Annotated in this window: 49 protein-coding genes and 4 pseudogenes (1 of these 53 cut by a window edge); 25 read left to right on the top strand and 28 right to left on the bottom strand. The window is 61.5% G+C overall.

Translation table 11 applies throughout. The annotated features are described in order from the left end of the window. From ATY29_RS15220 to ATY29_RS15210, 3 genes and pseudogenes are all read right to left on the bottom strand, one after another. Positions 1 to 141: pseudogene (locus ATY29_RS15220) on the bottom strand (electron transfer flavoprotein subunit beta/FixA family protein); the annotation flags it as partial. Between the two features lie 34 nt (positions 142 to 175). Continuing rightward, complete coding sequence (locus ATY29_RS15215; RefSeq protein ID WP_003568822.1) at positions 176 to 781, bottom strand: dimethylsulfoniopropionate lyase; 606 nt, start codon at positions 779 to 781, stop codon at positions 176 to 178. A 44-nt stretch (positions 782 to 825) separates the two neighbouring features. Next, the gene (locus ATY29_RS15210; RefSeq protein ID WP_003568820.1) at positions 826 to 2,862 is read right to left on the bottom strand and encodes an NADH:flavin oxidoreductase; all 2,037 of its coding nucleotides are present in this window, start codon (positions 2,860 to 2,862) and stop codon (positions 826 to 828) included. Positions 2,863 to 3,008: 146 nt separating this feature from the next. Here ATY29_RS15210 and ATY29_RS15205 point away from each other — a divergent pair, with 146 nt between their 5' ends. The 6 genes from ATY29_RS15205 to ATY29_RS15180 all read left to right on the top strand — a co-directional run bounded on the left by ATY29_RS15205 (position 3,009) and on the right by ATY29_RS15180 (position 9,785). Continuing rightward, a complete protein-coding gene (locus ATY29_RS15205; RefSeq protein ID WP_003568819.1) occupies positions 3,009 to 3,638 on the top strand; it encodes a TetR/AcrR family transcriptional regulator in 630 nt (209 codons plus the stop codon). 11 nt (positions 3,639 to 3,649) lie between these two features. After that, a complete protein-coding gene (locus ATY29_RS15200; RefSeq protein WP_003568818.1) occupies positions 3,650 to 4,444 on the top strand; it encodes a pyrroline-5-carboxylate reductase family protein in 795 nt (264 codons plus the stop codon). Positions 4,445 to 4,511: 67 nt separating this feature from the next. Then, positions 4,512 to 5,513, top strand: coding sequence for an ABC transporter substrate-binding protein (locus ATY29_RS15195; protein WP_025418660.1), 1,002 nt, complete (start codon positions 4,512 to 4,514; stop codon positions 5,511 to 5,513). A gap of 197 nt (positions 5,514 to 5,710) precedes the next feature. Further along, complete coding sequence (locus tag ATY29_RS15190; protein WP_025418659.1) at positions 5,711 to 6,598, top strand: ABC transporter permease; 888 nt, start codon at positions 5,711 to 5,713, stop codon at positions 6,596 to 6,598. Continuing rightward, entirely contained in the window at positions 6,591 to 7,670 is a 1,080-nt protein-coding gene (locus tag ATY29_RS15185; protein WP_003568815.1) for a quaternary amine ABC transporter ATP-binding protein, read from the top strand. Before ATY29_RS15190 ends, ATY29_RS15185 begins: the two co-directional genes overlap by 8 nt. Before the next feature lie 1,119 nt (positions 7,671 to 8,789). Continuing rightward, positions 8,790 to 9,785: an AraC family transcriptional regulator gene (locus ATY29_RS15180; protein ID WP_097536802.1), complete on the top strand. Its 996-nt coding sequence runs from the start codon at positions 8,790 to 8,792 to the stop codon at positions 9,783 to 9,785. A gap of 75 nt (positions 9,786 to 9,860) precedes the next feature. Here ATY29_RS15180 and ATY29_RS37690 read toward each other — a convergent pair. The 7 genes and pseudogenes from ATY29_RS37690 to ATY29_RS15145 form a co-directional block, all read right to left on the bottom strand. Continuing rightward, a pseudogene (locus ATY29_RS37690) lies at positions 9,861 to 10,130 on the bottom strand (hypothetical protein); the annotation flags it as partial. Continuing rightward, complete coding sequence (locus ATY29_RS15170) at positions 10,127 to 12,424, bottom strand: FdhF/YdeP family oxidoreductase (RefSeq protein ID WP_097536801.1); 2,298 nt, start codon at positions 12,422 to 12,424, stop codon at positions 10,127 to 10,129. The pseudogene ATY29_RS37690 and the gene ATY29_RS15170, both read right to left, overlap by 4 nt. 87 nt (positions 12,425 to 12,511) lie before the next feature. After that, positions 12,512 to 14,437 carry a diguanylate cyclase gene (locus ATY29_RS15165; RefSeq protein ID WP_425299327.1) on the bottom strand — a complete coding sequence of 642 codons (1,926 nt, stop codon included), beginning with the start codon at positions 14,435 to 14,437 and terminating at the stop codon, positions 12,512 to 12,514. 202 nt (positions 14,438 to 14,639) lie between these two features. Further along, entirely contained in the window at positions 14,640 to 16,079 is a 1,440-nt protein-coding gene (locus ATY29_RS15160) for a coniferyl aldehyde dehydrogenase (protein ID WP_003568804.1), read from the bottom strand. Between the two features lie 21 nt (positions 16,080 to 16,100). Then, the gene (locus ATY29_RS15155; RefSeq protein WP_025418654.1) at positions 16,101 to 17,207 is read right to left on the bottom strand and encodes an NAD(P)-dependent alcohol dehydrogenase; all 1,107 of its coding nucleotides are present in this window, start codon (positions 17,205 to 17,207) and stop codon (positions 16,101 to 16,103) included. Positions 17,208 to 17,264: 57 nt separating this feature from the next. Next, positions 17,265 to 18,104 (bottom strand): p-hydroxycinnamoyl CoA hydratase/lyase, encoded by an 840-nt coding sequence (locus ATY29_RS15150; RefSeq protein ID WP_025418653.1) that lies wholly within the window; start codon positions 18,102 to 18,104, stop codon positions 17,265 to 17,267. A gap of 75 nt (positions 18,105 to 18,179) precedes the next feature. After that, positions 18,180 to 19,763, bottom strand: a complete 1,584-nt coding sequence (locus tag ATY29_RS15145; protein ID WP_097536799.1) for an AMP-binding protein — start codon at positions 19,761 to 19,763, stop codon at positions 18,180 to 18,182. Positions 19,764 to 19,961: 198 nt separating this feature from the next. Here ATY29_RS15145 and ATY29_RS15140 point away from each other — a divergent pair, with 198 nt between their 5' ends. Together ATY29_RS15140 and ATY29_RS15135 are read left to right on the top strand one after the other, a co-directional pair. Further along, the gene (locus ATY29_RS15140; RefSeq protein ID WP_097536798.1) at positions 19,962 to 20,444 is read left to right on the top strand and encodes a MarR family winged helix-turn-helix transcriptional regulator; all 483 of its coding nucleotides are present in this window, start codon (positions 19,962 to 19,964) and stop codon (positions 20,442 to 20,444) included. Between the two features lie 123 nt (positions 20,445 to 20,567). Continuing rightward, positions 20,568 to 21,974 (top strand): adenylate/guanylate cyclase domain-containing protein, encoded by a 1,407-nt coding sequence (locus tag ATY29_RS15135; protein WP_097536797.1) that lies wholly within the window; start codon positions 20,568 to 20,570, stop codon positions 21,972 to 21,974. A gap of 91 nt (positions 21,975 to 22,065) precedes the next feature. On the opposite strand, the gene ATY29_RS15130 is transcribed toward ATY29_RS15135, so the two are convergent. The 3 genes from ATY29_RS15130 to ATY29_RS15120 form a co-directional block, all read right to left on the bottom strand. Further along, complete coding sequence (locus ATY29_RS15130) at positions 22,066 to 22,569, bottom strand: SRPBCC family protein (RefSeq protein WP_003568793.1); 504 nt, start codon at positions 22,567 to 22,569, stop codon at positions 22,066 to 22,068. After that, the gene (locus ATY29_RS15125) at positions 22,562 to 22,909 is read right to left on the bottom strand and encodes an ArsR/SmtB family transcription factor (protein WP_097536808.1); all 348 of its coding nucleotides are present in this window, start codon (positions 22,907 to 22,909) and stop codon (positions 22,562 to 22,564) included. Before ATY29_RS15125 ends, ATY29_RS15130 begins: the two co-directional genes overlap by 8 nt. Before the next feature lie 206 nt (positions 22,910 to 23,115). Beyond that, positions 23,116 to 24,015 carry a helix-turn-helix transcriptional regulator gene (locus tag ATY29_RS15120; protein ID WP_097536796.1) on the bottom strand — a complete coding sequence of 300 codons (900 nt, stop codon included), beginning with the start codon at positions 24,013 to 24,015 and terminating at the stop codon, positions 23,116 to 23,118. Between the two features lie 236 nt (positions 24,016 to 24,251). Here ATY29_RS15120 and ATY29_RS15115 point away from each other — a divergent pair, with 236 nt between their 5' ends. From ATY29_RS15115 to ATY29_RS15080, 8 genes are all read left to right on the top strand, one after another. Then, the gene (locus tag ATY29_RS15115; protein WP_097536795.1) at positions 24,252 to 25,715 is read left to right on the top strand and encodes an aldehyde dehydrogenase; all 1,464 of its coding nucleotides are present in this window, start codon (positions 24,252 to 24,254) and stop codon (positions 25,713 to 25,715) included. Between the two features lie 65 nt (positions 25,716 to 25,780). Next, positions 25,781 to 27,115 carry an ABC transporter substrate-binding protein gene (locus ATY29_RS15110; RefSeq protein ID WP_025418647.1) on the top strand — a complete coding sequence of 445 codons (1,335 nt, stop codon included), beginning with the start codon at positions 25,781 to 25,783 and terminating at the stop codon, positions 27,113 to 27,115. 5 nt (positions 27,116 to 27,120) lie between these two features. Continuing rightward, complete coding sequence (locus tag ATY29_RS15105; protein WP_097536794.1) at positions 27,121 to 27,876, top strand: ABC transporter ATP-binding protein; 756 nt, start codon at positions 27,121 to 27,123, stop codon at positions 27,874 to 27,876. After that, a complete protein-coding gene (locus ATY29_RS15100; RefSeq protein WP_097536793.1) occupies positions 27,873 to 28,601 on the top strand; it encodes an ABC transporter ATP-binding protein in 729 nt (242 codons plus the stop codon). Before ATY29_RS15105 ends, ATY29_RS15100 begins: the two co-directional genes overlap by 4 nt. Then, positions 28,598 to 29,530: a branched-chain amino acid ABC transporter permease gene (locus ATY29_RS15095; protein ID WP_097536792.1), complete on the top strand. Its 933-nt coding sequence runs from the start codon at positions 28,598 to 28,600 to the stop codon at positions 29,528 to 29,530. Before ATY29_RS15100 ends, ATY29_RS15095 begins: the two co-directional genes overlap by 4 nt. After that, positions 29,527 to 30,552: a branched-chain amino acid ABC transporter permease gene (locus ATY29_RS15090; protein WP_025418643.1), complete on the top strand. Its 1,026-nt coding sequence runs from the start codon at positions 29,527 to 29,529 to the stop codon at positions 30,550 to 30,552. Before ATY29_RS15095 ends, ATY29_RS15090 begins: the two co-directional genes overlap by 4 nt. Positions 30,553 to 30,592: 40 nt before the next feature. Continuing rightward, the gene (locus ATY29_RS15085) at positions 30,593 to 31,378 is read left to right on the top strand and encodes a coniferyl-alcohol dehydrogenase (protein ID WP_097536807.1); all 786 of its coding nucleotides are present in this window, start codon (positions 30,593 to 30,595) and stop codon (positions 31,376 to 31,378) included. Positions 31,379 to 31,398: 20 nt separating this feature from the next. After that, complete coding sequence (locus ATY29_RS15080; protein WP_097536791.1) at positions 31,399 to 32,844, top strand: aldehyde dehydrogenase; 1,446 nt, start codon at positions 31,399 to 31,401, stop codon at positions 32,842 to 32,844. Between the two features lie 113 nt (positions 32,845 to 32,957). On the opposite strand, the gene ATY29_RS15075 is transcribed toward ATY29_RS15080, so the two are convergent. Next, complete coding sequence (locus tag ATY29_RS15075) at positions 32,958 to 33,851, bottom strand: PA3715 family protein (RefSeq protein WP_244597408.1); 894 nt, start codon at positions 33,849 to 33,851, stop codon at positions 32,958 to 32,960. 244 nt (positions 33,852 to 34,095) lie between these two features. Here ATY29_RS15075 and ATY29_RS15070 point away from each other — a divergent pair. Beyond that, positions 34,096 to 34,439, top strand: a pseudogene (locus ATY29_RS15070) (DUF488 domain-containing protein). A gap of 288 nt (positions 34,440 to 34,727) precedes the next feature. Here the strand turns inward: ATY29_RS15070 and ATY29_RS15060 are convergent. The 5 genes from ATY29_RS15060 to tssI all read right to left on the bottom strand — a co-directional run bounded on the left by ATY29_RS15060 (position 34,728) and on the right by tssI (position 40,206). Then, positions 34,728 to 35,315: a GAD-like domain-containing protein gene (locus tag ATY29_RS15060; protein WP_280176730.1), complete on the bottom strand. Its 588-nt coding sequence runs from the start codon at positions 35,313 to 35,315 to the stop codon at positions 34,728 to 34,730. Between the two features lie 145 nt (positions 35,316 to 35,460). Then, positions 35,461 to 35,760, bottom strand: a complete 300-nt coding sequence (locus ATY29_RS15055; RefSeq protein ID WP_097536789.1) for a PAAR domain-containing contractile injection system baseplate protein — start codon at positions 35,758 to 35,760, stop codon at positions 35,461 to 35,463. Between the two features lie 85 nt (positions 35,761 to 35,845). Further along, entirely contained in the window at positions 35,846 to 36,511 is a 666-nt protein-coding gene (locus ATY29_RS15050) for a GAD-like domain-containing protein (protein ID WP_097536788.1), read from the bottom strand. 50 nt (positions 36,512 to 36,561) lie between these two features. Then, positions 36,562 to 37,422: a polymorphic toxin type 15 domain-containing protein gene (locus ATY29_RS15045; protein WP_097536787.1), complete on the bottom strand. Its 861-nt coding sequence runs from the start codon at positions 37,420 to 37,422 to the stop codon at positions 36,562 to 36,564. A 312-nt stretch (positions 37,423 to 37,734) separates the two neighbouring features. Further along, the gene (gene tssI, locus ATY29_RS15035) at positions 37,735 to 40,206 is read right to left on the bottom strand and encodes a type VI secretion system tip protein TssI/VgrG (RefSeq protein ID WP_097536805.1); all 2,472 of its coding nucleotides are present in this window, start codon (positions 40,204 to 40,206) and stop codon (positions 37,735 to 37,737) included. A 53-nt stretch (positions 40,207 to 40,259) separates the two neighbouring features. Here tssI and ATY29_RS15030 point away from each other — a divergent pair, with 53 nt between their 5' ends. From ATY29_RS15030 to ATY29_RS15015, 4 genes are all read left to right on the top strand, one after another. After that, positions 40,260 to 40,607 (top strand): DUF488 domain-containing protein, encoded by a 348-nt coding sequence (locus ATY29_RS15030; RefSeq protein WP_003568760.1) that lies wholly within the window; start codon positions 40,260 to 40,262, stop codon positions 40,605 to 40,607. Positions 40,608 to 40,753: 146 nt separating this feature from the next. Next, positions 40,754 to 41,275, top strand: a complete 522-nt coding sequence (locus ATY29_RS15025; RefSeq protein WP_003568759.1) for a DUF4142 domain-containing protein — start codon at positions 40,754 to 40,756, stop codon at positions 41,273 to 41,275. Positions 41,276 to 41,282: 7 nt separating this feature from the next. Further along, a complete protein-coding gene (locus ATY29_RS15020) occupies positions 41,283 to 41,609 on the top strand; it encodes a cupredoxin domain-containing protein (protein WP_003568758.1) in 327 nt (108 codons plus the stop codon). Between the two features lie 44 nt (positions 41,610 to 41,653). Beyond that, positions 41,654 to 42,367: an RNA polymerase sigma factor gene (locus ATY29_RS15015; RefSeq protein WP_025418618.1), complete on the top strand. Its 714-nt coding sequence runs from the start codon at positions 41,654 to 41,656 to the stop codon at positions 42,365 to 42,367. Here the strand turns inward: ATY29_RS15015 and ATY29_RS38525 are convergent. Next, positions 42,354 to 42,776, bottom strand: coding sequence for a hypothetical protein (locus ATY29_RS38525; RefSeq protein ID WP_425299326.1), 423 nt, complete (start codon positions 42,774 to 42,776; stop codon positions 42,354 to 42,356). The genes ATY29_RS15015 and ATY29_RS38525 overlap by 14 nt on opposite strands. 223 nt (positions 42,777 to 42,999) lie before the next feature. Between ATY29_RS38525 and ATY29_RS15000 the strand changes: the two genes are divergently transcribed. From ATY29_RS15000 to ATY29_RS37680, 4 genes and pseudogenes are all read left to right on the top strand, one after another. Then, positions 43,000 to 44,358, top strand: a complete 1,359-nt coding sequence (locus ATY29_RS15000) for a TadE/TadG family type IV pilus assembly protein (protein ID WP_375165807.1) — start codon at positions 43,000 to 43,002, stop codon at positions 44,356 to 44,358. Beyond that, on the top strand, positions 44,355 to 44,885 hold the full coding sequence (locus tag ATY29_RS14995) for a TadE/TadG family type IV pilus assembly protein (RefSeq protein ID WP_003568752.1): 531 nt from the start codon (positions 44,355 to 44,357) through the stop codon (positions 44,883 to 44,885). The genes ATY29_RS15000 and ATY29_RS14995 overlap by 4 nt, the downstream gene beginning before the upstream one ends. Position 44,886: 1 nt before the next feature. Further along, positions 44,887 to 45,471 (top strand): TadE/TadG family type IV pilus assembly protein, encoded by a 585-nt coding sequence (locus ATY29_RS14990; RefSeq protein ID WP_097536785.1) that lies wholly within the window; start codon positions 44,887 to 44,889, stop codon positions 45,469 to 45,471. Positions 45,472 to 45,617: 146 nt separating this feature from the next. Beyond that, positions 45,618 to 45,983: pseudogene (locus ATY29_RS37680) on the top strand (Ldh family oxidoreductase); the annotation flags it as partial. Between the two features lie 27 nt (positions 45,984 to 46,010). On the opposite strand, the gene ATY29_RS14980 reads toward ATY29_RS37680, so the two are convergent. The 8 genes from ATY29_RS14980 to ATY29_RS14945 form a co-directional block, all read right to left on the bottom strand. Then, positions 46,011 to 46,688 (bottom strand): GntR family transcriptional regulator, encoded by a 678-nt coding sequence (locus ATY29_RS14980; protein WP_003568750.1) that lies wholly within the window; start codon positions 46,686 to 46,688, stop codon positions 46,011 to 46,013. An 83-nt stretch (positions 46,689 to 46,771) separates the two neighbouring features. Further along, positions 46,772 to 47,527: an SDR family NAD(P)-dependent oxidoreductase gene (locus ATY29_RS14975; protein ID WP_003568748.1), complete on the bottom strand. Its 756-nt coding sequence runs from the start codon at positions 47,525 to 47,527 to the stop codon at positions 46,772 to 46,774. Between the two features lie 62 nt (positions 47,528 to 47,589). Continuing rightward, complete coding sequence (locus ATY29_RS14970) at positions 47,590 to 48,354, bottom strand: SDR family NAD(P)-dependent oxidoreductase (protein ID WP_097536784.1); 765 nt, start codon at positions 48,352 to 48,354, stop codon at positions 47,590 to 47,592. A gap of 8 nt (positions 48,355 to 48,362) precedes the next feature. Continuing rightward, positions 48,363 to 49,397, bottom strand: a complete 1,035-nt coding sequence (locus tag ATY29_RS14965; RefSeq protein WP_097536783.1) for a proline racemase family protein — start codon at positions 49,395 to 49,397, stop codon at positions 48,363 to 48,365. Further along, positions 49,394 to 50,884 (bottom strand): aldehyde dehydrogenase family protein, encoded by a 1,491-nt coding sequence (locus ATY29_RS14960; RefSeq protein ID WP_097536804.1) that lies wholly within the window; start codon positions 50,882 to 50,884, stop codon positions 49,394 to 49,396. The genes ATY29_RS14965 and ATY29_RS14960 overlap by 4 nt, the downstream gene beginning before the upstream one ends. 32 nt (positions 50,885 to 50,916) lie before the next feature. Then, positions 50,917 to 52,155, bottom strand: coding sequence for an NAD(P)/FAD-dependent oxidoreductase (locus ATY29_RS14955; RefSeq protein ID WP_097536782.1), 1,239 nt, complete (start codon positions 52,153 to 52,155; stop codon positions 50,917 to 50,919). Positions 52,156 to 52,201: 46 nt separating this feature from the next. Further along, positions 52,202 to 53,080, bottom strand: a complete 879-nt coding sequence (locus tag ATY29_RS14950) for a dihydrodipicolinate synthase family protein (RefSeq protein WP_003568741.1) — start codon at positions 53,078 to 53,080, stop codon at positions 52,202 to 52,204. Positions 53,081 to 53,111: 31 nt separating this feature from the next. Continuing rightward, positions 53,112 to 53,524, bottom strand: the 3' portion of a protein-coding gene (locus ATY29_RS14945) for an amino acid ABC transporter permease (RefSeq protein ID WP_097536781.1). The gene runs 253 nt beyond the window's last position; only the last 413 of its 666 coding nucleotides appear in the window; the start codon falls outside the window, past its right edge; it ends in the stop codon at positions 53,112 to 53,114.

Genomic DNA, 53,524 nt, shown 5'->3' with positions numbered 1-53,524 from the left:
CAGCGCCTCTTCCACCGAGATCTCGTCGAACGGGTTCATCGACATCTTCACATTGGCAAGCTCGACACCCGAACCATCCGGCTTCACCCGGATCTTCACGTTGTAGTCGACAACCCGTTTGACTGGCACGAGAACCTTCATTTGCAAAACCCCTTTATTTCTAGACTGCCGGCCATCAGTGCGGCCGTTCGGAAAGCAGCGCCCAGAAGGCGAAGAGCGGTGTATCCACCGACCTCATGGCATGTTTGATCCCGGGGATATTGTAGAACGATCCGCCGATACCGGGCGAAAACCAGTCCCCCTCCCCCTGTTGAAACTCTCCCTCGGAAAGCACCAGATAAACTTCCTCCGGTGGGTGGTCGTGATCGGGATAGCGCACGTGCGGCGCCAGCAATGTCACACCCAACCAAAGGTCGCTCCGCTCCTCCAATCCTCCCGGGCCGATGAGCATAGCATTGGCGTGGCCATCGACGAAATTGTCGCCGGCGGTGTGGTCATACTTGGTGCGTCGGCGCCATTCAAGCATCGGCTCGATGCCTTTGAACGCCTCAATCAACCGCGCCAGCGAAGGATCGTACGAGGGATCAACCGCAAGCGCCACATCAAGCTCAGCGCAGACGGGCAACCGGCGTCCCTCGCCCACACGCGCGACCCCCGGCTGCTCCAGCGCCGCAAAAAATTGGCGGATCGAGCGCCGGGCCTCCGGGGCCTTCGCGTACCGATCGAAAGCAACAGACGCGGCATCCACGAAAGACTGGAGGCTTTCCTCACGTAAACTCATATCACCCCCCGAAATGACCGGCCGACGAGCGGCCGCTCCTGCAATCATATATCCTTGGCGATGCGCAAGCCGTCATAAATGGCGGCATGCGTATTGCGCGCAGCGACAGCATCGCCGATCCTAAACAGCTGGAACCTGCCCTCGGGATTGCGCATGACGGACTGCGGCTCTCCCGAAAGAAGCTGGTCGTACGACATCTCGCCGAGATTGCTAGAGCTGGGCTTCAGCTCGAAATAGAGTTCGTCGAGCGGGATGGTCCCGTGATTGACGACGATCTGGTCGAAGCTGCTCTGCTTGGCAATCCCGCCGTAATCGCTGCCGACATGGGCGACGAGCTGGTTACCGCTCTTCTCGACGGCCTCCAGACGATAGGTGACCGTGAAGGTCACGTCATGCTTCTGGAGAGAGCGCATATAAGGCACCAGGTTCATGGCCATGACCTCGGGCGCAAAGGACCGGTCCGGCGTCATGATCTCGACCTTAGCGCCCGCCTTGGCAAGAAACTCCGCCGCCTGTAGACCGGCATGGTCGCCGGCATCGTCAAAAACAAGCACGTTGGTGCCAGGCTTCACGTCACCGGAGATGATATCCCACGAAGAGACCACCAGTTCGTTGCCGCGCGAAAGAACCTCGGTATGCGGCAAGCCGCCGGTCGCGACGATGACGACGTCGGGGCGCTCGGCTTCGATCATGCCGGCTTCCGCCCATGTATTGAAGTGGAAGGTGACGTCGTATTTCTCGCACTGGCTCATGCGCCAGTCGATAATGCTGATCATTTCCCTACGGCGCTCGCTTTGGGCAGTGAGCCGGACCTGTCCGCCGGCATTGTTCGCCGCTTCGAAGACCACGACCTGATGGCCGCGTTCTCCAGCGACGCGCGCCGCTTCCAGACCGGCCGGGCCGGCGCCGACGATGACGACCTTTTTCTTGGCGTTGGCCTTCGCGACGATATGCGGCATGGTCAATTCGCGGCCGGTCGCAGCATTATGGATGCAGTAGGCGGCTCCGCCCTGGTAGATGCGATCGAGGCAGTAATTGGCGCCGACGCAGGGGCGAATATCCTCTTCCCGCTTCTCGATGATCTTGCGGACGATGTGCGGGTCGGTCATGTGGGCGCGGGTCATGCCGATCATGTCGACCTTGCCGGCGGCAATTGCGTGGCGGGCGGTGGCGACATCAGGAATCTTCGCCGCATGGAAGGTCGGAAAGTCGGTCGCGGCGCGGATTTCGCCGGCGAAGTCGAGATGCGGCGAATTCGCCATGCCCTGGATCGGGATCACGTCGGTGAGACCCGCGTCGGTATCGATGTGGCCGCGGATCACGTTCAGGTAATCGATGAGGCCACTTTCCTTCAGGCGCCTGGAGATTTCGATCCCTTCGGCCTTGCCGGTGCCGCCGGGAAGACATTCGTCGGCGGTATAGCGCAGGCCGAGAATGAAATCGTCGCCCACTCTTTTGCGGATCGCCTTGAACACATCGAAACAGAAGCGCAGACGATTATCCAGCGAGCCGCCATAGGGACCGTCGAGTTCGTTGGTGAGCGGAGACACGAACTGGTCGATCAGGTGACCGTAGGCCTCCAGTTCGACACCGTCCATGCCGCCCGCCTTCATGCGCTCGGCCGCATCGGCGAAATCCTTGATGATGCGCTCGATATCCCAATCTTCCATCTTCTTCGGGAAGGCGCGGTGAGAAGCCTCGCGATGATGCGAGGGGGCAAGGACCGGCAGCCAGTCGCCCTTGTCCCAGCGGGTGCGCCGGCCAAGATGGGTGAGCTGGATCATGATTGCCGCACCCTCTTCATGCACGGCATCGGTCATCTCCCTGATCCAGGGAACGATCTCGTCCTTATAGGCAAGCAGGTTGTTGAAGACAGGCGGGCTATCCTTGGAGACGGCCGCCGAGCCCGCTGTCATCGTCAAAGCCACCCCGCCCTTTGCGCGCTCTACCGTATAGGCGCGATATTTTCCCTTCGGCATGCCGTCTTCCGGATAGGCCGGCTCGTGAGAGGTTACGATGATACGGTTGCGCAACTTCAAATGCTTGAGCTGATAGGGCTGCAGAAGGGGATCGTTCGACATGGGCCGTGGTTCCGGATTAAAACATCGAGGGAGACGCTAGGCGCTATGTACATAGGTGTCAACGTGGAAAACAGTTAAGTCATCGTTTTCGACACCAATGTACATTTTCCTTGTGCGCGGCCTCATAATTTGATAGGAGATAACGCATGGATCAGTCTTTGAACGACACCGGCTGGCGCGGATCGCAAGAGGGATGGCTGGAGGCAGCTTATCACTCTCTGTTGGACTCCGGCGTAGATTCGGTGAAAATTCTGCCGCTGGCCAAGAAGCTCAATCTCTCGCGCACGAGCTTCTACTGGTTCTTCAAGGATCGGGAGGAACTGCTGAGCGCGCTCGTGGCGCTATGGCGCGACAAAAACACCGGCAATATTGTCAAGCGGTCGGAAGCCTATGCGGAATCGCTGGCCGAAGCGATGCTCAATGTCTTCGATTGCTGGCTCGACAATGATCTGTTCGACGCGAAATTCGAATTTGCCGTGCGCAGCTGGGCGCTGCAATCCGACGAGCTTCTCGCAGAGGTCCAGCAGGCCGATCAGATCCGGCTGGAGGCGCTCAAGCGCATGTTTATGCGGTTCGGCTTACCAGAAACGACATCGGATGTCAGAGCGCGAACAACTTACCTCGTTCAGATCGGTTACATTTCCATGCAGTCAAGGGAGGATATTGCCGTCCGCATGAAACGGATTCCGGAGTATATTGCGATCTACACGGGCGAAGTGCCGCAGCAGAGGGAGCTTGATCGCTTCTTCTCCCGGCATGGCCATCGGCCCGGCTAGAGGAGGCCCGGATGAGCGTTTCCTTGAGGATCGGCATCATTGGCGGCGGCGGCTGGCTTGGCGGCGCAATCGCTGGCTCGATCCTCGATGCCGGCTTGGTCGATGCTCGAAATCTCTCGCTCTCCTATCGCAGCGAGCGCCCAACCCATTTTCCGAATTCTTTCTGGACGACCGACAATCAGGCGCTTGCCGACCGCTCGGACTTGATCCTTCTCTCCGTCCGCCCCACCGACTGGCATCCCCTTGCGGTTGATGCCAAAGGCAAGCTCGTCATATCGATCATGGCGGGTATTCGCCTCACCGCTCTTTCCTCACGCCACAAGACTGCTCGCATCGTCCGCGCCCTGCCGAATGCTGCTGCTGAAGTGTCGAAATCCTATACGCCCTGGATCGGCACGAACGAGATCACCGAAGAAGACCGCGCCATCGTCCGCGCCATTTTCAGCACATGCGGATCCGAGGACGAAGTCGCAAGGGAAAGCGACATCGATTACCTGACGGGCCTTTCCGGATCCGGACCGGCATTCCCGGCACTGCTGGCGGCCGCCATGATGCGCGACGCTGTTGCCCATGGCCTGCCGGCAGAGATTGCGCGCCGCGCCGTCAGCACCGTGATATCAGGCGCCGGTCGCCTGCTGGAGCGCCACGACGAATCTCCCGACCATATCGTTCGGGCCTTTCTCGACTATCGCGGCACCACCGCAGCAGCCATCGAAGGCATGCGCGCAGCGGGGTTCGACGCTTCGGTCGCCAAGGGATTGTCTGCAGCATTTGAGAGATCGGTGAGTATGGGAAAGGCTTCCTGACAACCGTTGGGGCGGGCACTGCGGCACCCCGCTCGACAAGACAAGCCGCTAAACAGAGGGAACGAGAATGAAGAAATTACTTGCATCGACGTGTTTGACGTTCGGCCTGATCGGCGGCGCGTCATACGCCAGCGCCGCCGAATGCGGCAGCGTCACCATCGCCAGCATGAACTGGCAGAGCGCCGAAGTTCTCTCCAACCTGGACAAGTTCATCCTGAACGAAGGTTACGGCTGCAGCGCCGATATCACCGTTGGCGACACCGTTCCGACGATCACCTCCATGGCCGAAAAGGGCCAGCCCGATATCGCGCCGGAAGCCTGGATCGACCTGCTGCCGGATGTTGTCAAGAAGGGAACGGATGAAGGCCGCATCGTCCAGGTCGGCTCGCCGCTGCCCGATGGCGGCGTGCAGGGCTGGTGGATTCCCAAATATCTCGCCGAGGCTCATCCCGATATCAAGACCATCGGCGACGTGCTGAAGCATCCGGAACTCTTCCCCGATCCCGAAGACGCGAAGAAGGGTGCCATCTACAACGGCCCTCAGGGCTGGGGCGGCACTGTCGTCACCACACAGCTCTACAAGGCCTTCGGCGCCGACAAGGCCGGCTTTACCCTCGTCGATACCGGTTCGGCTGCCGGTCTCGATGGTTCGATCGCCAAGGCCTACGAGCGCAAGGCGGGCTGGGCCGGTTACTACTGGGCGCCGACCGCGCTGCTCGGCAAATACGAGATGGTCAAGCTCGAAGCCGGCGTGCCGAACGATGCCGCCGAATGGAAGCGCTGCAACACCGTCGCCGATTGCCCGGACCCCAAGCCCAATGCTTGGCCGGTCGATCACGTCGTGACCCTGGTTGCAAAGCCTTTCTCGGAAAAGGCCGGCCCCGAGGTCATGGACTATCTCTCGAAGCGCTCCTGGAGCAATGAAACGGTCAACAAGCTGATGGCCTGGATGACCGACAACCAGGCGACCGGCGAAGACGGCGCCAAGCACTTCCTTGAGGAAAACAAGGACATCTGGACCAAGTGGGTCTCGCCGGAGGCAGCCAAGAAGATCGAAGCTGCCCTCTAGAACATGATGATTTCAGGCCGGGCTCGGTCTGAAATCCGATTTCTGTTCTCCACTGAAGCGTTAGAGCATGAGAAAGCCGCCCAGTTTCGGCATCATGCTTTAAATCCGACTATCGCGGTGCGCAAAAGGCGCACCGCTTCTCGCCGCCGACAAAACCAAAAAGACTGCCACGGCTCTTAAAGAAAAAGGGGACCCGAATGGAATGGTTTTATAAATTCCCGCATATGGATGACGACGCACTTCGCAATCTGAAGAAGGCGATCGATGATGGTTTTCGCAGCTTTACGCGCGCTTATGGCGACGGCATCGAGACCTTGTTCTCCCCGCTGCAGCATTTTCTCATCGCTGCCGACCGCTTCATGACACAGACGCCGTGGCCGATCATCACGGCCATCATCCTGGTCATCGCCTGGTTTGCCAGCCGCAGCCTCAAGGTTGTCCTCGGCTGTCTCGTCACCCTGCTGCTGATCGGCTATTTCGACATGTGGGACGATACGATGCGGACGGTCTCGATGATCTTCGTCTGTACCGTGCTCTCCATCGCTATCGGCATTCCGACGGGGATCCTGATGGCGCGCTCCGACCGGCTGCAGCGTGTCGTCAATCCGATCCTCGACGTCATGCAGACCATGCCGAGCTTCGTCTATCTCATTCCTGTCGTCATGCTGCTTGGCATCGGCAAGGTGCCGGGACTGATCGCCGTCGTCATCTACGCCATTCCGCCGATGATTCGCCTGACCGATCTCGGCATCAGGCTGGTCGACAAGGACGTTTTGGAAGCGGCCGACGCTTTCGGAACGTCGAGTGCGCAAAAGCTCTTCAAGGTGCAGTTGCCGCTGGCGCTTCCCACTATCATGGCCGGCATCAACCAGACCATCATGATGGCGCTCGCAATGGTAGTCGTTGCCTCGATGATCGGCGTCCAGGGACTTGGCCAGCCGGTGCTGAAAGCCATTGCCAACCAGTACTTCACCTTAGGCATTTTCAACGGCCTCGCCATCGTCGGCATCGCCATCATCTTCGACCGGGTCAGCCAGGCATATGGCAAGAGGCTCCAGAAGCATCGGGAGATCGTCCATGGCTGATCAACGTTTCGGCGGCATCAAGATCCGCCACCTCTACAAGATCTTCGGCCCCAATCCCGCTGCGCATGTCGACGCAGTCAAGAAAGGATTGTCGAAGACCGAGCTCAACGAAAAGCACGGTCACGTGCTGGGCCTGAAGGATATCAATGTCGAGATCCCCTCCGGCCGTATCCAGGTCATCATGGGTCTTTCGGGTTCGGGCAAGTCGACGCTCATCCGCCACATCAACCGTCTGATCGACCCGACCGCCGGCGAAGTTCTGGTCGACGGCGTCGATGTCGTGAAGATGAACGACACGGAATTGCGAACGTTTCGCCGGCATCAGACGGCGATGGTGTTTCAGAAGTTCGCGCTTCTGCCGCACCGGAACGTTCTCGACAACACCATCTTCGGCCTTGAAGTACAGGGCATGGAGCGCCCGAAAGCCATCGACGTCGCGATGCGCTGGCTGGAGCGGGTCGGCCTGAAGGGCTTCGAACAGAAATATCCCAACCAGCTCTCCGGCGGCATGCAGCAGCGCGTCGGCCTGGCCAGGGCTCTTTCCAACGACGCCCCGGTCCTTCTGATGGACGAAGCCTATTCGGCGCTCGACCCGTTGATCCGCACCGACATGCAGACAGTGCTTCTCGATATCCAGAAGGAGATCAAGAAAACCATCGTCTTCATCACCCACGATCTCGACGAGGCGCTGCGTCTCGGCGACCAGATCGCCATCCTGCGCGACGGCGAAGTCATCCAGCAGGGCACCAGCCAGGACATCGTACTGCGCCCGGCCGACGACTACATCGCCAACTTCGTCAAGGAGGTCAATCGCGGCCGAGTCATCCATGTCGAAGCCGTGATGACGCCGCTGCACTCAGGTGCGGCGCCGGTTGGACTGGCGATTGTGGCGGGAACGACCGTCGAAGAAGCCGTCCGCATGCTGTCATCGGCGCCAGAGGGCGACGCCAGGGTGGTTTCGCCTTCCGGTGAAACCTTGGGGCTCGTCACCTTCCGTCAGCTCGCCAGTGCAATGGTGAACTCACACGAGATGGCTCCGGAGCGCGACAGCGCCCTGTCGGTCGCCCTCTGAAGCTCCAAATGCGGCCGTCTTTCCGTTTCGCTGGCGACACCGGTATCATGTCGCCATTTGGGGAAACGGGAAGCCGGCCGCAGTCGGACCGTGAAGTCGCTTGATATCAAATGGCTTCTTCAGACTTGCCCGATCACACTGGCTGGCTGAGGAATTGCGCGCGTCGCGTATCGATGTCATAGAAATCGGGGGCTCCCCCCAAGCGCCTAGCCTTCTGTGACGGTATGCGACCACCTTGGAACTGTGACGCCGGAGCGCTCCCGCTGCTTTCTCAAGCAGGCCCTTTCTGCGCGCCAGATGAGACATTCGAGGTCTCTGTCCGCTTTGTGCAAGCCGCGGCGCGAACATGCCTCCAGCCAGCGTTATCCTATACATTTTGCGCAAAACCAGTCCAGACTGCGTCGCGAAAAGCCGCTTGGTCGACTTTATCGGGGGCCGACAATTGCTCGATGGCCACGGTGCAATAAGATGGTTTTCGACCAAGGCCATGATGGTTTGCGGTCCTTAAGCCAAACCCGTTCATCCATCACCCCCAAAGGATGGAAGGGATCGTACATACGCACCCCATCCCGTGCGTATGCATGCCTGTCTGCCTGCCGAAGGCTATAAGCGGTCCACTATAGAGCCTTCGGCAGGCGACTGCGCAGATCGCGGATCGGGGGCGTTCTCCATAACTTCAGCCTGGCGGCGAGACCGCCGCGTTTGAGCCTTTAGTGGCCTCACGGATACACCCATTAATTTGCCCTTTCGCGTAATCGTTTCATCACCGATAGCCGGTGGCGTGAAGACTTGCCTATCGTTCCGAGTTCTGCCAGTTCCGGCCCTCGAGCTGCGAAACTGATCGGATGGGAGCTGTCGATAATGCATGCAACGAGTTGGTTTTTTTGACGCCCGCCACGTCCGAATTCGGCCTGTATCGGCTGGCACAAGACGCTGATCCCGCGCGGAGATCCTCCTGCTCGGCCGAGGCCTGCTGCGCTCCGGGCCCAGATCGGCTAGGATATGACCTAGCTTCGTCCATCCGCATCGATTTCTCAACACGGATCGCGGCTCACGCCCGGATGTGCGAGCAGTTGAGAAGAGCAGGGCAACGCAGCCACCCTGAACAAGGGGAACAGCATGTCCGAAAATAGCCATGCGCCATTTTCGTTTCGGTTTCGCGGTTCGTCCTTCGACAACATGGTCGAAACGCTCGGCGGCGCCTTCGGCGCGTTCGATGCCGAGCCTGTCGGCCGCGCCCAGGACTTCCAATGGGGTTTGGATTTTTCCGCCACTGACAGCGCTGTCCTGCTGACCGGCTATCACGAGGCGGAGTTTCAGTTCAATATCGAGCCAACCGCCGATACGGCAGAGTATCTGTCGATCGTCGTGCCGCGCAGCGGCGGCATGGGGGTGGCTTATGGATCCCGCGTCGCCGAGGCGGGGGAAGGAAAATTGCTTCTCTATAATAATTTCGAACCAGACAGCGTCATCATGCACGGCCAGTCGAATGTCATCGACGAATTGCTGATCAATTGGTCGGTGATCCTGCAGACGATAGGCCAGACGTTCGAAATGCCGTTCAGCGGCTCTCTCGATCTGCTGCCCGAACTGGATCTGTCGACGCCGGTTGGCCGGACGATCGGTAACTTGACGGAGACGATCGCCATCGGCATGCGCGACGACGGCCCCTTGCTGCAGTCGCCGATCGCCATGGCGCATATGACGCAGGCGCTGGCCGATCTCGTCGTGCGCATGGTGCCGAACCGGCTGTCGCATTTCCTCGACAAGGGGCCTGCCCTCATCGCTCCCCGGCATGTGCGCAAGGCGATCGAATTCATGCAGGCCAATATCGATCAGCCGATCACCATGCCGAAGGTCGCCGAAGCCGCCGGCGTCTCCAGCCGGGCGCTCGAAACCGGCTTCCGTGCCTTCAGGGGCACCTCTCCCGCCGTCTATCTGCTGACGCTTCGCTTGCGCGCGGCGCGCCAAGACCTACTCGACCCCCAGAGCACCGAAACCATGAAGGCGATCTGCCTCAAATGGGGCTTCTTTCATTTCGGCCGGTTTTCCGCAGTCTATAAATCGACCTACGGGGAATACCCTTCCGACACCAGGAAGCGCGTCTGCCGATGATAGCGCGTCATCAGTGTGCAGCGGTTCCGGGACAACGCAACAAGAAGCAAAAGCCGTCGCTTGCGCCGAAGAAGCCGGCGGCAATGTGTAGTGCACCGTCATCGTCCTTGGTTCTCGGCGGACGATCTCAAGCAGGTCTTGGCGCTCCGCCAGGACATTGAGCTCCCGCAGTACGAGGGAATGGGCGATCCCCAGCTTGCGCGCAAAGGCGCGGCTGTCGCGCGCAATCCCGAGTTCGGCGGCGACGAGGAGGCCTGCCTGTATGGATGTCAGCCTGATATCGCCCTCTTGCGCTGCAGCCACCAGCGCGAGAAACCGATCGACCTCGGACAGTCTTTCACTCACGCAGCGTTTCGCCGGCGGAAGGACACCATGATCGACTTCGAGGTCGGCGTATCGCTTTCCTTGCCGGCGCTGCCGAGCGGCACCAGCACGTTCAGCTCGGGATAATAGCCGGCGATGCTACCCCTCGGAATGTCATAGGGCACCAGGCGGAAATTCTCAGCGATGCGCTCGATGCCGTCATCATGCTCGCCGATCACGTCGACCCGGTCACCGGCCTCGGCATTCATCGCCGCCAGGTCGGCGGGATGAATGAAGATGACCTGCCGCTCTCCGTAGACGCCGCGATATCGGTCATCGAGACCGTAGACCGTCGTATTGTATTGATCATGCGAGCGGAATGTCTGCAGGGCAAAACGATGTCCTTCGCCCTTTCGCGCACGCTGATGCACCGTCTCCTCAGGAAGCGCCTCGGAGGAGAATGAGGCCTTGCCCGCTAGCGTATCCCACTCGCGATGGGCGGCCGCATTGCGCAGGTGGAAACCGCGCGGCGTGCGCAGGCGCTGATTGTAGTTTTCGAAGCCCGGAATGGTCGCCTCGATATGATCACGGATAAGGTCGTAATCGTCGGCGAGTTCCGCCCAGTCGACCACGGCGGAACCGACCGTCGCTTGCGCAATGCCGGCAATGATGGCGACTTCCGAGAGCAGGTATGGCGAGGCCGGACGATTGATGCCGGCGGAGCCATGCACCATGCTCATCGAATCCTCGACGCTGACGAGCTGGGAATTGCCGGCTTCGTTGAGGTCCATCTCGGTGCGTCCGAGGCAGGGCAGGATGAAGGCCGCCTCGCCTGGCATGAGATGCGAATGATTGGGTTTGGTTGCGATGTGGACCGTCAGCTTCAGCTGCCGAAGCGCCTTTTCGACGAGAGTGCTGTCGGGCGTGGCGCGCGCGAAATTGCCGCCAAGACCGATGAAGGCTTCGGCCGAACCGTCGAGCATCGCACCGATCGCGGCAAGGACATTGTGGCCATGCTCGCGGGGGACGGCGAAGCGGAAGTGTTTCTCCAGCGCATCGAGGAATTCGTCCGCCGGCTGTTCGTTGATGCCGACGGTGCGGTCGCCCTGCACGTTGGAATGTCCGCGCACCGGGCAAAGGCCGGCGCCCGGCTTGCCGATATTGCCGCGCAGGAACATAAAATTGGCGATCTCGCGGATCGTCGCGACCGAATGCAGGTGCTGGGTGACACCCATAGCCCAGGTGCAGATGACGCGTTCGGCGTCGATATAGACATCGGCGGCCCGTTCGATCTCTTCCCGGCTCAGTCCCGACTGGTCCTCGATCTCAGCCCAGCTCGTCGCCTTGACCGCTGCCTGATACGCTTGAAAATCCACGCAATGTTCGGTGAGAAATGCATGGTCGAGAACGGAGGGTAGACCGGCGGCGACCGCTCTGTCTTCCGCAGCCAGCACGGCCTTGGCCATGCCGCGCACCGCCGCCATGTCGCCGCCGAGTTGCGGCTGCAGATATTGGCTGGCGATCTCGGTCGAACCGCCGCGCAGCATCTCGATCTTGTCCTGCGGGTCGGAGAAGCGCTCCAGGCCGCGCTCGCGGATGGGGTTGAAGACGACAATACGCGCACCGCGGATCGCCGCCCGGCGCAGGTCGCCGAGCATTCTCGGATGGTTGGTGCCCGGGTTCTGCCCGATCACGAAGATGGCGTCCGCCTCTTCGAAATCCTCCAGAAGCACCGTGCCCTTGCCCACACCGATGGCCTGGCGCATGGCGATGCCGCTTGCTTCGTGGCACATGTTGGAGCAATCGGGAAAATTGTTGGTGCCGTAGACGCGCACGAACAGCTGGTAGAGGAAGGCGGCTTCATTGCTGGCCCGGCCCGAGGTGTAGAATTCCGCCCGGTTCGAAGTATCGAAGCCCTTCAGGATGTTGCCGATCTCGGCAAAGGCATCCTCCCACGAAACCGGCAGATAACGGTCGCTCGCCCTATCGTAGCGCATCGGATGCGTGAGGCGGCCGTTAAGTTCCAGTTGATAATCTGACAGCCGGCGCAGCTCAGATACCGTATTGTCAGCGAAAAGGGCCGGCGTTGCCCGCTTCTCCGTTGCCTCCCAGGCGACCGCCTTGACGCCGTTTTCGCAGAACTCGAACGAGGATCCGTGTTCGGGATCGCCCCAGGCGCAGCCCGGGCAGTCAAACCCATCCGGCTGGTTCGCCTTCAGCATGGTGCGCGCGCCCGAGATGGGCATGCCGCTTTGCAGCAATTGCTTGCCGCAGCTCTTCAAAGCGCCCCAACCGCCAGCTGCCGCCGATTTCTTGCCGATGAATTTTGTGTCCATGCGCCCCTGTATTGTCGAAGCGCGGAAAACATCAAGTCCACAGAAACCATGGTTCGATAGAAAAAATCTATCGAAGCGGGATCGGCTCTAACCGGCTTCCTTCATGGCATGCCGTTCCCCATTAGGCGAATGGGCCAGAATGCGGTTGCGGCCCTGCGTCTTGGCATCGTAGAGCGCGGCGTCGGCCTCGGTCAGGAGACGGTTGGGGTTGGTCCGCAGAACGGCTCCGGTCGCACAGGATATGCCGATGCTTGCCGTCACCCGGGCGAATTCGCTGCCGGAATGAGCGATATTCTCCTCAGCCAGGCGCCTGGCGAATTGCTCGGCGACGATCATTGCCCCTTTGGCGCTGGTATCGGGGAGAAACACCACGAATTCCTCGCCGCCGTAACGGGCGACGATGTCTGCGGGCCCGCTGACGGATTGGCGCAGACACGTGCTGACGACCCGCAGGCATTGGTCTCCGGCCGGATGACCATAGGTATCGTTATAGGCCTTGAAGCGGTCGATATCGACCATCAGCAGGCTGAATGGCGTGTTCTTCCTGGCGCTGCCCGCGGTCTCGCGGGCGAACGCTTCGTCGAAGGCGCGGCGGTTGACCATGCCGGTGAGACCATCGGTTTCGGCAAGGCTTTTCAGCTGCTCCGCCGATAGTCTGAGCGCGATTTCCGCCTGCTTCGTCGCGGTGATGTCGGAGACGACGGCCATCGCCGTGCCATCCTCGGCAAGCCTTGTCCGGATGCTGCGCCAGTCGCCGTTATGAAGCTGAACCTCTTCGTCCTTGTTGCTGTGCAGCGAGGCACTGGCGGTCTTGATCCACCCGTCCACATCCTGGGGGATACCGGGCCGCTCGCCGGTTTCGGCGACGCGGCGCAGGATGTCGCTGATATGGGCTCCGACCACGCGGGCCTCTCCAGAGAGCGGGAACGCATTGCGATACTGCTCATTGCAAAAGAGGATAAACCCCTTGCTGTCGTACATGGCGATGCCATCGGACATGCTGGCCATCGCGTGCGAGAGCAGGTTCTTGCTTTCGCGCAATTCCCGCTCCAGGGCGGTGCGCTCGGTAACATCGCGCGTTACGCCGGCAAGGCCGATCACCCGCCCCTGCTTGTCCCGCAGCGGCACTTTGGACGCGAGCAAAAACCTGCCTTCGATATACTCAGTGGAATCGATCAGCGGCACCCCGGTGTCTATGACCTGCTGCTCGAGATAATATAATTCCTCGGCGAGTGGCCGCGACATCAGATTGAAATCCGACAATCCGGTCATCTCCGCCGTCGTCCTGAAACGGAAAAGGCGGGTCATGTTTTCATTGACGGTGATGAACCGGCTGTTTCGGTCCTTTACATAGAGATAATCGGGCGACTGCGAAAATGCAGTGACCAATATGCTTCGCTCCAGCTCCCATTGCTGTGTTTTCAGCAGAACGAAACCGCCCAGAACGGTCGCGAGACAATTCAATGCGGTCAGGGGAAAGCCGACACCGGCCAGCACATGGGCATTCACTAAAGTGGGAAGCACAGCCATCGACAGGACCAATGCAGCGCCAAGGGCGAGGCTCAGCAGTGCAACGTCCTTAAGGGCCGGCGATCTCTTGCGGGTCCAGAAATGACCGGCCAAACCAATGCCCGTGGCGACGGCCATTGTGATGATACCGTCGACCATCGCCGTACCGCCAACGGCAAAACGAAATGCCATTGCCAGCGCCGCGGCGAAGGCCGCCGCGATCGGCCCTCCAAACATGCCTGCCAATGCAAGCGGCGAAAAACGCAAGTCGATATAGATGCCGGGGTGGAATTCAATCGCCAGCAATATGGATCCGATGGAGGCGCCGCCGGCTATTAGCCCGAAGGCGATTTTTTCCTGCCTGAAGGACCGGCGCTGAAACTCGATCGAAAAAAGCGCCCAGAGCGAAATTGCCAGGCACACGAAGGAAAGGTTGCCACCGAACTGCGTCCAATTGCCATTCACCGCGCTGGATCCACCTTCCAATACATGTAACGAACGCATTATAGGAGAAACTGGTTTGAGCTTGGTTAAACGGCTGCATTTTCCGATCTCGTGGGGCGGCATGGAGGATCGACCAGGCAAGGCTGGCACGCCGGCCATACTGCATGCTTAACAAACGCCCTCCCCTTGCGTGGACGCGGCCGATATTTGCAGCGTATTCCGCTGCCCAGGTAATGCCCGGCGTGGCCCGCCGGGCATGCCTTTACTTGCAAATCGCCCCGGCCAGAAAACCGCGCATCGCCTCGCCAAAGGGCGGCCGCATCATATATTCCGCTTCCACCATCTTGCTCTGGTGATAGACGGCGCGCGGATGCGAGAAGGCGAGGAAGCCGAACTTGCCGTGATAGGCGCCCATGCCCGAATGGCCGACGCCGCCGAAGGGCAGGCCTTCGGCCGTGACGTGGCTCATGCAGTCGTTGACAGTCACGCCGCCGGACGTCGTATTGTCGAGAACCCGGCGCTCCTCTTCTTGATCCTGGCTGAAGTAATAAAGGGCGAGCGGACGCGGCCGGGCGTTGATGCGATCGATGACGTCGGCGATATCGCGATAGGGAAGAACCGGCAGCACCGGCCCGAAGATTTCCTCCTGCAGCGCGCGCATCTCTTCGGTCGGATCGAGGATCAGGGTTGGCGGCATGCGGTGGGCCGGCTGCTGCGAGAAATTCTCCGCAGCCGGATTGATCTCGACGATACGGGCGCCTTTGGCTCTGGCGTCGTCGACCAGGCTCTGGACGCGGGCATGATGTCGGCCGTTGACGATCGACGTGTAATCAGGATTTTCCTTCAGCGTCGGATACATCGCCCCGACCGCCGCCGCTGCGTGCTCGGCAAAGGCTTCGACGCTTTCCTCGGGCACGTAGACATGGTCCGGCGCCAGACAGATCTGCCCGGCATTCAGCGTCTTGACGGTCATGACGCGGCGCGCCGCGTCTGCGAGATCGGCCGAGCGGCCGACGATGACGGGCGACTTGCCGCCGAGTTCCAGCGTCAGCGGCGTGAGGTTTTCCGCCGCGGCCCGCATGACATGATGGGCGACCGCAGTGCCGCCGGTGAAGATCAGATGGTCGAAGGCAAGTGATGTAAAGGCCGTGCCCGTCGCCGGCCCGCCCTGCACGACGGCAATTTCCGTTTCGTCGAAGGCGCCGGCGATGAGCGCCGCCATCAAGGCTGATGAAGCCGGCGTCACCTCCGAAGGTTTGATCATGGCGCGGTTGCCAGCGGCGAGAATGCCGGCAAGCGGCGCAAGGGCGAGCTGATAGGGGAAATTCCAGGGGCTCAGGATCCCCACGACCCCTTTCGGCTGGTAGACCACTTTGGCGACCGCATCCGGAAACAGTGCCTCGTGCTCTTCCGGTTTCAGCCATTCGGCCAGATGGGCCTTGGCATATTTGAGGGAACCGACGCAGGTGAAAACGTCGAGAAGCAGGCTTGCCTCGACGCTGCGGCTGCCGAAATCGTCCAACAGCGCTGCGGCAATCGCATCCTTATGATCGACGAGAAGGGCGATGACGCGGTCGATGCGATCGACGCGGGTTTCGATATCAGGCGGCCCTTCCTTGAGGAAGGATGCCCTTTGCCGCTCAAGCAGCGCCTTCATGGCATCGGGGCTGGTATCGGTGGCGATCGGGGTAATGGTGTTCATTCTTTCCTCCCTTGAACGGTGTCAGACAGCCGGCTGGCGCACGACCGGTTTCAGTACGATGCCCCTTTCCGAATCCTCCACCGCCCTGTTGATCTCGGCGAAATCATAGAAGGTGACGAGCCTTTCGAAAGGGAAACGCCCCTGCCTGTGGAGGTCGATCAGCAGAGGGATCAGCACGTCGGGATTGGAATCGCCCTCGACGATGCCGCGCACCCGGCGTCCGCCGGAGAGGATATGGGTGAGATCAAGCGTCAGCGTCGCGCCGTGCGGCGAAGCGCCGACGATGCCGCAGGTGCCGCGCGGCGCCAGCACTCGCACGCACTGGTCGATGACGGCGGGCACGCCGGAGGCATCGATCGCATAATCGACGCCGGCGCCGGTCAGCGCCATGATCGCGTCGACCGCATCGCCCGCCTTGCCGTTGACGATATCGGTCGCGCCGAGTTCGGCGGCAAGCGCCAGCCGCGTCTCGTTGACATCGACGGCGATGATCCTGGAAGCGCCGACGACCCGCGCCGCCATGACAGCGGCAAGCCCGACTGACCCCATGCCGAAAACCGCGAGCACTTTTCCCGGTTCGACCTTCAGCGCATTCATGACCGCGCCGGCGCCGGTCTGGATGCCGCAGGCGAGCGGCCCGAGCAGCGCGAGATCGGCATCCCTCGGCACTTTCACGATATTGCGCTCATGACAGAGCGCGTGGCTGGCGAAAGAGGATTGCCCGAAAATATTGCCGTGAACCCGCTCCCCCTCGCAGGAGAGCCCGCTCGAACCGTCGGCGCGCGACCCGAAGAAATTGCGCGGGAAGAATTCGTGGCAATAGGTCTCCTCGTGATCGTTGCAGCTCGGGCAATGGCCGCAGGAATTGAAGGTCATGACCACGTGATCGCCAGGCTTCACCTTGGCAACGCCCGGCCCGACACGTTCGACGATGCCGGCACCTTCATGACCGAGCACGACCGGCTGCGGCACCGGCAAATGCTGGTCGCGCATGACGATATCGGTATGACAGACCCCGGTCGCGACGACGCGAACCAGGATCTCCCCCTCGCGCGGCTCCTCCAGATCGAGCATCTCCAGCGAAAACGGCATATGCGGCGCACGCGCCACCGCGGCATGGATTTTCATTCTATCCTCCTCCCGATGATCGGCCCGCTCACGACCCGGCGGGCCGGCTTCACGTCCTCAGCGGCTGCGATTGTAGGCGCCGAGCCCCGGCTGATAGGTCTTGTCGTCGAGGAACTGCTTCAGGCCCTCGTCGCGCCCTTTGGTCTTGTCGAGAAACAGCATCTGCTCCAGCTTGGCGTAGATGTAATCGTCGGCGAGATCCCATGGCAGGTTGCGCACCCGCTTGTAGGTGTCCTTGGCAGCCTTCAGCGTCACCGGGTTCTTTTCGAGCAGGCTGGCGCAGATCTTGCGCACCCGGGTTTCGAGTTCGGCGAGCGGCACGGCCTCGTTGACGAGACCCATTTCCGCGGCCTTGCGCCCGCCGAACAGTTCGCCGGTCATGATGTAATAAAGGGCGTCGCGATGGCGCATCACTTCAGCGACCGCGCGGGTGACGTTGCCGCCCGGCAGGATGCCCCAGTTGATCTCGGAAAGGCCGAAATTCGCTTCCTCGGCGGCGATGGCAAGATCGCAGGAAACCAGCGGCGTGAAGGCGCCGCCAAAACACCAGCCGTTGACCATGGCGATCGTCGGCTTTTCGAAATACATCAGCCGACTCCACCAGTTGCCGGATTGGCGCCGCGCCTTCAAGGTGGCATCGCGCGGCTTGCCGTCATTGTCGCGAAAATATTCTTTCAGATCCATGCCGGCGGACCAGGATTGCCCGGCGCCGCGAAGGACGAGCACACCGCAGCGCTCGTCGCCCTCGAGCTCGTCGAGCACCTCGAGCATCCGGGCATTCAAGGCCGGGTTCATCGCATTGCGCTTTTCCGGACGGTTGAGGGTCACGAAAGCGATACCGTTGTCGAATTCGACCAGAACCGGCGATTGGTTTTCAGTCTTGTTGTTTTCAGTCATGTTGTTTTCGGTCATGTTGTTTTCGGTCATGGGGGGCACTCCATTGGTTTCGGCTTGAAAGCCGGGGCCGCTTCATCAGGCCTGTCGTTGAAGGGTTTCGTCGGAATGCAGCTGGCGCAGAACATGTTTCTGCACCTTGCCGGAGGCGGTGCGGGGAATAGTCTCGACGAAGAGGATGCGCGCCGGGCGTTTGAAAGCCGCGAGCCGCTCCGCGCAATGGCCGGCGATCGCCTCGCCCGTTCCCGCAGCACCCGGCCGTAGCACGACATAGGCAACACCGCATTCGCCCCACCTGGTGTCGGGAATGCCGACGACGGCGACGTCGAGAATATCGGGATGACTGGCGAGCGCGGCTTCGACTTCGGCGGGATAAACATTTTCGCCGCCGCTGATATACATGTCCTTCAGCCGGTCGACGATGCGATAGAAGCCGTTGGCTTCACGCCGGCCGAGATCGCCGGTGCGGTACCAGCCGTCGGTGAAGGCGGCAGCGCTTTCAAGCGGCTTGTTCCAATAGCCCGGCGACACCGCCGGCCCGCGCAGCCAGAGTTCGCCGATCTCGCCTTGATCAACTTCGTGGGCGTCTTCGCCGACAATGCGAATGTCGAGCAACGGCGCCGGCAGTCCGACGCTGCCGGGATTGTCCTGCACCGCGCGCCGGTCGATCGGCACGTGCAGCACCGTTCCCGCCTCGCTCATGCCGTAACCGTTAACCAGCGCGACGCCGTCTTCGAGATAGCTTTCGATCAGCGCTTGCGTCAGCGGCGCACCGCCGACGAAGAGCGCATGCAGGCCGGAAAGTGCTGAGGCGCTATAGGCGGCATCGCCACGCAAGGCGAGCGCGATTTGCGGCACGGCGAAATAATGGGTGATGGCGCGCTTCCGGTCGGCAAGGGCTGCCAGCGTGCGCGCCGGGGTGAAGCGGTCGGAGATCACAAGCGTGCCGCCCAGCATCAATGTGGTGCGCGCCACCGCGATCAGCCCGATCGTATGGAAGAACGGCAGGTCGCACAAGGCTACGGTTTGAGGCCCTATCTCGCCGACGAAGGAAAAATTGACGCCGGCAAAGAAAGCATTACGGCGGGTGATGACGACGCCCTTCGGCTGTCCCGTCGTGCCCGACGTGTAGAGAAGAACGCAGGTTCCATCGGCATCGGCAGGCACCGGTCCGGCCGGAAGGCTCGCCTCGATCCGCGCCGCGAGTCCAGCGGGACCATCGGCCGTCGAAATCACCGTCATCGCGGCATCGGCGTCCGCAAGGCTCGCCACGACAGCCGAAAACTCCTCGTCGTGAATCAGGAGCGCCGGCGTGCAATCGGCAAGGATCGGCCGAAGTTCGGCGGCGTTGAGGCGCCAGTTAAGCGGCACATAGATGGCGCCGGCACGCTGGCAGGCAAAGGCCAGCACGATCGAATCCATCGAATTGCGCGCCAGCATGGCGACCCGCGTCCCATCCAGCTTCGCTCCGAGCACACCGTTTAAAAAGCCGCCGCAGCGGGCGATCCGTGCATCGAGCTCGGCATAGGTGAACTGCTGGCCGGTAGCGATCTCGAACAGGGCCTGACGATCCGGCGCCACGCGAGCGCGATAGAGGATCGGATCATCCGTCACCAGTCCGCAATCCGCCTGCGAAGCCACCCCGGAAAAGGAATGCGCCATGATTTCCTCCCATGCTCACCGCTCCCACAGCAGGCACCAATTTTGTATGCAACACATACTAATATCTTTTCTCGCAGATGCAAGAGCCGTTTGCGGCAATCTCCTCATTCGGGCGGGCGCCGGAGAAATTGCGGCTGCCGATATTGACTAACCCGCTGATTTTGATGGTTATGGCGCCTGAACGAAGCGAGACGAACGATGGCCGCAAAACCACCGCAGGACGAAGTCGAGGCCGAGACCTCCGTTACGCCGCCGCTCGACGTCGGCCGGCTCGGCGATCTCCTGGGCTTTCACCTGCGCATGGCGCATGTCGCGATCTATCGCGACTTCGCCGAAACCATGGAGGACCTTGGCCTGACGCAGAAGCAGCTGGCGGTGATGGAACTCGTCGCCGGCAATCCGGGCGCTTCGCAAATCGACCTTGCCAATACGCTCGGCACCGACCGCGCAACCATGATGGCTCTCGTCAACCGGCTGGCAGCCCGCGACTTCATCGAGCGCCGTCCATCCGCCGCCGACCGCCGACGGCAGGAACTCCATCTGACGAAAGCGGGACAGGCAATGCTCATTCGGGCGCGTAAACTGATCGACACGCATGAACAGCGTTTTATCGATCTGTTTTCCCGCGACGAAATGGAGGCACTGCTGGCGGCGCTGAAGCGAATATATAAACGAAACTGAAACCCACTTTCGCTTGGCCCAGCAGTCAGCTCCGAGCCTAAAGATTTCTATTGGGAAATTCCCGTGTTATGATCGCGGCCCTGGCGTCGTCCGCCGTGGGTTCTGCGCACGGAGACTTGTCTAATGAGTGAAATGGACGCACTTTTTGCCGCTCTGCGGCAGGCCGCCGACCCGCAGACGGTCGAGTGCATCGAAAACGTCGTCAAGCATGACTCGGATCGCGATCTCAATCGCATCAATGCGCTCGCTTTCGCAAATCAGCATCATCTCGATGAAGAGAAAACCATCGCAGCACTTCTGCATGCGGCCCGCATCGGCGCGTTCGAAATGACCTGGAATGTGCTTTGCCCGGGATGCGGCGGCGTCCTTGACAGCGGCGCAACCCTCAAAGGGGTCTCCCAAGAGACCTATCATTGCGCGCTCTGCGCGGCCGGATACGAGCCGACGCTCGACGAGATGGTCGAGGTAACATTCACCGTCAGCCCGAGAGTGCGCAGGATTGCCGCCCACGACCCCGATCTGTTACCGCCGCTCGAGTACTATCGCCAAATCTTCTTCAGCTCCGGTGTCGACCTGCCGGAGGATCTGGAAGCGAAGTTTTCACGCATTCAGTTGGAAATGATCGAGCTGGCTCCGGGCGAGAAGGCTTTCGTCTCGCTGCAGCTGCCGGCGCAATTCGTCATCATCTTCGATGCGGTCACGCATTCGGCGCAGTTCATCGACGTGAAGGGCGAGCCCACCAACGAACGCCAAACCCTTTCGATGGTCATCAGCCGGGCGCATGCACTGAACGAAACGCTGACCCTTAGTCCCGGCCTGCTGCGGCTCACCCTCGAAAACCACACCGACCGCAGGGTGGTGCCGAACGTCTGCATCGCAGGGGATGACCTTCACGACCTTCTCGGCCGCAGGCGGCCTTTTCTGACGGCCAAGCGCCTGCTGACGAACCAGAGCTTCAGGGACATCTACCGGACCGACACGCTCGACGTCGACCAGCGCCTCAAGATCACCAGCCTGACTTTCCTCTTCACCGACTTGCGGGGCTCGACCGCGCTCTACGAACGCGTCGGAGATCTTGCCGCTTTCGATCTGGTGCGAGCGCATTTCAGGGTTCTGCACGAGATCGTCGCCACGGAAGCCGGCGCAGTCGTCAAGACCATTGGCGACGCCGTGATGGCGACCTTTCCGAGCCCGGACCGCGCGGTGGCCGCCGCGCTCAAGATGCGGGAGGCGATGCTTCGGTTGAATACCGAACACGGCAGCGACGATCTCCTGCTGAAGATCGGCATCCATGAAGGTCCATGCCTCGCCGTCAACCTCAACGACCGGCAGGACTATTTCGGCCAGACGGTGAATATCGCCTCGCGCGTCCAGGGTCTTGCCGATCCGAATGTGATCATGACGACGGAGGCGATCGTCGGGGATGCCCAGGTTTCGGACATCCTGCGCGACAGCGGCATCACATCGGCCTCGCGGATGGCGGAACTTCAGGGCATCGGCAGAGAGGTCAGAATTTTCGCCCTGTCGTGAACTGGTCTGCTCGCCTTCGCTCCGGCCAGAAAGGCCGGCGGAGTTACTTCCGAAGAGCAGACGTTCGTTCGAGGCGAGTTTCCCGACCGCGCTATTTGCCTAGGCTGGAAAGCAATTCGTCGAGTTGCTCCAGCTGCTCCGGCAATGCGGCCGCCGAGCCCTGTAGTGCTTCCTCGAGCGCCTCCTTGGACGGATAGACCTCGTGGAACTTCAGCAGCGTCTTCCCGCCTTGGTCCTCGAAGGTCACGGTCGTGATCGCACCCTCTTCGCCCTCGTCGTTGGTCCAGACGATGCGCTCGTTCGGCACCACCTCGAGATACTTGCCATAGAAGGCCATGGTGTCCGAACCGCCGGCGCCGAATTCCAGCCGATATTTGCCGCCGGTACGGACGTCCATATCGCATGACACGAGTGAAACGCCGGATACCGATTTTGGCACCCACCAGCGCCGGAACAACTCGGGCTGGCTCCACGCCTTGTAAACCGTGCTCGGCGGGGCATCAAATGTCCGCGTTACCAAGAGTTCGCGATCCCCTCTGCGCTCGACTGACGTCGGATTCTGCGCACCACCTGCATCGTTAACTTGCTCAGTCATCGCTTCCCTCCTGTTTCATTTCGCTGATGATTTCGTCCAATGCTTCGAAGCGGGCCTCGAAGAGCTTGCGATGCGCCTCGATCCACTCGGCCTCCGCCTCGAGGCCGCGTTTCCCAAGCTTGCAGGTTCTCACCCGTCCGACCTTCTGCGTGACGACGAGCCCCGCCCGCTCGAGAACCTCGACATGTTTCTTCATGCCGGTCAGCGTCATGTGGAACTTGTCCGCGAGACTGGTGATCGACGCGTCCCCTCGCCCAAGCTGATCGATGATCCCGCGGCGGGTCGCATCTGACAGCGCCGCGAATGTGAGATCGAGGGGAGGACTTCCATACTGAACCATATAGTTCAGTGTATAGCCTGCTGCCGAAGGAAGCGCAAGCGTCCCGAACTTTCCCTGCCCCAGACCGGTCATTCGAGGTCGCGCACCGCGGCGGCAGGGCAAACGACTGCTTCTGGCACATCGCAGTCCTACGCGGCCTGGGTCCGTGTTGAGCATGATTTGTCACTCAAGATCGGCAAGCTATTACTTGACCAATAAGCCCGCGCCTAAGGCCAGTCGGCATAACCCGAGGACAGCATGCTGTTTTCCGAGCCGGCCGACGCCCTGGCGATCTCGCGGTAGCCGGCGGGGGAAAGGCCGGTCTTGCGCTTGAAGAAATGGCTGAAATAGGTCGGGTCGCGGAAGCCGAGGCTGTCGGAGATTTCCTGGATATTGCGGGCCGAGCGCTCCAATCTCAGCTTTGCCTCCTGCACCACGCGCTCATGCAGGAGCTGGATCGGCGAGCGGCCGAGCGCCCTTTGGCAGATCGAATGCAGCCGGTCGGCGGTGACGCCCAATTCCGCGGCATAGTCGCTCACCGGCCGGTGCTGGCGGAAGCCGGCCTCGACCAGTTGGCGGTAGCGCTGGAGGATCGAACCGGTTTCGCCCTGCCCGCGCGGCTCGCTTCTTTCGCTGTCGCTGCCGCGCCAGAGCGTCATCAGGATCAGCCTGAGATAGGCCGAGACCACCATCCAGGAGGAACGGGAGGGATCGCCGAGTTCCCGCGCGAAGCCTGAAATCAGCGGACTGATTTCAGCCACAGCCAAGGGATCCCGCACATCGACCAGCTTGTGCTGCTCGGTGAAGAGGCGCAGCGAGTAGGATTCCACCTTGTCGCCGATCGCATCGACCATGATCTGCGCCGAGGCGCCGATGAGATGGGCCGCACTTCCGGCTGATATCGACAGGTCGCAGCGCGCCTGTGGCGGCAGGAAGGCAAGCAGCGGTCCGTGCAGCGGCCGATCTTCGCCACTGTCGAAATGAAGCTCGGCCGCCCCTTCGCCGAGCAGCAGGAAATGGTGGAAATCGGCATAGAGCCCTTTTTGAAGACGGATGCGCCGGTGGAAAAGCGACGGCGCATGCCACTCGCCCCTGGCATAGTGATGAATGCCCCCGTCCGTCGCCAAGCCTTGGTCCTCCGCTCCCGTCAAATAGTGCCGCAATCGCCAGATAATTACAATATTAACCCAATAAATCGCATTCCATCCACGAATGATCGGCGTAACCTGATCGTCATAAGCCTTTGGGAGGAGGCATTCCGACAACGCAGGAACGCTGAAGCGGCCTTTGGGGCCGTTGCGTCCGCTCGTCTTCTCCCGTGGCAGCAATGCAGGCGTCAGCACCTGGCGCCAGCACGTGACGAATGGGTGAAGCGGTGTTTTCAGCAAAGCTGATGATCAACAATGAGGCGATGGACGCGTCCGAGGGCGCCACCTTCGAACGCGTCGATCCGCTGACTGGCGACGTTGCAACGACCGCCGCTGCCGGATCCATCGCCGACATGACGCGGGCCGCCAATGCGGCCGCTGCCGCCTTTCCCGACTGGTCGCAGACCGGCCCGGGCGAGCGGCGCAGACTGCTGAACGCCGCTGCCGATCTGCTCGATGCCAGAACGCCGGAACTCATTGCCGCCATGACCGGCGAAACCGGCGCCACGGCGCAATGGGCGGCGATCAATTGCCGGCTCGGAGCCGACATTCTGCGCGAGGCGGCGGCGATGACCACGCAAATTTCCGGCGAGCTCATTCCATCGGGCATTCCCGGAAACCTTGCCATGGCGGTGCGCCAGCCGGCGGGCGTCTGCGTCGGCATCGCGCCCTGGAATGCACCCATTATTCTCGGCACCCGCGCCGTCGCCATGCCGCTTGCCTGCGGCAACACGGTCATCCTGAAAGCCTCCGAACTCTGCCCGAAGACCCACGGCTTGATCGGCGACATCCTGCGTGACGCCGGCTTTCCTCGCGGCGTCGTCAATGTCGTCTCCAACGCGCCGAGCGATGCCGCCGCCGTCGTCGATGCGCTGATCGCCCATCCGGCCGTGCGCCGCATCAATTTCACCGGTTCCACCCGTGTCGGCCGCATCATCGCCGAAAGCGCGGCACGGCATCTGAAGCGCTGCCTGCTCGAACTCGGCGGCAAAGCGCCGTTCATCGTGCTCGCCGACGCTGATATCGACGAGGCGGTCGGTGCCGCCGCCTTCGGCGCCTTCATGAACCAGGGCCAGATCTGCATGTCGACCGAGCGGATCATCCTAATGGACGAGATCGCCGACAATTTCGTCGGCAAGTTCCGAACGAAGGCCGAAACCCTCGTCGCAGGTCATCCCGGGGACGGCAATACGCCGCTCGGCACGCTGATCAACGCCGAAGCGGCGCGGCGCGTGAAGTCGCTCGTCGACGATGCCCTGCAGAAGGGCGCGGTGCTCGTCTGCGGTGGCCGGCCCAACGGCACGCTGATGGATGCGACCGTCATCGATCACGTGACGCCGGCCATGCGCATCTACCGCGAGGAGAGTTTCGGGCCGGTTGCCGCGATCGTCCGGGTCGGCAGCGTCGACGAGGCGGTGACGGTTGCCAACGACAATGAATACGGGCTGTCGGCGGCGGTTTTCAGCAGCGATGTCAGTGCAGCGATGGCCGTTGCCATGCGGCTTGAATCCGGCATCTGCCACATCAACGAGGCGACGGTTTCGGACGAGCCGCAAATGCCGTTCGGGGGGGTCAAATCAAGCGGCTACGGCCGCTTCGGCGGCAAGGCCGCAATCGATGAATTCACCGAGCTCAGATGGATCACCATCGCTGGGAGAAAACGACACTACCCGATCTGAATTCAGATCGGGATGAACGAGGCAAACGGGCTGGGAGGCCCGCATCAAGAGGGAGGAACGATTTCATGAACGGCATTTTCCGCAACGGCAAACTCGAGAACGGAAAACTCAACGCGGCGTCTCTCACTCGCCGCTCTTTCATCGCATCGGCTGCCGCAGGCAGTGCGGCGCTGGCGCTTTCCGGCCGCACGGCTTTCGCCCAAGGCGGTGATACGCTGAAGGTCGGCTTTATAAGCCCGCGCACCGGCCCTCTCGGCGGCTTCGGCGAGACCGACGGCTATGTGCTGGAACTGGCACGCAAGGCGCTGGAGGGCGGCCTGCAGGCGGGCGGCAAGACCTGGAAGGTTGAGATTCTCGACCGGGACACCCAGTCCGACCCCTCGCGCGCCGGGCAGCTGGCGAAGGACCTGATCAACAATGAGGCGATCGACCTGATGCTCGCCGTCTCGACGCCCGAAACCATCAATCCGGTGGCCGATGCCTGCGAGGCGGCGGGCATTCCCTGCCTGTCGACGGTCATGCCCTGGGAAGCCTGGTATTTCGGCCGCGGCGCCAAGCCCGGCGCGCCCTCGCCGTTCAAATGGACCTATCATTTCGGCTTCGGCGTCGAAGAGTTCCACAAGGCCTATGTCTCGCAGTGGAACCTGATCGAGACCAACAAGAAGGTCGGGGTCATGTATCCCAACGATGCCGACGGCAACGCGATCCGCACCCATCTGGCGCCGGCACTTGCCAAGGCGGGCTTCACGATCGTCGATCCCGGCGCATATGAAACCGGGACCACCGACTTTACCGCGCAGATCGCTCTCTTCCGGCAGGAAGGCGTCGAGATCTTCAACTCCTTCCCGATCCCGCCCGATTTCGCCGCCTTCTGGCGTCAGGCGGCACAGCAGGGCCTGACCCAGCAGATCAAGATCTGCCAGGTCGCCAAGACGGGCCTCTTTCCATCCGACATCGAGGCGCTCGGCGATCTTGGCCTCAACATCGGCAGCGCCGCCTACTGGCACAAGGCCTTCCCTTACAAATCGACGCTGACCGGCGTCTCCGGAACCGAACTCGCCGACGGTTATGAAACGGCGAGCGGCAAGCAGTGGACGCAGCAGCTCGGCGCCAGCCTGGCGCTGCTCGACGCCGGCTTCGATGCGCTGAAGGCGAGCACCGACGTCAAGAGCAAGGAGGCGGTGGCCAAGGCGCTCGCCACGCTAAAGACGACGACGATCGCCGGCAAGGTCGACTTCACCAGCGGTCCCGTCGCCAATGTTTCTCCCGGACCGATCATCGGCACGCAATGGGTGAAGGCAAAGGAGGGCTCGAAATTCGCGCTCGACTACGTCGTCACCGAAAACGCTACCGATCCCAATGTCCCGGTCGGCGCCAAGCTCACCGCTTACAACGGATAGCAACAGTGCAGAGGCAAGAAGTGCAAAGACGGCCGGGGGAAGGTTTTCTCTCGGCCAAGGGGATCCACAAGCGGTTCGGCGCGCTTGTCGTGCTGGAGAATCTCGATTTCTCCATGGGCGACGGCGAGGCGGTCGGCATCGTCGGGCCGAACGGCGCGGGCAAGACGACGCTGCTCAGCGTGCTCGCCGGCGCCTATCCGCCGAGTGCGGGCAGCATCACCTTCGACGGCACTGAGGTCACCGGCCGGACGGCGGCGGAACGCTGCCGCTCCGGTCTCGTGCGGACGCATCAGATTCCCAAGCCCTTCAGCGGCATGACGACCTTCGAAAATGTCTTCGTCGCCGCCTCGCACGGCAATGCGGCAAGCCGCGACGAGGCCTATGAGCGTGTGGTGGATTCGCTGTCGCTCTGCGGCATGCTCGGCGTCGCCAACCGCCAGGCCGATACGCTCGGCCTGCTCGATCGCAAACGGCTGGAGCTTGCCCGTGCGCTTGCCACTCAGCCGCGGCTGCTGCTGCTCGACGAGATCGGCGGCGGCCTGACCGATGGCGAGGCGAGCGAGCTGGTGGAAACCATCCTGGAGTTGCGCCGCCGCGGCATCGGCATCGTCTGGATCGAGCATATCGTCCATATCCTGCTGCAGGTGGCCGAACGGCTGATCTGCATGGATGCCGGCCGGATCATCGCCGATGGCGAACCGAAGACTGTCATGAGCGATGCGGAAGTGGTCAAAGCCTATCTTGGAGGGACGCCCGCATGAGCCTTCTTTCCATCCAGAATCTCGACGTCCGCCACGGCCTGCTGCAGGCGGTGCGCGGGGTCAGCTTCGATATCGCCAAGGGCGAGGTGCTGGCGCTGGTCGGCGCCAACGGCGCCGGCAAGACGACGCTGCTCAGATCGATCGCCGGCGCCCATCTGCCCGCCGCCGGCCGCGTGCTTCTCGGCAATGAAGACTTGGCGGCCGTGCCTTCCCACAAGCGGATCGCCAAGGGCATCGCCCTGGTGCCGGAAGGCCGGCGCCTGTTTGCGCAGATGACTGTCGAAGAGAACCTGCTTCTCGGCAAGAGCTGCGGACGCAAGGGCGCGTGGAGCATCGATCGTGTGCTCGACGCCTTTCCGAACCTGAAACCCCGCCGACACGCCAAGACCGGGCACCTCTCCGGCGGGGAACAGCAGGCAACCGCCATTGGCCGGGCGCTGATGAGCAACCCCGATATTCTTCTCCTGGACGAGGTCTCGCTCGGGCTTTCGCCTCTGGTCGTCGACCGCGTCTATGCCCAGCTGCAGGCGCTGCTGACCTCGGGAACAACAATCGTGCTGGTCGAGCAGGATCTCGGCCGCGCCATGAGTGTCGCCAGCCGTGTCATCTGCATGCTGGAAGGCCGCATCGTGCTCGACCGGCCGGCAGCCGCCGTCACGCGCGAGCACGTCACCCAGGCCTATTTCGGATTGCACCGGCCAGCCGGCGAAAGGAGCGCATCATGATCAACACCCTGATCCAGGGCCTCCTGCTCGGCGGCTATTATGCCGTCATCGCCTGCGGATTGTCCTTCATGTTTTCGGTCATGCGGATCATCAATCTCGCGCATGGCAGCCTGGCGGTCGCGGCCGCCTACGGGCTGTGGCTGCTTGCCGCGAAAGCCGGCATTCCGCCCTTCGCCGGCCTGCTGATCGTGCTGCCCGTCATGGCGGTGATCGGCTGGCTGCTGCAGCGCTTCATTCTCGAACGCAGCGCCCGCGGCGGCACGCTGCTGCCGATTCTCACGACCTTCGGCCTGTCGATCGTCATCGACAACCTGCTGTTCGAACAGTTCGGCGCCGACACACGATCGCTCGCGCCCTTCATCGGCAACCTCTCCTATGCATCCTGGCAGCTGCCGGGCCACATCTTCGTCGGCAAGCTTGCCGTGATGATGATGGTAACGGCGATCCTCATTCTCGGCGGGCTGCAATTTTTCCTCGGCCGTTTTGCGCTCGGCCGCGCCATCCGCGCCACGGCCGAAGATCCGGATACGGCGGGGCTGGTCGGCATCGATGCGCGCAGGGTGAATGCGGTCGCCACCGCCATCACCATGGTCACGATCGGGATCGCCGGCGCCTTTCTCGGCATGCGGGCGACCTTCAGCCCCTATGCGGGCGGCCCGCAGCTGCTCTTCGCCTTCGAGGCCGCGGTCATCGGCGGAGCCGGATCGCTCTGGGGCACGCTTGCCGGCGGCATCATTCTTGGCCTTGCCCAATCGCTCGGAGCGCAATTGCATCCGCAGGGCTTTCTGATCGGCGGCCATGCCTTGTTCCTGCTGGTGCTTTTCATCCGGCTGTCGCGATCCCGCCTGCCGGTTCTCGACAAGATCGCAGCGCTTCTGAAACCCAGCGCCCTGCTCAACCTTCGCGCACGCCTTCGGAGCCCGACATGACATTCGTCTCCAACGGAATATCGATCGAGCGCTGGACGACCTCTTCGCGGGTGGCGCTCGCCTCCATGGCCGCGGTGCTTGCGCTGCTGATCCTCGCTCCCGCCGTGCTCGGCGCCGGCGCGATCGACAGGATGACCGCCATGTTCATCTATGTGATCCTGGCCGCCATGTGGAATGCACTTGCCGGTTTCGGCGGGCTGGTCTCGGTCGGCCAGCAGGTATTCTTCGGCCTCGGCGCCTATTTCACCATTCGGCTCGCCGATGCGGGGCTCGATCCCTTCGTCTCGGTCTTTGCCGCGGCGATCGTGACCGGCGCGCTGTCGATCCCGCTTTCGCTGTTCATGCTGCGGCTGAAGGGCGGCGAGTTTGCGATCGGCATGTGGGTCGTGGCCGAACTCGCGCATCTGCTGGTCAATCTCGACCGGCTAATCCAGGGGGAAACAGGAACTTCGCTGATTTCGCTCAATGTCTATGACAGCGGCGCGCGGCGGGCGACGATCTACTGGCTTGCGCTGGCGTCGATGGCCGCGCTGCTCGGCGCGCTCTTCATGCTGATGCGCAGCCGCGCGGGGGCGGCGATGCAGGCGATCCGCGACAATGAGGAGGCGGCAACCTCGGTCGGCGTGCGGGTGACCGCCACCAAGCGGCTGCTCTTCGTGCTCGCCGCCTTCGGCATCGCCATCGCCGGCGGCCTGTGGCTGGCGACCGCCACTACCTTCCAGCCGAAGACCTATTTCAGCGTTCAGTGGACGGCCTACATGATCTTCATGGTGCTGGTCGGCGGGATCGGCAAATTCGAGGGCGCCATCCTCGGGGCCATCCTGTTCTTCGTCATCGAAACCTTCTTCGGCAGCGCCGGCGTCTGGTATCTGATCGGGCTTGGCGCCACCGCGCTGATCTTCTCGCTCTACCTGCCGCGCGGCCTTTGGGGCGAAGTCGAGCGCCGTTTCAACCTCCAGCTTCTGCCCGTCGGCTACCGGCTGAAACTGCCCGGCCCGACGAAAATCAAATGGAATGAATGAACCGGCCTGCTTCCCGGTTTTCTTGCGAAAGGTCAAATCAATGCTTTTTGGTAAAACAATCCTGGTGACTGGCGTCGCCTCCGGCATCGGCGCCCGGACGGCGGAATTGGCCGGCCAGATGGGGGCCGACGTTATCGGTGTCGATGTGCGCGAACCGGCGGGCGGAAGTGCCGCCTTCATCAAGGGCGATCTCTCCACGCCATCGGGCGTTGCCGAAATCGTCGCGCAGCTGCCGGTGCGCCTCGACGCACTTGCCAATGTCGCTGGCCTTTCCGGCAGCACCGGCGTCGTCTCGACGCTCGCCGTCAATTTCTACGGGCTGCGCGCGCTGTCGGAAGCCGTGGCACCCCGCCTGCGCGAAGGCGGCGCCATCGTCAACGTCGCCTCGATCGCCGGTTACGGCTGGCGCGCCAATCTCGAGCGGGCCAAATCGCTGGCCTCGATCGACGGCTTTCCAGATGTGGCGGCCGTCGTCGCCGAACACGACCTCAAGGACGAGCAAGGCTACCCGCTCTCCAAGGAACTGCTGCTGCTCTGGACGATGCGCGCAGCCCACCAGCCCTTGTTCAAGAACCGCGGCATCCGCGTCAATGCGGTGAGCCCGGGGCCAGTGGAAACGCCGATCCTCAAGCAATTCCGCGCCGTGCTCGGCGACGCCCGCGTCGACAGTGATATCACCCGCGTCGGCCGTGCCGGCACATCAGCCGATATCGCTCCCGCCGTGCTCTTCCTCTGCTCGGACGGCGCACGCTGGATCAACGGCACCAATCTTGCCGCCGACGGCGGTCTTGAAGCCTCCATCAACGCCGACGTTCTCGGCTTCTAATTCTTTCCAGGAGACCCACGATGAATATTTCCCTGCTTATAAACGGCGCCGACCGGGCAGCCTCCAGCGGCCGGACCTATGACCGGATCGATCCCTTCACCGAGAAGCTTGCGAGCCGCGCCGCTGCCGCAAGCCTTGAGGATGTCGCCGCCGCGGTCGATGCCGCTTCTGCCGCATTCGGCGCCTGGTCGAAAACCGGGCCCGGCCAGCGCCGTGCCATCCTGATGAAGGCCGCCGACATCATGGATTCGAAAGTGGCCGAGTTTACCCGGCTGATGATCGAGGAGACCGGCGCCACCGCGCCCTGGGCCCGCTTCAATGTCATGCTCGCCGCCAACATCCTGCGCGAGGCGGGCGCGATGACGACGCAGATTTCAGGCGAAATCATCCCTTCCGACAAGCCCGGCTCGCTTTCCATGGGCGTTCGCCAGGCGGCCGGTGTGTGCCTGGCAATTGCGCCGTGGAATGCGCCCGTCATCCTCGCCACCCGCGCCATCGCCATGCCGATTGCCTGCGGCAACAGCGTTATCCTCAAGGCATCCGAACAATGCCCGGGCACGCACCGGCTGATCGCCACCGCGCTGACCGAGGCGGGCTTGCCGGCCGGCGTCATCAATGTACTCACCAATGCGCCGGAGGATGCGCCGGAGATCGTCACAGCACTCATCGCCCATCCAGCCGTCAGGCGCGTCAACTTCACCGGCTCGACCAAGGTCGGCAAGATCATCGCCGAGACCTGCGGCAAATATCTCAAGCCCGCTTTGCTCGAGCTCGGCGGCAAGGCGCCGCTCATCATTCTCGACGACGCCGATATCGATGGCGCCGTCAATGCCGCGATTTTCGGCGCCTTCATGCATCAGGGCCAGATCTGCATGTCGACCGAGCGGATCATCGTCGACACAGCGATCGCCGATCAGTTCGTCGCCAAACTGGCCGCCCGCGCCAGCCAGCTGCCGGCCGGCGACCCGCGTGGCCATGTCGTTCTCGGCTCGCTGGTCAGCCTCGACGCGGCCAAAAAAATGGAGGAGCTGATTGCCGATGCCACGGCCAAGGGTGCCAAACTCGTGGCCGGCGGCAAGCGCTCCGGCACCGTCGTCGAGGCGACGCTGCTCGATCACGTCACCCCTGACATGCGCGTCTATGCGGAAGAATCCTTCGGCCCGGTCAAGCCGATCATTCGCGTCTCCGGTGAGGAAGAAGCCATCCGCATCGCCAACGACACCGAATACGGCCTGTCGTCGGCCGTCTTCAGCCGCAACATTCAGCGGGCAATGGCGGTTGCCGCGCGCATCGAATCCGGCATCTGCCATATCAATGGCCCAACGCTGCATGACGAGGCACAAATGCCCTTCGGCGGCGTCAAGGGCAGCGGCTACGGCCGCTTCGGCGGCAAAACGGCAATCGCCGAATTTACCGACCTGCGTTGGATCACGGTCGAGGATTCCGCCCAGCATTATCCCTTCTGACGAAGGACAGATCGCGCCAATTCAAGCAATAGAGCGTCCTGTCGGATACGCGGCGCTCTATCGCAGTTTTAGCCCGATCATTGCGGCCATCACCAGCCTGGACCAACATCCTCTTACTCATCGCGCTTGAGATCTTTGGGAACGGCATATTTCGATCCGTCGTAACGCAGCCGGTGATTGCCAATCGTCGTTTTGTCTTCGCTCTGGCAGCCACCATCCTTTCCGACCGTGGCGACGGAAGTGGTCGTTTTTTCGGTTACGACGATATCGGCAAACACGCCTTTTGCTTGTGAACCCATTGAAAGCGTGCGCGTGGTTTCATTGAACTCACCGGCACAGGCGGTATCCCATTCTCCGTGGTTCTCGCTGACGACTATATTGTCGAGAACCGGCTTCAGCCCGTCAGCGTCGGCCGAAAAGAGCCATAAGGTCGTTTCGCCGAATGGATTGGCGCGCGAACTACCTTCCCGCGTAACACGCAATCCAAAAGCCGTTTTCCCAGGGGCGAGTTGATAACGTGCGGTATCGAAGGCGACGCTTTCTACATGAATGGCATCGTCGGACATAAGTCCCTGAAGACGCAGGCGCTGCTTTACATGAAGATTGGTGCTGTCGACCACGAGCAGTTCGATGTCACCCTCGTTTTCCGAGTCCGACTGCTCTGTCATCAATGGGACAGCAACAAGCGTCAGTTGCGGTTGAGCTGGCCAAATCCGGCAAATCACCCGACGCGGATGGGCCTCGACATTGTCGTCAGTCGGCAATGTGATGGTTGCGCCCCCAAACAGAAAAGCGTCGTCGGCCTTGTTGGCACCCGGATAGGCAAGACGGATGATGTCTGAGGCGCGGCCGGCGCATTCGTTCTGGCCCGCCGATGCCGCTGGAGCGCTGACAGCAACGCCGAGTCCGATCAGAACGATCAGTTCGAAGAATGAAGCGGGTGCGTTGGAAAGCTGTGTCAATGCAATTCCCTCCGAAAAGCCACAGGCATATTCGAAACGTGACATTTGGCAATATCGGGAGAATCGAAAAATATCAGCGGCCAAGGACCGAACAACATCCGTTGGCCGCGACAATGCTACAGCAATCGGAGGCGTTCATCTGTGGCCGACCGACAACCTATATTCCTAAGTTGAGTGCGATGGCTACCTGTGTCACGCACCAGATCGAGCTGCCGGCTCGAGCCTGGAACCAAAACCCTGTCACGCGTATTCGTCTAGATTGGCTTTCGAACTTATGTCGGCTGAGCGAATGTCCTTGCACCTCAAACGAATCTACGAGCCGAAAGACGACAAGGACGGCACGCGCATCCTCGTCGACCGGCTATGGCCGCGCGGGTTGAGCAATCAGGATGCGGCAGTCGATATCTGGATGAAAGATAAAGCGCCAAGTCCGGCGCTGCGCCGTTGGTTTGGCCATGATCCCGCCAAATGGACCGAGTTCCAACGCCGGTATCGGGACGAGCTGGAAAAGAACCCGCCGTCGAGGAGCTGAAACGCCAGATCGGACCATCGGACGCGACACTTCTCTACGGCGCGAAAGACCTGCACCACAATCACGCTATCGTGCTTCAGCGCTTCCTCGGCAAAGATTGACAGGTCGGTGACCGCGACCATGCTCAACCCAGAAATCAACCATCGCGTCAGGCAGCTTCCCGCGATAGCCCGCGGCCTGCGAAGCAGAAGCCGCTATACCGTCTTTGAGCCCGAATTCATCCAGTATTTCCTGTAAGGGGGGCACCGAGGTATCGCAGACATATCGGCTCCTAATTGACAACAAGATTAACACGCATCATCGGGCAACCGTTGCGCGCGAGTTCTTGTGCTCGCTGGCTGGACGCCGTAGCGCTACCGTGACCCGATCGTCCGGCGTGGGATCACCGTTCAGAAGCCGCCTTCCCCATCGGCAGGAGGCGTGTAATCGTACAATGTCGGCGGTTCCACGGAAGCCAAAAAGACCAGATGCTCGACCAATGGCATCTTCTGAAGCTTCTTCAATATATTGCGGCCGCCTAGATTAAGTGCAGGCGCAAAACCGTAAATTTGGCCCCATGTCAGAGGTCCGAGAGTTTCGAAAGCCTGAGGCATCATGTTTTTCCGATTTTCATCTTCCCACGGGGGCGTGGCCGGTGAGAAGCGCCCTGAAAAACACAGGCCCAGCATAACTTCGTCGGTCCATTCACGCTGGTTTTCCTCATTATACCCACGAGGATCGACGCTCACCTTCATCAGGAGGTGCAACCTGATCATAGCGTCGCCATTCCAGATATCGATTTCCCCGAAGGCGGTGTAGCCGAAGGCATACATCTTTGCGAGAGCAAGCTCCGGATCGCCACAAGAGACATAGTCCAGTACCGGCTTGGGCAAGGATGGATCGCAAAGCCAATGCTGATCGTTGGACCAGCTGCACCAGCCATGATCTGCCCAGAAACGGAGAAGAAAGTCCGGCAACTTGCCGCGGTAGGCCTCTATCTAGGCTCCGCTCGGGCGGGTGATATTGTCGATCTTATAAGCCGAGAGGAACTCGTCGAACCACTTGATCTCGAAGATATTGTAGTTTGAAGGCAAGTTTTACGCTCCGAAAAGCGGCCCAGGCTTGCACGAGCATCGCAGCAAGCTATTCAAATGTAAGCCACGGAACTCCCTTAGTTAGCCGACCGCCATGCTCGCAGGCATCACCAAAGCGAGCGACCTTCTGACCGCCGATATTGGCAACCGACGATCCGCTGGTAATGCCGGCTGTCGTCGGAACACCCGTGCATGTGCACTTGTCTCCCACCGTTGCGATTGGCACGCCTTCGACGCAGACGAAAGATTGGGATGTCGAAGACACCGGACCTCCAACATGCGGCCGCGGGCCGGGATCCATCGGGCAGACATGCATATGGCCTTTGAGCGTGACCGGACTCCCGACCATTCTGGAACTCCTTCTCTGTGGACCAACAAACCGGCTCCGAGACACAAGCCTTCGTCTTCCGACCTACTCAAACAGGCGTCTGGCGTCAGCTTCCGATCACGCGCACAGGCTGCGGCGGGAAAGGAGCATTGTCCATCAATTGCATCTCATGCGCCTGCGCCAAGATCGCCATATGCGGCAACGCTTCATAGATCGCGAGGCTGGCCAAAGCCCTGTTCCCGCCGAGCGCAAGGATCGGTCTGAACCCGTAGATCTGCCCCACCCCGAGCTTGCCGAGCTTCGAACGCGCCGGCTTGAACAGCTTCTTAGCGTGGGCGTCGTATTCGTCGAAGGTCGGATCGTCGAGCAGCATTAACTGGGTGGTAACAGCAAGATTGGGGTCGTATCTCTTGCCGTTGACAAGCGCCGGACATGACACCTGCCCTTTCACGAGATCGATGGTCACGTCTTGATGAACTTCATTCCATGCGACGATCGTTCCAAATGCGCCGAAGCCCAGAGCATGTGTTTGCTCGGCATGGATATCGGGATCGCCACCGAACACGAGCTTCAGGATGCCGCTATATCGGCCAGGATCGCAGAACTGGAAATAGCCGTCGAGAACGGTACCGATACCATTCTGCTGCCAGAAGTCGATCATAGCCTCCGGAATCTTGCCCCGATAGTGTTCGAGATCGGGCTCCGCACTCCCATTTTCTGGGGAGCCGAAGTCCTGGACGATAGAATCGAGCCTTGCTTGATAGTTGTTCACGCGACCTCCAATCAAAGACAGACATAGGCGGATAATCCAGCGGCTACGAACTATGACATGGGAATATTGCCTGGGCCACCACCCTGACCCTTGCCCGAGCCTCCCGACCCCTTGGATCCCGACTTGCCTGATTTCGACGACTTGCCATCCTCGCAGATCTTGAGGTCTACGTTGGTGGCTTCGCCTTTGTCCCTGGCTTTCTGCGCATGATCATTGAGCTGTTGCAATCTGGTTTTGTCCGAGGTGGGGCCCGCTTTGGACCACTGCGAACCGATCGACCGGTTCGTAGACCGCGGGCCCATGCCGCCGTTTTCCGTCGAAAGCTGTCCTGTACCGCCGGCGGAGAGATCCGGCGTGTGAATGACATCCATCGTCTTGATATCCTTCGCTGCCGCATCTCTTGCAGCTTTCGCTGTCGTGCTTGGATCCTGCTTCAAGATTTCTGCAGCTCTGTTCTTAATCCAGGCTTCCCGGGCGTTCGCGCGATCCACGGCATCCTTGGCACCGCGGCCGATTTTCTCGTAGTTGTCCATATTTTTAAGGAGTGTATCCGGCGGGATCTCGTTGATCGCCTTCTGCTGTTCATCGAGTTGCCGCTTGAATTCCTTGATCTCGTCGGGCGTCGAACCTTCCGGCGGGTTGAAACAGTCGATCTCTCCGCAATCCACACAGGGCTTGGCGGCTTCTTGCTCTTTGGTCTCGGTCTCGGCTGCTTCGTTGGCACCTTCCATATAGCTCGCGATGGCTCCCGCCGCCGCGCGGCCAGCCATGCCACCGACTCTCGATCCGACCGCGCGACCGATCCAGGCCCCAACCGGCCCACCCAAAAAGCCTCCAATGACGCCACCTAAAGCGCCGCCTGCGATTTGACCACCGTACTGGCCTACAGTTTCTGCTACCGCTGAGGTCATGACGCCGCCCCATTGAAGGCGTTGCCGGAGCGTAACGCGTCAACCGTATGGCCGATAAGTTCCTTGACCCGAGCGCCAGGCGAGGCTCCCTTTTCCTGGATGAAGCTTCGCACTTCCGGAAGATCCGCCGCTTTGCCATCGGAGACGACCATTACATATGCCCAACGCGCGCGTCCTCGCTCGGTCCGAATCCCAAGCTCGTCGGCCGTTCTTTCGCTCGCCAGTGTGGCTCCCCACACGAAGTCGTCATCCTCAGGACTCGAGTGGATTCGGCGATGTCCGGTAGATCGATTACTGGGGTTGCTTCCATCATCACATCCGTACAAACGGGGTGGACGACTTCGACATCTGCCGCAGGCAAGACGGCTCCTGCCCGGGACCGCCTTTCTTGAAGTTGATTTGATTGCCTTCGATATCGATCTTCAATGCATAGAGGGGGATGCCGGTCTTATTGATTTCGATGTAGCCGCCGGGAGCGGACAAGAAGATCTTGTCTTCCGCGAAGACTTCCCAGACTTTCGATTCTCCGCGATATTTTTCACCCGCCACAAGGCCGTAAAGCTTGCCGACATTGACGGTGATCTTCTCGCCGACGACCGTGCCCTGGGCTTTTCCGATATTGGTATTCTGTTCCTCGCCGATCGTGACGCTCTGTACCTTGCCGATCGTCAGGTTCTGCTGCTTGCCGACGTTGATCATCTCCGTCTGGCCGATATTCGTTACCTTGCTCACGCCAATCTGCTCGGCCTTCGCCACGCCAACGCTGGTCGACTGAAAGGAGCCGACAATCGTGTTCATGATGCCTGAAAGCGGGAACAGGCTTGAAGCGTCTGCCCCGACACCTGTACCAGAGCTGGCAAGAGCCGTGCCCGCGTCGGAGCGCGGGCTGGGACCGGAAACGACACCTTCACGGTTGCCGAGGCCACCGATGCTCAGGAAGCCAAGCGCCGAGGAAGCAAGCGTGCCGGCAAAAGCGGCGAGGCCCGGCCCGCCACCTCCGGCGATCTGCCCGGCCTGCGAAAGAAGGCCCGCTGTCTGGCCCGCCATTCCCTGCACCGCCCCCATCAGCGCCATCGCCATCGGCCCGGTGCCGCCGACGACGGTGTTCATCGAGCCGCCGACTTCGTGTTTCTGGTTGCCGCCGACTTCGACCGTCCGATTGGCGCCGATGGCCGAGACTTCGTGGCGGTCGACGCGTTTGGTGCGGTCGTTCAGCACCCGCGTCGTCTGGTCCTTCTGGGCGTGGAAGAACATGTTCTCCTGGCCGGCCTCGTCCTCGAAGGTCATTTCGTTGAAGCCGGTGCCCTTATGGGTGTTCGAACGCATGACCATGCGTGTCTTGTTGGCCGGCAAGTCGTAGGGGACCGTATTGGCGGGGTTCGGCACCACGCCTGTCACCAGCGGCCGGTCGGGGTCGCCGTCGACGAAGGCGACCATCACTTCCATGCCGATGCGCGGAATGACCTGGGCGCCCCAGGTGCCACCGCCCCAGACCTGACTGACACGCACCCAGCAGGTGTCGGAACCGTCCTTCTTCGCCTTGCGGTCCCAGGGGAACCACAGCTTGATGCGGCCGTACTGCTCGGGATGGATCTCCTCGCCGGAAGGGCCGGCGACGATCGCTACCTGGGTGCCTTCGATCCGCGGCCGCTTGGTCTCGCGATGCGGCGTCATCGACACCCGTGAGGGCACTGCCTCGAAGGTGTTGGTGTATTCCGGCTCGTTGCTGTTGGTCTCGTAGGAACGGTCGACGACGGTGTGGGCCGCCTTGACCACGACATGCTCCTCATAGGCATGGTCGGGATGGGCGACTTCATAGGGGGTGAAGCGGCGTCCTGCCTCCAGGATGCGCGATGTCGAGCCGCCGAAGACGCGGTCGTGATCGGCTTCCGACGCCTGCATCCTGAGTTTTTCCGCCCGCTCCGCCTCAGCGACGGAAGAAATGCGGGCCGGATATTCGTAGAGTTCGCGCTTGGTCGCCTCCGGCATCTGCACCAGCGACGGGGTCATGGTGCCCGGCACCATGCGCGGCGTCTCGAAATTCCAGTCGGCACCTGCCCGCTGGCCGGGCACATAGGAATAGCGCCGGCTCCACTCGGTAATGTGGTTGCGGTCGGCCGAGCCCTGCGCCAGGCGGACCTGCCCCTCGCCCTGCGCCGAGGGCGACGGGCCGAGCCAGGACCGGGCGCTATCGGCGACATGCAGCTTGTGTTTGCCGTCCTCGTGCGAGAACCAGTAAAACAGGCCGTCCTCCTCGAAGCGGCGGGTGAGGAAGGCAAGGTCGGTTTCGTTCCATTGCACCGAATAATGCTGCGGCGGCGGTGGCGTAATGACGCCCGAGGTGTCCGGCGCCGGGATGCCGTGCTCGGAAAACAGCGTCTCGACGATATCGACCGAGGTCTTGTCCATCCAGATGCGGCAGTCGGAGCGGCGCGACAGCAGCCACATCTGCGGCCTGAGCACCATGGAATAGGAGCGGAGGCCGCGGGTGATCGGCGGCCCCTCGTTGAGTTCGGTCACCAGGCCGTTGAACGGCCGGCGCACGCCGCCCTCGCCATCGCCCTGGCTCACCTCGACGGAGACATCCATCAGCCTGCCGATCAGTTCCTCCGGCTTGACGGACGGTTTCTTGGCGCGGGCCGAAAGCTTGATCTCGAAGAGCGAGGAAATACCTTCCTCAATCGTTACCCGCTCGGGCAGAAGCTGGTCCTCGCCGAGCGGCGAGACGATCTTCAGAATACGGTTCGCCTGGACGAAGTCCGCGGCGGACGACATATCGTTCATCAAATCCTGCATCTGCGTATTCGTTCAGAAATACATTCATAGCGGCTGAGCAAATGGCCTTGCACATCAAGCGGATCTACGAGCCGAAAGAGGATAAGGACGGCACGCGTATTCTGGTCGACAGGCTGTGGCCGCGCGGGCTGAGCAAGCGGGAGGCGGCCGTCGATGTCTGGCTGAAGGATATCGCGCCGAGCCCGGAGCTGCGCCGATGGTTCGGCCACGATCCCGCCAAATGGAGCGAATTTCAGCGCCGCTACCGGGAGGAGCTCAAGAAGAACGTGTCCGCGGTCGAGGACCTCGAACGCCATATCGGGAAATTCACGGTAACGCTTCTCTACGCGACGAAAGACCTGCGCCACAATCACGCGATCGTCCTTCAACGCTTCCTCGGCAAAGACTGAAGCACCGGCGGCCAACGCCGATGAACGCCCGTCGCCCTGCGTAAAAATTTCCGGGAACCTTTTCGATCGATCTGCATCCAATGCTCACTTCCAAAGGCGCGCGAGCGCTGCGGAAGGCATGTCACACGACACAAGGGAGAAAGACCATGTTGAAACAAATTTTCGGCGCAGCCGTCATAGCAGCTTCGCTCGGCACGGCTTCGATCGCTGCCGATGCCAAGCCGACCGACCCTCAAATCGCCCACATCGCCTATACGGCGGGGCAGATTGACGTCGCCGCTGCCGAGCAGGCGCTGAAGAAGAGCAAAAATGCCGAAGTCATCGAATTCGCCAAGACCATGGAACGCGACCACAAGGCCGTCAACGATCAGGCGCTTGCCCTCGTCAAGAAGCTGAATGTGACGCCTGAGGACAACAAGATCAGCCAGTCGCTCTCGACCGAGGCGAGCAAGGAACTAAAGACGCTTGACGGCCTCGACGGCGCCGCCTTCGACAAGGCCTATGTCGAAAACGAGGTCGCCTATCACAAGTCGGTCAACGATGCGCTCGCCAAGGTGCTGATCCCTTCGGCTAAGAATAAGGAGCTCAAGTCACTCCTGGAAACGGGCCTCACCCTGTTCAAGCAGCACCAGATGCATGCCGAGCATCTTGCTTCGATGATCAAGTAGGTCAGCGATGGGCAGTCTTATCAAGGCGCTGCGGCTTCCCTTGCTGCTTGCGCTGCTGTGGGCGAGCGTCGGGGCCGCTTCGGCAGCGGAATATCAAGTTACCATCGCCGGCATGAAATTCAGTGCGCCGCCTGCCCAACTGCATGTCGGCGATGTGATCGTCTGGCGAAATGATGATATATTCCGGCATACGGCCACGGCTCGCGACAAAAGCTTCGATATCGACCTGCCACCGAAAGCGGAAGGCAGGATGACGATCGACCGAACGGGAGCAGTCGATTTCTATTGCCGTTTTCATCCAGCCATGACCGGCAAACTGGACGTCCGGCCCTAGGGCCGGACTTCTGAAAAAACGAGGCAAGCAGGCGGAGATTTCCCATGGCAGCCATTCCGGTTCCGGTCGCGCGACACCGGCAGTACCTGTCGACGCTATCAGACGCCGAGCTCGTGCCCCTTGCAATGCAGGGCGACGAGCCCGCCATCCGTGCCATCGTCCAGCGTCACAATCAGCGTCTGTTCCGCACTGCGCGCGCTGTCATCCGCAGCGATTGGGAAGCCGAAGACGTCGTTCAGGCCGCCTATGTCAGGGCCTTCACCAATCTGGGAACATTCCGCGGTGAGGCCGAGCTTTCGACATGGCTGACCCGGATTACGCTCAACGAAGCGCTCGGCCGTGTGCGCAGCCGCAAAAACACCACCGGGATCGAGGAAATCGACATGCAGACGAGATCGCGGGGCGGCGAAGTCCTCCAGTTTCCGTCCTTGCTCTGCGCAGGTGACCCGGAAACCGAGCTCTCGCGGAGCCAGGCGCGTCAGCTTCTCGAACATGCGGTCGACGAACTGCCGGATGATTTTCGCGCCATCTTCGTGCTGCGGGATGTCGAAGGCATGAGCACCGACGAGGCTGCATCCTATCTCGGCATCAGGCCCGAAACTGCCAAAACCCGGTTGCATCGGGCGCGAAAGATGATGCGCCAATCGATTGAAAAACAGCTCTCCGGCGCGTTCTCGGCCCTGTTCCCCTTCGACGGCGCCCGCTGCGCCTCCATGGGCGACCGTGTCATCGCCGCCCTGCGCGTCAAGACGCCATGATATCACGCAATATCAGTAAGTGAATCCCGCCGGCCTTAAGTGTTTCGACCTCGGTCATCGTCTCGATCGCGGCCGTAGCGGAGAACGAGATATGATCGCCGGCGGCCCGTCTGACGTTTACGCCGACGGGGCAACGAGGGGCGAATAACTGATCATCCACGCGATCTCCAGGACATCGCCCGCCGTCAGTTTCAATGCTGAGGTCCATATTCGCAGGGCAGGCGCAGCGGCAATATTCCCATGCCGATGAGGTTGGAGCGATGAATCCGTTCGAAAGTTCGCGCCAGCACGGCGCGAACGCCGAGAAGGCAAGGAAAGGCGAAGTCAGTGCTCGATCCCAGGCCATGCCCACCCAGATGTCAGAAGGCTGGAATGCTGTGGTAGGCGACTTTTTCAATAGCAGGAACATGTCACCGCAAGAGGTTCAAAAACGCCTGCATGACTTGCTGATGCGCTCGACGAGTGATTAGCGCCGACGAAGACAATGGGTGGCGTTGCGCGAATATCCATAATTCGCAGACATATCCAAAACACGCAGCAAACGACGCGCCGGCGACGCATTTTCCGCTGGAACTTGCAAGTTTTAACAAAGGCTTAAGCTTCCCGGATACATCTCGCATTAGTATTTTTTCATTTGCTGCGCGACGGTGGTTTTTTTGAAGTCAGCTCTTTCATTTTTCTTGGGTCGATGCTTCCACACCCTTCGCGGTCTCGGAAGGGACAGAGCCGGCAACGTCGCGATCGTCGTTGCTCTTAGTCTGGTGCCGATGCTCGTCGCGGTCGGCGCGAGTTTCGACTATATTCGCAGCTACAATGTGCGGCAGAAGATGCAGAGCGATCTTGATGCGGCCTTGATCGCCGCCGTCAAGCAAATCAACAACACCGGCGACACCGACGCCCTCAAAAAGAAGGTCTCCGACTGGTTCCACGCGCAGGTGGAAAACAGCTACACTCTCGGCGAAATCGACATCGATACCGCCAACCACAACATTACGGCGACGGCAAGCGGCACCGTGCCGACGACGTTCATGAAGATCGCCAACATCGACACCGTTCCGGTCAGCGTGGGAAGTGCCGTCAAGGGGCCGGCGACCTCTTATCTCAATGTCTATATCGTCATCGACACATCTCCGTCGATGCTTCTGGCGGCAACGACAACGGGTCAATCGACCATGTATTCCGGCATTGGCTGTCAGTTCGCCTGCCACACCGGCGATTCGCACAAGGTCGGCAATAAGACATATGCCAACAACTATGAATACAGCACAGCAAAGAACATAAAGCTGCGGGCCGATGTCGCCGGCGACGCCGTTAAGGACGTGCTCAGCCTGATCGACACATCCGACAAGAACCACGAACGGATCAAGGTCGGACTCTATAGCCTGGGCGATACGCTGACGGAGGTTCTCGCCCCGACGCTGAGCACAGACACGGCCCGCACCCGCCTCTCGACGTCGAGCTATGGCCTCACCAGCGCGACCTCGAAGGCAGCCACCTATTTCGACGTTTCGCTCACCACACTCAAGCAGAAGGTCGGTGCCGGAGGGGACGGGACCTCCTCAGCCTCGCCGCTCAAGCTGGTTCTCCTGTTGACCGACGGCGTCCAGTCGCAGCGCGAATGGGTAACGAATGGCTCGAGTTACTGGCCCAAGGTTGCACCCCTTAATCCGGCCTGGTGCAACTATCTGAAAAGCCAATCGAATACGATGGCTGTGCTATATACCGAATATCTGCCGATCACCACGGACTGGGGATACAACGCGACCGTCGGCTCAACCATGGCGAGCGCCAACTGGAAGAACACCTGGGGCGGCACGATGAACAGCGGCGTGTCGACCAGCATTACGCGGCGGGACTACATCCCCTATGCGCTTGCCGACTGTGCATCGTCCAAGAGCCTGTTCCTGTCGGCATCCTCGTCGACCGAGATCACGGCGGGCCTGTCGACGCTTTTCACCCAATATCTCTCTGCTGTTCGGTTGACCCAATGACGCGGAAAAAAACCTTCGCGCTGCTGCGCCGTCTGGTCGGCGACCACAAGGGGGCTGCCGCGATCGAATTTGCGATCCTGGCCCTGCCGCTCTTCATCATTCTTTTCGGCATTATCGAAGTGTCGCTGATGTTTTTCGTCAACTCGGCACTTGACGCCTCGGTCCATAAGATTTCCCGGATGATCCGCACCGGCGAGGTGGCGTCGTCCAAGATCACGCTGGCCGGCTTCAAGGCCAAGATATGCGACGACATGCTTCTAACCTTCGACTGCTCCAGCGGTCTCGTGGTCAAGGTGAACGTGCTTTCCGACATGTCGTCCGCGGCCAGAACCAATCCCATCGACAGCAGCGGCAAACTCGCCGTCACCGAGACTTATGATATCGGCAAGGGCAGCGACTACATCCTCGTCCAGGCGTTTCTGCCATGGACGGCCGTCGCCAATTTCTTCAGCCTGTCGAGCGCCAAGCTTTCCGATGGCCGCTATCTGCTCGGATCTTCCGCTCTGTTCCGCAACGAGCCATTCTGACATGACCATGAAACGGAGCCTGTCCTTTTTCCGGTTCGCGCAATGCCGCATCCGTGGTATCGCCAGCGATCGATCGGCTGCATCAGGCGTCGAATTTGCGCTCGTGCTGCCGATCCTGGTGATGCTGCTGTTCGGCACCGTCGAGCTCGGCCATGCGCTGACTGTCAGTCGAAAAATAGACGAGATCGCCTCTTCCACAGGTGACATGATTGCCCAGCAGAGTTCATGGACGAAAACCGATGTCACCAAGCTTCTTTCCGGCGCCAGTTTCATCCTGCAGCCCTATGACACCAGCAAGCTGACGCTCACGGTTGCGGTTAACGATGTCAACGCCAGCGGCAGCGCGACCGTCAACTGGTCTGCCGCACTCAACACCTCGGCGGTGAATTCCGGGACGGCGAGCGCGGTCGCGGTCCCCTCCAACATCCAGGAAACAGGCGTGCAGATCGTGCTGACCCGGGTGCAATATACGTTGACGACACCAGTCTCGGCGTTTTTCTCAAATTTCACCGGACAGAACGGCTATAGCTTCGATCGCTATTTCTTCAATCGCCCGAGGGTCAGCGACACGATCAAATACAACTGAGCCGCAGGCTCTGTCGGCCGGACCTTTGGGGTCAGTTGTCGCCGGCCTAACCCGTTGCAAATTCGCAAGCGCCGGCCTCTCTGACCAGCGGCCCCACTTTCTGGATCTGCGCCTGCGTCAACTGCAAGGCGTCTAGAGAACGAATTACCCAGGATGCGGCAAGAGCGCTTGGTGGAGCGCTGCTTCCTTTCGGCTGGCGCAAGGGCGCCAACGTGGCGCTGATGGTGGAAATGCTGTCGGCCGGCTCTCCGGCGGCCCCTGGTCGTTGGACACACCGTCTTTCAGGAAGGGAAGCGCCAGCCCCGCCGTGGGATTGACCGTCGTCGCCATGATGCCGGGCGCGCATCGACGTTGGCCTGGTCGAGCATGCCCGCCGCCAGGCCGACCGCCTTCAGCAACATGGCGTGTTCGTGCCTGGCGTTAGCGGCATCGAATATCCAAGGCCGGCGACGGAAGGCCTGAAAGTGCCGCGCGCCGTCTTCGAGGCTGTCGTGAAAATCGCCGGCGCCTGACGGTTCCCGCGACCGCTCGGATGACGCTCAGCGGCCCTTTTTTGCGGGAAGATGTTCGAGAAGCGATTGGCAGGCGCTCATAATGTGGGCGTAGATCAGACCGGCCGCCTTTTCCTCATCTCGCTCGCGGCAAGCTTCGAGGATCTGACGATGTTCGCGATCGGCGGTCTGCTTGCCATGCGACAGGGTCAACTGCACCCGGAGATATCGCTCCAGCCGGTCGTTCACCGAACGAATGGTGGTGACGAGAAATGGCCGCTGCGCATCCTCGTAAAGGCAGCTGTGGAACCGCCAGTTCAATTCTGACCACCGGGCGACATCCGTTTCCCGCGCGAAGGCATCGCAATAGGCAAGCGCCTTTTCAAAGGTCTCTTCCGTCATGTGAGGGATCGATAGCTTGATGGCGTTCGATTCCAGGATCGCGCGCACCTCGAAAATCTGCGCGATCTCGGGCTCCGAGACCCTCGTGACGATCGCGCCCTTGTTGCGGTGGAATTCCACCAGACCTTCGGCCTCAAGCCGCTTGAGCGCCTCCCGCACCGGAATTTTGCTGACGTTGAACAGCCGGGCGACATCGTCCTGACGGATCGGCTCGCCTTCATCAAGCGAGCCGTCGGCAATCGAATCCCGGATGAATTTCAAGATCACGTCAGAGGCAGTTGGCGCCTTTCCGAGATTGGTCACCTGAGCGGTGTTGAAAGGCATCCCGAGCTCCTTGTTTCGTGCCTGACGAATATCCCAGTTGGGATATCGTAGACAATCTCATTGCTCAAGGACGATCGGCTTTTTCAAGCCACCGCTTGCGCGCCAGTGATTTCCACCAGCGAACCGCACATGAAGGCCGCCTCATCCGATGCGAGGAAGGCAACGAGGGCCGCCACCTCCTCAGGTCTGCCGATGCGGCCAAAGGGAACGAGCTTGTCGAGATCGGCGATCGTCCGGCCGGAGCGGGTAACACCGGCTTCGAGCATCGGCGTGTGGATCTCGCCGGGGCAGACGGCATTGACCCGAACCTTGTCGGCCGCATAGTCGCGGGCGAGGTTCTGGGTGAAGGCGGCGACCGCCGCCTTTGTCGTGTTATAGGCGATATGGTTCGGCGCGGGGTAGAGCCCCCATTGTGAGGCCGTATTGACGATCGCGCCGCCGCCGGCAGCGATCATATGCGGCAGCGCCGCGCGGCAAAGATGGAACATCGAATCCAGATTGACCGCAAAACTCAGCTGCCAATCTTCATCCGACAGAGATAGCAGATTTCCGCGCCGGTTGATGCCGGCATTGTTGACAAGAACGTCCAGCCGCCCCTCAATCGCAAAGGCTTTTTCGACGAGCTTGACGCATTCCGGCTTGCCGGAGATGTCGGCCGCAATGGCGACGGCCGAGCCGCCCGCCGCCTCGATGAGCAAGGCGACTTCGCCTGCGGCCTGGGCGTTGGCATCCGTCACCACCACCAGCGCGCCTTCCTCGGCCAACCTCTGCGATATGGCCGATCCTATGCCGCCGCCGCCGCCCGTCACCACGGCGACCTTGCCTACAAACCTCTTCATATGAACCTCCTTTTCGCGCAATTCGGCCCGCAAAACCGCTGCACGCTTTTGCTCGAATTGCTCTATCTTATGTAACTGCCGCCGTTGACGTCGAACGTCGCCCCATTGACCGATGCTTGCGAAGGACGAAGCAGGAAGGCCACCAGTTCGGCGATCTCGGCCGGCTCGGCCATTTCGCCGGTCGGAATATCGGCGACCGCTGCATCCTTTCCGTTCCTGGCCACAAATTCCTCGGCCATATCGGTCCGCACCCAGCCCGGCGCGATGGAGACGGCGACGATCCCGTCGCGCCCGAAGCTCCTCGCGATCGACTTGGTGAGATTGATCAACGCCGCCTTCGTCGCACCATAGGGCATGGCGTCGGCGGCGTAGCCGCGCTGTCCGGCGCGGCTGGCCATATTGACGATCCGCCCGCCGCCCTGTTGCTTGAAATGGACGAGAGCTTCCTTGCAGAGGTCCGCTGCCGCAAAGAAGTTCACCTGGAACTCTTTCTGCCAGGCGGCCCGCCACTCGGCGGCATAGGCATCGATCGAAATCTCGCTGCGGATGCCGGCATTGTTGACGACGGCATGGATCCGTCCCGCCGCCGCGAGCGCGTCGCGCCATAGCGTGAAGGCGCCGTCCGGGTTCGAGAGGTCGGCCTGGACCATCTGGCCGTTCCCACCGAGCTTGCGAAGCAGGGCTTGCGCCCTCTCCTTGTCGCGCCCGTAATGGATGACGGGCTGCGCGCCTTCGGCAGACAGGCGCTCGACGATGGCGGCGCCGATCCCACCCGATGCTCCTGTGACGAGGACCGTCTGGCCGGCAAGGGATTGAACGTGGGACATAGAGACTCCTAACCGAGGAGATCGACTTGGGGACCCCAGGTGTCGGACAGCGCAAAACCGGCGGCGAACGGATCGTCGTCGGACAGGCGCAACTGTTCGCGGCCATAGACGAAGGCACGGCCGGTTATTCTCGGCAGCACGGCACGGCGGCCGCCGACATCCGTTTCGCCGATCGCCTCCGCGAGAAACTCGCCGCCGATAATCGATCGCGACGTTCTTCGGTCTCCCACTGAAACTTCACCACGGGCATAGAGTGTCGCCAGGTTCGCCGAGCTGCCGGTTCCGCAAGGCGAGCGGTCGACGCGGCCGGGCTGCAGCGTCGTGCAGGTCCTCACCGCGCCATCGGCCTCGCGGCCGCGAAACATCACGTAAGCGATCTCATTCACGCCCCTCAAAACGGGATGGGTGACCGAGACCTGGCCAGCCAGCAGCGACTTGAGCTCGATGCCGGATTCCGCCAGCAGCCTCGCATTGGCAGGCGCGATATCGAGTCCGAGTTGATCGACGTCGACGAGCGCATAATAGACGCCGCCGAAGGCGACGTCGATCTTGATGCGCCCCCATTTCGGCGTTTCCACCACCCGGTCCAGCGCTTCGGCGAAACTCGGCACGTTGTCGAGGCTGACGGACAGACATCTGCTGTCGCGGCAGGTGGCGCGCGCGACGATAAGGCCGGCCGGCGTGTCCAAGCGGACGATCGTCTCCGGCGCCGACATCGGCACCTGCCCGCTCTCGAGAAGAGCGGTGACCACGCAGATGCAGTTGCTGCCGGACATCGGATGAGCGCGGTCGGCCTGCAGCACGATAAAGCCGGCATCTGCATCGGCGCGCGTCGGCGCCACCAGCAGGTTAACCGACATGGCGACGCTGGCCCGCGGTTCGAAGGTGACGAAACGGCGCAGGCTGTCATCGACCGAGTTGATGTGGTTCATCTTGTCGAGCATGGTCGCGCCCGGTATCTCGGGCGCGCCCGAGACGATGACCTTGCCGATCTCACCCTGGCAGTGGACCTGCAGCAGGTCGAGGCTGCGGTCCCAGTTCATTCGGCCGCCTCCGGCTTGATGTACCAGCCCCAGGGATCCTCGCTGGCGAAGCGGGTGATCTGCTTGGTCTCAAGATAGTTATCGAGACCCCAGCGCCCAAGTTCGCGGCCAATACCGGATTCCTTGTAGCCGCCCCAGGGCGCCTCGGTGAAGGTCGGCTGCGAGCAGTTGATCCAGACGATGCCGGCGCGGAAAGCGGCCGCCGCACGCTCGGCCCTGATATCGTCCTTCGACATGACGGCCGCGGCAAGGCCGAAGCGGGAGTGATTGGCGAGTTCGATCGCCTCCGCTTCGCTCTTGAAAGGCCGGATGCAGACGACAGGCCCGAAGATCTCCTCTACCCAGGCGGCGCTGTCGAGCGGAACATCCGTCAGAATGGTCGGCTGGAGGTAATAGCCCTTGTCGAAGCCTTCAGGGCGCGCTCCGCCGCAGGCGACCGTTACGCCGGCCTGCCGCGCCGCCTCGATCGCCGCGACGACCTGCTCGTGCTGGCGCTTGGAAACCAGCGGCCCCAGGAGGACGCCTTCGTCCAGACCGTTGCCTATTTTGATCTTGTTCGTTTCCTCGACGAGACGGGCGAGCAACCGTTCGTAGATGCTCTCCTGCACGAGAACTCTAGACGTCGCCGAGCAAACCTGGCCCTGGTTCCAGAAGATGCCGAACATGATCCATTCGACGGCCTTGTCGATATCGGCGTCTTCGAAGACGACGAACGGCGACTTGCCGCCGAGCTCCAGGCTGACGCGCTTGATGTCGCGGGCGGCCGCCGCCATGATTTTCGAGCCGACCGGTCCCGAACCGGTAAAGGCAAGCTTGTCCACTTGCTTGTGATCGATGATTGCCTGCCCGGCAACCGACCCCGCTCCCGTGACGATATTGAGCACGCCGGGCGGCAGGCCGGCTTCGTCCGCGACCGCCGCCAGTTCGAGCGCCGTCAGCGACGTCAGTTCGGCAGGCTTCAGCACCATGGTGCAGCCGGCGGCAAGCGCCGGGGCGACCTTCCAGGCGGCCATCAGCAGCGGGTAGTTCCAGGGGATGATCGCGCCGGCGACGCCAAGCGGCTCGCGCACCGCCTTGGAGCTGAAGCGCTGATCGGGCAGTTCGATCGTCTCCTCGGGATTGTTGTCGAGCTGTTCGGCAAGGCCCGCATAGAAATCGAAGCAGCCCGCCGCGTCGGCCACGTCCCAATCGGCCTCGGGGAACGGCTTGCCGTTGTCGAGGACTTCAAGGCGGGCGATCTCGGCCTGGCGGGCACGGATACCCTCGGCGATCGCCCGGAGATATCGGGCGCGCTGAGCGCCCGTTAGTTTCGGCCAGCCGTCCTTGTCGAAGGCGCGGCGCGCCGCCTTGACCGCGAGATCGACATCCTCGGCGGTCGCAGCGCCGATCGTCTGGATCACCTCTTCCGTTGCAGGGTTCGTCACCGTGCAGGTGCCGCCCTTGACGGGCTTCACCCATTGCCCGTCGATATAAAGTTCGCTGCGCATGTTCACTCCCTTTCGCCTTGCGCCGGCACCGCTCAAAAGCGGTCGACGCGATAAGGTTTCATGTCCACGGGCGGTTTGATGCCCGTAATGAGATCAGCCATCAACCGGCCTGTCGTGGCCGCATAGGTGAGGCCGAGATGTCCGTGACCCGTCGCGTACCAGACGTTGCGGCGTTTGGCGGACGGCCCCATGACCGGCACGGTGTCAGGCAGCGCCGGGCGATGCCCCATCCACTCCGTCGCTCGTTCGGCGTTCAGCTCGGGCAATGCCTCCCGAGCCCGCTTCACCAAGATCTTCGCGCGCCGATAATCCGGTGGCGCCTCGAGGCCGGCCATCTCGACCGTGCCGCCGACGCGGATGCCGCCGGCCGTCGGCGTGACCATGAAGGCGCGCGCCGGCCAGATGATTGAATGGCGCATCGAAATACCGGGTTCCACGATCTGGGTGTGGTAGCCGCGCTCGGTTTCGAGCGGGATATGTTCGCGCAGCAGGGCCGAAAGCCGGGCGGTGAAGGCGCCGGCCGCAAGCACCATTTTCTCCGCCACGACCCTTCGCCCGTCAGCCAGGCGAATGGCGGAGACACCGGCCTCGCTTTGCTCGAAGCCGGCGACATCGCCCTGGACGATCCTGCCGCCGAGCGCCTCGAAGCGTTCGAAGAGGGCTGTGACGAGCTTGTAGGGATCTGATATCGACCGGTTGTCGGGAAAGAGCACCGCCTTGCCAATCTTCGTCGTCAATGCGGGCTCCAGGTCGCGGATGGCATTGCCGCCGATAATTTCGTACCGGAAGCCGAAGCGCTCCAGGATGTCGATATGCTCCCGATCGGCCTTGAACTCGGCCTCATCGGTATAGAGGCTAAGGCATCCCTCGGCCGTCAGCATCTGCGTCAGACCGGTCTGCTTCAGCAACGCATCGAAGTCTTCATAAACGCGCTGGCAGAGCACGGCGCCGGCGGCCTCCAGCTCCCGCAGCTTCGAGGGGCGGCTGGCGGCGAGGAACCGCAGAAACCATGGCACCAGTTTCGGCATGTAAGCGGGCCGGATGCGCACCGGCCCTTCCGGATCGAGCAGCCATTTCGGCATCTGTGCCCAGATGCCCTGCCGCGAGGCCGGCATGAACTCGGTGACGGCGACGCTCGCCATATTGCCGTAGGAAGCCCCCTTGCCCGGCGCATCGCGGTCGACGAGCGTCACGGCAAGGCCGCGGCGCTGGAGTTCATAGGCGATGGTGACGCCGATGATGCCGGCGCCGACGACCACGATGGATGACACGGCGAACCTCGCAATTTAGAGGGGCGGCTTGCCCGCTCCGGATCCGTTACCAGTTGAGGATGGGCTGCATTGCTGCCCTGAACTCGGCCTTTTCCTCCGAGGTCAGTTCGCCGAGCGGCGCCCGGCACTGCCCCACGGGCAGCCCCTGAAGCTCGCAGCCATATTTGATCTTCTGCACGAACTTACCGCTCTCCAGGATGTTCATCGCCCGGTAGAGCGTTTTCATCTGCTCGCGCGCCTTGTTCAGATCGCCGGACCTGAATGTGCGGTCCAGAGCACAGCAGGCCTTGGCCATGCAGTTCGATGGCCCGCAGATCCAGCTTTCCGCACCCCAGAACATGAAGTCGAGCGCGATGTCGTCGGAACCGCTGACGAGCTGGATCTTGCCTTCATAGCGGCTGGCGATGTCGATCGCCCGCTGCAGCACGCCCGAGCTCTCCTTGATGCCGATGACGCGCCGATTGTCGGCAAAATGATCCATCAGCTCGAAACTGATATCCGAACCATCCTTGGCCGGATAGGAATAGAGGACGAGGTTCACGTCGACGGCGCCGAGAACGGCTTCGTAGTGTTTGATGAGCTCGGCTTGTGTCGGGCGGGTATAGAATGGCGGCGCCAGCAGGATGGTGTCATAGCCGATGTCTCTCGCCAGCGCCGTCTGCTCGATCACCTCACGGGTGGCGGGCGCATTGGTGCCGGCGATCAGAATTTCGTCCGGCCTGGCAAAATCCTTGACGAACTGCAGCACGTCACGGCGCTCTTCCCGGGACTGGCTGAAATACTCTCCCGTCGATCCGTTCGGGACCCAGCCGGTCACGCCTGCCTCGCGGAGATGGATCAGAAGTCTCTCGAACGCCTTGAAATCGATCTTGTTGTTGGCATCGAAGGGAGTGATGAGCGCGGGCATGACGCCGGAAAGTTTCATGGGATGTCTCCTGTCCTGGGTACGGCTGTTTCTAGATTGCGAGCTTCTTGAGGATGCGTCCCTCGATGAGGGAAACGGCCCGCGTGAGAGGGAAGGCGATAATGAAATAGATCAGGGCGACGACCGTCAGCACTTCGACGGGACGGGCCGTATTGTTGGAGATGTTCTGGCCGACGAACATCAGGTCAGCCATGCCGACGGCGGAGACGAGCGCGCTCTCCTTGAAGAGGCTGACGCAGTTCGACAGCAGTGTCGGGATCGCCCGCAGCACCGCCTGCGGCAGCACGACGTTGACGACTTGGGCGCTGCGCGGCAAGCCGAGCGCCACGCAGGCATCCAACTGCTCGCGGCCGATGGATTTGAGGCTCGCCCGGAAAGTCTCGCTGGTGATCGCTCCCATGTAGAGCGTCAGCGCAATGACGCCGGACGCCAGGTTCGAAAGCT

The sequence above is a fragment of the Rhizobium hidalgonense genome (assembly GCF_002914525.1).
Lineage (GTDB): Bacteria > Pseudomonadota > Alphaproteobacteria > Rhizobiales > Rhizobiaceae > Rhizobium > Rhizobium hidalgonense.
This window is presented reverse-complemented; position numbering and strand designations above follow the sequence as displayed.

Coding starts and splice junctions, on each gene's coding strand:
- ATY29_RS15215 (WP_003568822.1), bottom strand. CDS start 781: ATGAGTTTACGTGAGGAAAGCCTCCAGTCTTTCGTGGATGCCGCGTCT.
- ATY29_RS15210 (WP_003568820.1), bottom strand. CDS start 2,862: ATGTCGAACGATCCCCTTCTGCAGCCCTATCAGCTCAAGCATTTGAAG.
- ATY29_RS15205 (WP_003568819.1), top strand. CDS start 3,009: ATGGATCAGTCTTTGAACGACACCGGCTGGCGCGGATCGCAAGAGGGA.
- ATY29_RS15200 (WP_003568818.1), top strand. CDS start 3,650: ATGAGCGTTTCCTTGAGGATCGGCATCATTGGCGGCGGCGGCTGGCTT.
- ATY29_RS15195 (WP_025418660.1), top strand. CDS start 4,512: ATGAAGAAATTACTTGCATCGACGTGTTTGACGTTCGGCCTGATCGGC.
- ATY29_RS15190 (WP_025418659.1), top strand. CDS start 5,711: ATGGAATGGTTTTATAAATTCCCGCATATGGATGACGACGCACTTCGC.
- ATY29_RS15185 (WP_003568815.1), top strand. CDS start 6,591: ATGGCTGATCAACGTTTCGGCGGCATCAAGATCCGCCACCTCTACAAG.
- ATY29_RS15180 (WP_097536802.1), top strand. CDS start 8,790: ATGTCCGAAAATAGCCATGCGCCATTTTCGTTTCGGTTTCGCGGTTCG.
- ATY29_RS15170 (WP_097536801.1), bottom strand. CDS start 12,424: ATGGACACAAAATTCATCGGCAAGAAATCGGCGGCAGCTGGCGGTTGG.
- ATY29_RS15165 (WP_425299327.1), bottom strand. CDS start 14,437: ATGCGTTCGTTACATGTATTGGAAGGTGGATCCAGCGCGGTGAATGGC.
- ATY29_RS15160 (WP_003568804.1), bottom strand. CDS start 16,079: ATGAACACCATTACCCCGATCGCCACCGATACCAGCCCCGATGCCATG.
- ATY29_RS15155 (WP_025418654.1), bottom strand. CDS start 17,207: ATGAAAATCCATGCCGCGGTGGCGCGTGCGCCGCATATGCCGTTTTCG.
- ATY29_RS15150 (WP_025418653.1), bottom strand. CDS start 18,104: ATGACTGAAAACAACAAGACTGAAAACCAATCGCCGGTTCTGGTCGAA.
- ATY29_RS15145 (WP_097536799.1), bottom strand. CDS start 19,763: ATGGCGCATTCCTTTTCCGGGGTGGCTTCGCAGGCGGATTGCGGACTG.
- ATY29_RS15140 (WP_097536798.1), top strand. CDS start 19,962: ATGGCCGCAAAACCACCGCAGGACGAAGTCGAGGCCGAGACCTCCGTT.
- ATY29_RS15135 (WP_097536797.1), top strand. CDS start 20,568: ATGAGTGAAATGGACGCACTTTTTGCCGCTCTGCGGCAGGCCGCCGAC.
- ATY29_RS15130 (WP_003568793.1), bottom strand. CDS start 22,569: ATGACTGAGCAAGTTAACGATGCAGGTGGTGCGCAGAATCCGACGTCA.
- ATY29_RS15125 (WP_097536808.1), bottom strand. CDS start 22,909: ATGGTTCAGTATGGAAGTCCTCCCCTCGATCTCACATTCGCGGCGCTG.
- ATY29_RS15115 (WP_097536795.1), top strand. CDS start 24,252: ATGGGTGAAGCGGTGTTTTCAGCAAAGCTGATGATCAACAATGAGGCG.
- ATY29_RS15110 (WP_025418647.1), top strand. CDS start 25,781: ATGAACGGCATTTTCCGCAACGGCAAACTCGAGAACGGAAAACTCAAC.
- ATY29_RS15100 (WP_097536793.1), top strand. CDS start 27,873: ATGAGCCTTCTTTCCATCCAGAATCTCGACGTCCGCCACGGCCTGCTG.
- ATY29_RS15095 (WP_097536792.1), top strand. CDS start 28,598: ATGATCAACACCCTGATCCAGGGCCTCCTGCTCGGCGGCTATTATGCC.
- ATY29_RS15090 (WP_025418643.1), top strand. CDS start 29,527: ATGACATTCGTCTCCAACGGAATATCGATCGAGCGCTGGACGACCTCT.
- ATY29_RS15085 (WP_097536807.1), top strand. CDS start 30,593: ATGCTTTTTGGTAAAACAATCCTGGTGACTGGCGTCGCCTCCGGCATC.
- ATY29_RS15080 (WP_097536791.1), top strand. CDS start 31,399: ATGAATATTTCCCTGCTTATAAACGGCGCCGACCGGGCAGCCTCCAGC.
- ATY29_RS15075 (WP_244597408.1), bottom strand. CDS start 33,851: ATGTCACGTTTCGAATATGCCTGTGGCTTTTCGGAGGGAATTGCATTG.
- ATY29_RS15055 (WP_097536789.1), bottom strand. CDS start 35,760: ATGGTCGGGAGTCCGGTCACGCTCAAAGGCCATATGCATGTCTGCCCG.
- ATY29_RS15045 (WP_097536787.1), bottom strand. CDS start 37,422: ATGACCTCAGCGGTAGCAGAAACTGTAGGCCAGTACGGTGGTCAAATC.
- tssI (WP_097536805.1), bottom strand. CDS start 40,206: ATGAACGATATGTCGTCCGCCGCGGACTTCGTCCAGGCGAACCGTATT.
- ATY29_RS15030 (WP_003568760.1), top strand. CDS start 40,260: ATGGCCTTGCACATCAAGCGGATCTACGAGCCGAAAGAGGATAAGGAC.
- ATY29_RS15025 (WP_003568759.1), top strand. CDS start 40,754: ATGTTGAAACAAATTTTCGGCGCAGCCGTCATAGCAGCTTCGCTCGGC.
- ATY29_RS15020 (WP_003568758.1), top strand. CDS start 41,283: ATGGGCAGTCTTATCAAGGCGCTGCGGCTTCCCTTGCTGCTTGCGCTG.
- ATY29_RS15015 (WP_025418618.1), top strand. CDS start 41,654: ATGGCAGCCATTCCGGTTCCGGTCGCGCGACACCGGCAGTACCTGTCG.
- ATY29_RS38525 (WP_425299326.1), bottom strand. CDS start 42,776: ATGTTCCTGCTATTGAAAAAGTCGCCTACCACAGCATTCCAGCCTTCT.
- ATY29_RS14995 (WP_003568752.1), top strand. CDS start 44,355: ATGACGCGGAAAAAAACCTTCGCGCTGCTGCGCCGTCTGGTCGGCGAC.
- ATY29_RS14990 (WP_097536785.1), top strand. CDS start 44,887: ATGACCATGAAACGGAGCCTGTCCTTTTTCCGGTTCGCGCAATGCCGC.
- ATY29_RS14980 (WP_003568750.1), bottom strand. CDS start 46,688: ATGCCTTTCAACACCGCTCAGGTGACCAATCTCGGAAAGGCGCCAACT.
- ATY29_RS14975 (WP_003568748.1), bottom strand. CDS start 47,527: ATGAAGAGGTTTGTAGGCAAGGTCGCCGTGGTGACGGGCGGCGGCGGC.
- ATY29_RS14970 (WP_097536784.1), bottom strand. CDS start 48,354: ATGTCCCACGTTCAATCCCTTGCCGGCCAGACGGTCCTCGTCACAGGA.
- ATY29_RS14965 (WP_097536783.1), bottom strand. CDS start 49,397: ATGAACTGGGACCGCAGCCTCGACCTGCTGCAGGTCCACTGCCAGGGT.
- ATY29_RS14960 (WP_097536804.1), bottom strand. CDS start 50,884: ATGCGCAGCGAACTTTATATCGACGGGCAATGGGTGAAGCCCGTCAAG.
- ATY29_RS14950 (WP_003568741.1), bottom strand. CDS start 53,080: ATGAAACTTTCCGGCGTCATGCCCGCGCTCATCACTCCCTTCGATGCC.